Below are 55,479 nucleotides of genomic sequence, written 5' to 3'. Positions count from 1 at the left end.
GTTCACGCTGTCGGAACGATGGTGGTGCATCGGTCCGCGTCCGGAGTCCCGTGTGCGGACTCCGTTGGTACTACTCATCAGCAGGACGTGCCTGCCACATTGTGGGTTCTCCATCATGATGTGGACCTGATGCTAACAGTTACTTCGGTCACACTCAACGCCCCCACGGCTCATACACTTTCCCCATGAGCTCCAGCGAAACGTCGGCCACGCCACTCTTGGTCCTGCGAAAGATCACTGCCATCCTCGATGCCTTTTCCCTCGTCCGGCCCGAGTTGTCGCTGGCTGAGATCCGTTCCAGTACGGGGGTGCCGCACTCCACGGTGCAGCGCCTGGTGGCGAACATGGTGCAGGAAGGGATCCTGGACCGGCACGGGGACCGCTACCGGGTGGGGGTGCGGATGGCCCACTGGGCGGCGCCGGCAACCCAGGGCCTGGATTTCCTGGAACTGCTGACCCCCGTGCTGCGGAGGCTTCGTGACGACCTGGGGGAGACGGCCTGCATCTTCCGCGAATCCCAGGGGAAGCGCGTCTGCATTGCCCTGGCCGAGACCCGCCGCATGCTCCGGCGGGCGGTGAGCGTGGGTGAAATCATGCCGCTGCACGTGGGTGCGGCGGGCCGGGTCCTGCTGGCCTGGAACCCGGAAGTTGCGGATGAGGTGTACCGGTCGGGCCTGGCGTCCCTGACCGACCAGACCATTACCGATGCCGCGAGCCTGGAGGAATCGGTTGCCAAAGTCCGGGCAGATGGTTTCGCCATCACCACCGGTGAACGCGTGTCCGGCGCAAGCGGAATCTCAGCTCCGATTTTCGGGCCGCAGGGTGAACTCTTCGGGGCCCTGACGGTGATGGGTCCCGCACTGAGGATGCCCTTTGACGTCTGTGCGTCCTGGGTGGAACAAGTACTGGCGGCCGCCGAGGAGGGCACCCGGGTGATCGGCGGCACCATCCCCCAGTAGGACCGGTTGTCGGATCCCTCTATCCACATTGTGAATTTGGGTCCACAATATGAATTATCGTGCCGACGATGCCTTGCGATCCACGGCAGGCCGGGCAAGCCGCCCGGCACCGGCTGCCGGCAGAACAGGAGTCCCAAACATGGTGGAAACTTCACAGACCGCGCCCGCTGGCGGCGTGCGCGCCGGGCAGGACGCAGACTCCGCACCTGCCGCCCGGGAGTTGGCCGGCCCCGGCGCTGCCCCTGCCCTTGGTGCCGTGGGAACGGCCGGCGGGCCGCTCGCCGGCGTGCGGGTCCTGGAGCTCGGCTCATTGATCGCGGGCCCGTTTGCAGGACGGCAGCTCGCAGACTTCGGTGCGGAGGTCATCAAGATCGAATCTCCCGACCGTCCCGATCCCATGCGTGAATGGGGGCGGGCCGCGATCGACGGCCACACGCTGTGGTGGTCGGTCCAGTCCAGGGGGAAGAAATGCGTGACGCTGGACCTCAAGTCTCCCCGCGGGCGTGAGCTGTTCCTGGAACTCTGCAGGGAAGCCGACGTCATCCTGGAGAATTTCCGCCCTGGAACTCTCGAGAAACTCGGGCTTGCCCCCGAGGTGCTGTGGCAAAGCAACCCGGGCCTGGTCATCGCCAGGGTCTCCGGCTATGGCCAGACCGGACCGGATGCGAACAAGCCCGGCTACGCTTCCGTGGCCGAGGCCCGCGGCGGCCTGCGCCACCTCAATGGTTATCCGGACCAGGCACCCCCACGGACGGGCATCTCGCTGGGGGACAGCCTGGCGTCGCTCTACGCGCTGCAGGGAATCCTGCTGGCCTTGTACTGGCGGGATGCCAAGGGAGGGACGGGGCAGGTTGTGGACGTGTCCCTCGTGGAGGCTTGCTTCTCCCTTTTGGAAAGTGCCGTGCCCGATTACGCGGCTGCGGGCGTTGTGCCGGGCCCCAGCGGTTCCGGGCTGAAGGGGATAGCGCCGTCGAATATCTTCCGCTCCAGCGACGGAAAATGGGTGGTGATCGCTGCCAACCAGGACTCGGTGTTCGTGCGGCTGGCTGCCGCAATGGGCAGCCCGGAGCTGGCCTCCGACCCCCTCTACAGCAACCACGCTTCCCGGGGTGTCAACCAGGAGGCGTTGGAGCAACTGATTGCCGAATGGGCCGCAGGCTTCGACCACACGGAACTGGTGGCGTGCCTTGACCGGCACGCTGTTCCCAACAGCACTGTGAGTACCATCGAGGACATCTTCGAAGACCCCCAGCTTCGGGCGCGCGGGATGCTGGTGGAAGTTGCCGACGAACAGTTGGGAACTGTGGTCCAGCCGGGCGTCATCCCCAAGCTGTCCCGGACCAGCGGCGGCATTGCATGGAACGGGCCGCTGGCGCCCGGCTCCCACAACAGCGACGTCTATGGGGGTCTGCTCAACATGAATGTCGAAGAACTGCAGCATGCCAAGGATGAAGGTGCCATCTGATGAATGGAATCGCGGGAACCGGTACTCCCGGAGGGGCAGTCTCAATCGTGGACGTCAGTCCCCGGGACGGGCTGCAGAATGAAAAAGTTCCGGTCAGCACCCAGGACAAGCTGCGCCTTATCAACGATCTGATTGCCCTGGGCGCCAGGCGGATTGAGGCGGTGAGCTTCGTAAACCCCAAAAAGGTTCCGCAAATGGCCGATGCCGATGCCGTCATGGCGGGGGTGCCGCGGGACGCCGGTGCCAGCTACATCGGCCTGGTGCTGAACACCCGGGGCGCCTACCGGGCGGTGGATGCGGGGGCGGACGAGATCAACTATGTCCTGCCGGTGACCGATGCCTTTGCAGCGGCCAACCAGAACGCGACGGTCGCCGCCGCCCTTGATGCCCTGGAGGAAGTATCCGGAATCGCTGCCTCTGCCGGCATCCCTGTCACGGTCACGGCCGCCGTCGCCTTTGGCTGCCCGTACCAGGGCGACGTGCCCGGGGAACAAGCTCTTTCGGTCGTCCGCAGCGCACTGCAACGAGGCCAGCTGGCCGAGGTTGCCTTGGCGGACACCATCGGCTGCGCCGTCCCCTGGCAGGTCAACGGGGTCTTTGCCGCCCTGGCGTCTGAAACGGATGTGCCGCTGCGGGCCCACCTGCACGAGACGCGCCACACTGCGTTGGCGAATACCTATGCCGCCATGGCGGCCGGGGTCAAGGTCTTCGACAGTGCCGTGGGAGGCCTGGGCGGTTGCCCCTTTGCCCCCGGCGCGGCCGGCAATGTTTCCACGGAGGACCTGGCATGGATGCTGGAGCGGGCAGGGTTTTCCACCTCGATTGATCCGCTGGCTGCCACCGAGCTGGGCCGCTGGATCTGCGCCAAAGTGGAGACCCCGCCGCGCTCGGGGCTCGCCGGCGCAGGAGTGTTCCCCAAGGCTGCGTAGGCCCAGGGGAACACTCCGCACCGAACTCCCGAACGGCGGCTATCGGCATCTTTTCCTAGCCCCGGCTGCTCCAGGCGGCAGCCTCCATCCCGCCGTCCCTGCCGACCACCGGCAGTGGCGAGGTCTCGTCCTCAAGGTGGGCCCGCCGTCGTCCGTCACCCTTGATCCACAGCCGGTACGCCAGGACCAGCAGCCCCAGCCACACGGCGCCCACGTACAGTGCGATCCGGGTGTCCTCGAAGGCACCCAGTACGGCGATCATCAGAGCCATGAACGCGATGGTGAGGACAGAAGCGGCAGGCCACCATGGGGACGGGAATTCCGACGCCGGCAGACCCTTCCGCGCGATTTCCCGCTTCATGGCCACGTGGGACGCCAGGATCATCACCCACACCCAGACGGTGGCGAAGGTGGCGATGGACGCAATAACGAGGAACACATCCTCCGGGATGACGGCGTTGAGGACCACGCCCACCAGCAGGATCCCGGCCATCATGACCACGGTCATCCAGGGGACGCCGTGCCGCGAGACCTTCCCGAAGGCTGCGGGCGCGTGGCCCTGGTTGGAGAGTCCAAAGAGGATGCGCCCGGCACCGAAGATGTCGCTGTTGATGGCCGACAGCGCCGCGGTGATGACCACCGCGTTGAGGATGTGCGGTGCGGCTGGGATGCCCAGGCTGCTGAAGATCTGGACGAACGGGCTGCCGCTGGTGCCCACCTGGTCCCACGGGAAGAGACTCATCAGGACTCCCAGGGTCAGGACGTAGAACAGCAGCACCCGCACCGGCACCGTGTTAACCGCCTTGGGGATGACCTTCTTGGGATCTGCTGCCTCGCCGGCGGTGATGCCCAGCGTCTCGATCCCGCCGAAGGCGAACATCACCACGGCGAAGGATGCCAGCAGGCCCTCGAAGCCGTTCGGGAACAGGCCGCCATGCTCAACGAGGTTGCCCAGGCCCGGCGCCACGGTGGAGTCCGCGGCCTGGAAGCCGAACACGATGATGGCGGCGCCGCCGGCGATCATGGCAATAATGGCCGCCACCTTGATCAGCGAGAACCAGAACTCCAGTTCGCCGAAGACCTTGACGCTGAGCAGGTTCAAGGCTGCCAGGAAGCAGATGACGGCCAGGATCCAGATCCAGCGGTCTACCTGCGGGAACCAGAACCCCATATAGATGCTGAACGCTGTGACGTCGGCGATGGCGACGATCGCCATCTCGAACACATACGTCCAGCCGGTCACGAAGCCGGACAGGGGGCCAAGATAACGGCTCGCATACTGGCTGAAGGAGCCCGACACCGGGTGCCGCACCGCCATCTCGCCCAGGGCCCGCATCACCATGAACACCGCGGCGCCGCCGATGATGTAGGCCAGCAGGACGGCCGGCCCTGCCTTTTGAATCGCCGAGGCGGAGCCGTAGAAGAGGCCCGTGCCGATGGCCGAGCCCAGGGCCATGAAGCGGATGTGCCGTACATTGAGGCCCCTGTTGAGGACAAGTCCGACGACGGCTGCCGGTTTGTGCGTTTCCACCGGACTTTGGGTCCGGGTTGGGGTGGGTTGCATAGAGTTACCTTCTCGTCTTTGGGAGGGGAGCCGCTAACCAGCAGACCATTTCCGGCCCGTTCGTGATGAGGCTCACGGAGGCTTGGTGTCTTCGGTTCCAGACTGTGGGCAGTGAGATGCGTTCGACGGCGGCACGCGGATTGACGCGCTGAGGCACCATCCGCTGCAGAGGGCCTGGCGGCCGGCAGCCCCCGGCGTGAATGTCAGTGGGTCGATGGATGATGTGGTTATGGGAATCAGCGGTGGTCTTGGGGCGGTGTTGGAGGGTGTCCGCGCCTCTGTTGCTGCCCTTGATGCGCTGGAGAAAGAGGACGATTTCCTGGCTTCCGGGGCTCATGGTGGTGCCGGTGTGGATATTGGTGCGGGTACGGATGTTTTGCAGCGGCGGTATGGGATCCGGCTGGAACGGCTGGAGCTTATGGCTCGGCTGGAGGCGCAACTGGCTGCGGTGAAAGCGGAGACCGCTGCTGAGGCAGTGGAGTTCCAGCAGACGATGACGCCGCCGGACGCCTCGATCCAGGACCGCACTTATGCTGACATGTCGGTGGTGGAGGAGATCGCGGGTGTCCTGACCATCAGCTCCGCGGCCGCGGGCGCTTTGGTGGAGCAGTCACGGCGGATCTGTTCCCTGCCGCCCGTCATGAACGCCTTGGCCGCGGGCGCGATGTCGTGGCAGCACGCCCGCATCGTTGCGGACGAGACCGAAGGCCTCACCCCGGAGGGCGCGCTGAAGCTGGTGGCGCATTTCTTCGACCCTGACGCGCCCAACCCCGCCCGCGGCGCCGCCCCCGGTGAGCTTGTCCCGTCCCGGTTCCGGGCCAAGGTCCGTGGGTGGAGGGAACGCCATCATCCGGACTCCATCGAGAAGCGGCACGCCAAGGGTGCGGCGGACCGGCGGATGGAATATGTCCCCGGGCTCACCGAAGCCATCAAACGCTGGATCAGGATGCGCGACACCAAATGCACCTTCCCCGGCTGCACCAACCGCACCCCCGACAACGAAACCGACCACCTACAAGCGTGGCAACACGGCGGCACCACTGGAACCAGTAACTTGGCACAGCTCTGCCCCAAACACCATCGACTCAAACATCACAGCCAATGGACACCGGACCCCGCCAACAAGAATGAACCACCCGGCTGGACCTCACCAACGGGCAGGCACTACAACCCAGAACACCCCGACCCCGAACCAACCCACTGGCCACAACGGCTCCTGGCGTTGTTCGGCGACGCCTCGGAACGGGAGACTTCAGCCGGGGCACTGGAGTGGCCGGACGGGTACGTGCCCGAACACCTCGGCTTGCTTGAGGAGCTAAGCGTCCCCGACGATCCCGGTCCCTCCGAAACTGAACTGCCGGCTGACCCTTTCCCTGAATGGTCTCTGTTCCTGGACTTTGAGGACCTGGAAGCGCAGGTTCTCTCGGGCTGAGCGTGCCGAGTCCCGGGAGCGTTTGTCTGGTATTTCAGACGTTAAGGTTCAAAATGAGTCGCCCAGGGCTCCCGGAAGGACGCAAGCTTAAGTACGGGATACCGGACAGAGCTAGCCAGAAAGACACTTCCACTTCATGAGCACTGCACTAAGCGCCACAACACTGGGCTCCGCAACACCAAACGCCGAAGCCCGGGCCCCCCGTCCCGCGGTGAAGGCGTCCTCCAAGGTTCCCGCCGCAGAAAACACCCTGCGCATCCTCAAGTTGCTGGCTTCCAGGCGGGGGCCGATGGCGGCCTCGCAGATTGCCTCCAGCCTGGACCTGCCCCGGTCCAGCGTCTACCACCTGCTGGGGGTGATGGAGGCGAATGGCTTCGTCCTTCATCTCCACGAGGAGCAGCGGTACGGCCTTGGCATCAGCGCCTTCGAACTCAGCTCCGCCTACTCCCGGCAGGAACCGCTGTCCAGGCTGGGCCGTCCCCTGCTCGCAAGCCTGGTGGATGCTATCGGCGAGAGCGCCCACCTTGCCGTGCTCCATGGCCGGGACGTGCTGTACATCGTCGAGGAACGGGCCAAGAACCGCCCGTCACTGGTGACCGACGTCGGCGTCCGCCTTCCCAGCCACCTCACGGCCAGCGGCCGCGCCATCCTTGCCGCCCTGCCCAAGTCCCAGGTCCGGGCGCTCTACCCCAACGCCGCCGCCTTCAGTGCGCGGCACGAGGTGGCGGGCGCCATCATGAAGTACTCGGCGCTTTCCTCGCACCTGGACCAGGTCAGGCAACGCGGGTATGCCACCGAGCACGGCGAGGTGACCCCGGGCTTCGGTTCCATCGCCGCCGCCGTCACCGACCACCTGGGCTGGCCCACTGCCGCTGTCGCGGTCACATTCCTGGAAGACAAGCTGGCCCCGGAGGAATGGCCGGCGCTGGCCGCCCGGGTCCAGAAGGTGGCTGATGAGCTCTCTGTCCGGATCCACGGACGCCCCACCAAGTAAAAGCTGTCAACCATAACCCCTTGGCAGCAGGCCTCGGGCGCGTCTGGCATCCCGGACAGCACCCATGCAAAAGCCCTGTGAAGCCCTTCCTGGAGGGGCTTTAGTGGATACAGAACTTCTTTCCTCCGTCAGACACACCACCCAGAAGGAGCCCACCATGGCACCCGCCGATTTCACCACCGGTGCCCGCCCGGTCAAAGCAGCCCGCGGCACCGAGCTCACCGCCAAGTCCTGGCAGACCGAAGCGCCCCTGCGCATGCTGATGAACAACCTGGACCCCGAAGTGGCAGAACGCCCCGACGACCTGGTGGTCTACGGCGGCACCGGCCGCGCCGTCCGCTCCTGGGCCGCCTTCGACGCCATCACCCGCACCCTGCAGACCATGGAAAAGGACGAAACCCTCCTGGTCCAGTCCGGCAAGCCCGTGGGCGTGTTCCGCACCAACGAATGGGCACCCCGCGTGCTGCTGGCCAACTCCAACCTCGTCGGCGACTGGGCCACCTGGCCCGAATTCCGCCGGCTCGAGGCCGAGGGCCTCATGATGTACGGCCAGATGACCGCCGGCTCCTGGATCTACATCGGCACCCAGGGCATCCTGCAGGGCACGTTTGAGACCTTCGCCGCGATCGCCCGCAAGCTCACCGGGGACGAGAACGGCACCCTCGCCGGCACCCTGACGCTGACCGGCGGCTGCGGCGGCATGGGCGGCGCCCAGCCGCTCGCTGTCACCCTGAACGAGGGCGCCTGCCTGATCGTCGACGTCGACGAATCCCGCCTGCGCCGCCGCGCCGGCAAGCGCTACCTGGACGAGGTGGAAACCGACCTCGACGCCGCCATCGCCAAGGTGCTCAAGGCCAAGGAAGAGCGCCGCGGCTGGTCCGTGGGCTACGTGGGCAACGCCGCCGAAGTCTTCCCCGAAATCCTGCGCCGCCACAAGGCAGGCGAGCTCACCGTGGACATCGTCACCGACCAGACCTCGGCACACGATCCGCTGTCCTACCTGCCCGAGGGCATCACCGTGGACGAGTGGCACCGCGAGGCTGCAGCGGATCCGGAAGGCTTCACCAAGAAAGCCCAGGCCTCCATGGCCCGCCACGTGCAGGCCATGGTGGAATTCCAGGATGCCGGCGCCGAGGTCTTCGACTACGGCAACTCCATCCGCGACGAGGCCCGCAAGGGCGGCTACGAGCGAGCCTTCGAGTTCCCCGGCTTCGTTCCCGCCTACATCCGGCCGCTCTTCTGCGAAGGCCTGGGCCCGTTCCGCTGGGTGGCCCTCTCCGGCGACCCCGAGGACATCCGTGTCACGGACGAGGCCATCAAGGAGCTGTTCCCCGAGAACAAGCACCTGCACCGCTGGATCGACGCAGCCCAGGAACGGGTGGAATTCGAAGGCCTGCCGGCCCGCATCTGCTGGCTGGGCTACGGCGAACGCGCCAAGGCCGGCCTGCTGTTCAACCAGCTGGTCAAGGAAGGCAAGGTCAAGGCCCCCATCGTCATCGGCCGCGACCACCTGGACTCCGGTTCCGTCGCCTCCCCGTACCGCGAAACCGAGGCCATGGCTGACGGCTCGGACGCCATCGCCGACTGGCCCATGCTGAACGCCCTCCTGAACACGGCCTCCGGCGCCACCTGGGTCTCCCTGCACCACGGCGGCGGCGTGGGCATCGGCCGCTCCATCCACGCAGGCCAGGTCTCCGTCGCCGACGGCACCGACCTCGCCGCCGAAAAGCTCGAACGCCTCCTCACCAACGACCCCGGCATGGGCGTCATCCGCCACGCCGACGCCGGCTACGAGCGGGCCCTCGGCGTCGCCAAGGAACGCGGTGTCCGCATCCCCATGCAGGAATCCCGCTAACCGAGCCCCAATTCCACATCGATTGCTCCGTAGGTGCCGTTATGACCCCTCAAAAGGGCCCCTACGGAGCAGTCGATGAAACAACACAAGGAACTTAAATTGACCACGATTACCCACGAACCGCTCACTGTCACCCTCGGGTCCGTCGGCGTCACGCCCCAGGATGTTCTCGCCGTCGCGCGCCACGACGCAGAGGTCACCATCGCCCCGGAAGCCCTCGAAACGGTGGCGAAAGTCCGCGCCCACATCGACAGCCTGGCCTCCAGCGACACCCCTGCCTACGGCATCTCCACCGGCTTCGGCGCCCTGGCCAACCGCCACATCCCCAACGAGCTGCGCACCCAGCTGCAGAAATCGCTGATCCGCAGCCACGCGGCAGGCATGGGTCCGGCAGTTGAGCGGGAAGTGGTCCGCGGCATCATGTTCCTGCGCGCCAAGACCCTGGCGTCGGGCCGCACGGGCGTCCGTCCGGTGGTCCTGCAGACCATGGTGGATGTCCTCAACGCGGGCATCACCCCGGTGGTCCGCGAGTTCGGCTCGCTGGGCTGCTCCGGCGACCTCGCGCCGCTGTCGCACTGCGCCCTGGTCCTGATGGGCGAGGGGGAAGCGGAAGGGCCCGACGGCGTCACGTACGGCGGGCGGGGCGAGCGGCCCGTCGCCGAGCTGCTCGCAGAGCACGGCATCGAGCCCGTCACCCTCGCGGAAAAGGAAGGGCTTGCGCTGGTGAACGGCACCGAGGGCATGCTGGGCATGCTCCTCATGGCCATCGCGGACCTGCGCCAGCTGCTGGCGACGGCGGACATCACCGCCGCGCTGAGCGTCGAGGCGCTGCTGGGCACCGACCAGGTGTTCCTGCCCGAGCTGCACGCCGCACTGCGGCCGCACCCGGGCCAGGCGGCCAGCGCGGACAACATGCTGCGCGTGCTCTCGGATTCGCCCATTGTGGCCTCCCACAAGGTGGGCGACTCGCGGGTCCAGGACGCCTACTCGCTGCGCTGCGCCCCGCAGGTGGCCGGCGCCGTCCGCGACACGGTGGACCATGCCGAACTGGTGGCTACCCGGGAACTGGCGGCAGCCATCGACAACCCCGTGGTGCTTCCCGACGGCCGCGTCAGCTCCAACGGCAACTTCCATGGAGCACCCGTGGCGTACGTCCTGGACTACCTGGCCATCGCCGTCGCCGACCTCAGCTCCATCGCCGAACGCCGCACGGACCGCATGCTTGACCCTGCCCGTTCGCACGGCCTCCCGGCCTTCCTCGCTGCCGACCCTGGGGTGGACTCCGGCCTGATGATCGCCCAGTACACCCAGGCCGGCCTGGTCTCGGACAACAAGCGGCTGGCCGTTCCGGCGTCCGTGGACTCCATTCCGAGCTCCGCCATGCAGGAGGACCACGTGTCCATGGGCTGGCACGCGGCGCGGAAGCTGCGCAAAGCCGTGGAGAACCTCCGCCGCGTCCTGGCCATCGAACTGGTGACCTCCGCCCGGGCACTGGACATCCGCACGCAGCTCTCGGGCGGCGTCCTCACTCCCGGACCTGCGGGCACCGCAGTGGTGGCAGCGCTCCGCGGCGTGGTGGAAGGTCCCGGAACGGACCGTTTCCTGTCCCCGGAACTGGAAGCGGCTGACCGGCTGGTCGCCTCAGGTGCCGTGCTCCGGGCAGCCGAATCCGCCGTCGGGCCGCTCGCCTGACACCGAAGGATCTTCAGGGCCTGCTGCGCTTCCGTCCGAAGTGCGGAATATCCGGCGCCACGGCCCTCCCTGGCGCCGGGAGTGTAGTAGAACTGAAGGTGTAGTGAAAGTCACATCAAAGAGGCTGTGGCGGCAGAACGATACAAAGGGGTAGAAGTTCACATGAAAGCACGTGGGGCAGTCCTGTCGCGGCGCAATGCCCATTCCGCCGCGGTGTCCAACTGGAAGTCACTCCAGGCCGGGGACCGCGTCGAGATCATCAAGCATGCACATGTAGTGGCAGCCGGGGAGGTGGAAGAGGTGTCGCAGAGCGGCAACGTCCTCTGGCTGGTGCCGGCGGGCCCGTCAGGTCCGGCGGAGAAGGAGCTTTTCCTGAAGTCCGACGGCGTGCAGGTCCGCCGCGGCTAGCAGCCCACCGGCAGCGCCGGCACTAAAAAGTCCCCGCACGCCTTAACGGTGTGCGGGGACTTTTTTGTGGTTTTGGTCAGGCGGCGATGGATTCGTACGTTTCGCCAAACGGTACCGATTCGTCCAGGGCTACGGTGTAGCTTCCCGGGTGCAGCCTGGTAACCAGGATGCCGCAGGCGGCTTCCTGTGCTGCAACCTCAATCAGTTCGGCCACCGCCTCTTCCAGTCCGGCGTGGACCTCGCTGGCGCTGGAGAACTCCAGGCTGATGGACCGCGGGGCGGGCCCTTCGGGGGTCTGGGCGGCGGGGACGCGCTCCAGGGTGGCTGTAGTCATGTACTGAACTTTCTGTGTTTCGTGCCAGGATGGCTCCATCATTCTACCGACTGCTTCCGTTATATGTCAGATGACTGTCCTTTGGAAGCCCCTGGGATGCGGTCACAAAGCGTTCCGTTCCCGGCCGCTCAGCAAAATCCGGGAGCATGGAAGCGGGTGCCCAGAGGGCCTGAAACCTGTCGGAACAGCTTGAGGAGAATTCGGTATGAAAATCATGCGCCTGGGCGAAAGTGGCAGCGAGCAGCCTGCCGTCGTGGTCCCCTCCACGGACGGTGTTGACCGGTATTTCAGCCTGCTGCCCATCACCGATGACGTGAACGGCGCGTTCCTTGCCGCCGGCGGCCTGGACAAAATCCGGAAAGCGCTGGAGGCGGGGGAGCTGCCGGTCCTGGAAGGTGCCGCCGCGCTCCGCGTTGGTTCCCCCGTGGCCCGGCCTGGCTGCGTGGTGGGCATCGGGATGAACTACGCCGCCCACGCCGCGGAATCGGGGGCGGAGCCGCCCACCATTCCCGTGGTCTTCCTCAAGCCCAGCAACACGGTCACCGGCCCGTTCGACCCCGCCCCGCTTCCACCCCGCTCCACGCAATACGACTGGGAGGTGGAGCTGGGCATCGTGATCGGCAAGGAAGCCAGCTACCTCGGTTCCACCGAGGAGGCCGCCGCCTGCATTGCCGGCTACGTCACCGCCAATGACTTTTCCGAACGGGAGTACCAGCTGCCCGGAGCCGCCGGCCAGTGGACCAAGGGAAAGTCCCTTCCCGGGTCAACGCCCCTGGGTCCGTGGCTGGTCCCTGCAGGGGAGACCGACGGCGGCAACCTGCGGCTGCGCAGCTGGGTGAACGGTGAGCCCCGGCAGGATTCGACGTCAGCAGAGCTGATTTTCGATGCGCCCACCCTGGTCCACCACTGCAGCCAGTACATGCGGCTGGAGCCGGGCGATGTGATCCTCACCGGAACGCCGCAGGGGGTGGCCTTAAGCGGCCGTTTCCCCTACCTCCAGCCCGGGGACGTGGTGGAGGTAGAGGTGGAGGGCCTGGGCCGCCAGCGCCAGGAGCTGTACCGGACGCCGGCGGCCACTGCGGTCTAGCCCGCTTTTACCGCCAGGACCGGGCAGTCCGCTTCAAGCAGGATGCGCTGTGACGTGCTGCCCATGATCAGCTTGCCCACCGGGGTGCGGCGGCGCAGGCCGATCACGATCAGGTCGGCTTTGTGCTCCTCGGCGGCGTCCAGCACCTCGGCGGCGGCGTCATGGCCGCGGACGGGCCGCTTGACCAGGTACTGGATGCCCTGGCTGGCCAGCCGCTGCTCAATGTCGTGGATGTCGCCTTCCTGGGCGAAACGGTTGTCCACGGTTGCCTCGCCCTTGGAGGAGTTGATCAGCACCAGGGTGGTGTTGCTCTTCCGCGCTTCGGCGATGGCCTGGGTGAGGGCAGCTTCGCCCTCGGGGGTCGGGACGTATCCCACAACAACGGTCATGGTTGCTCCTGTTCTGCGGAGTGGATGGGGCGCTGTTCAGTTACTGGTCGGGTCAGATCCTGGCCGGTTCAGTCACTGTAGTCCGCAGCGCCGGAATTGGCGGGAACCAGCGGTTTGCGCTCCGGACGGTTGCGGCGGATCAGCTTGTAGGCAAAGGGCCACGCCAGGATGAGGGCAATGATGACATAGATGCCGACGGCGATCGGCTCACCCAGGAGCCCTGCCGGGTCCCCCGCGCTCAGCTGCAGGGTCTTGCGGAGCTGCCCTTCGATCCGCGGACCCAGGATCACGCCGAGGATCAGCGGCAGTACGGGAAGGCCGAAGCGCCGCATCATGAACCCGAGTGCGCCCAGGATCAGCAGGATCACCAGGTCGAACGCCTGCAGGTTCACCGAGTAGGCGCCCAGGGTGGCGAAGAACAGGATGCCGGCGTACAGGTACGGTCGGGGCAACTGCAGCAGCTTGGCCCACAGCGGTGCCAGCGGCAGGTTGATGATCAGGAGCAGCAGGTTGCCGATGAACAGGCTGGCGATCAGGGCCCACACCAGGGGCCCCTGGCTTTCGAAGAGCTGCGGACCCGGCTGGATCCCGTAGCTGGTGAAAGCGGCGAGCATCACGGCTGCGGTGGCATTCGTGGGCAGGCCCAGCGCCAGCATGGGGGTCAGGGTACCGGCGGCCGCAGCGTTGTTGGCTGCTTCCGGACCGGCCACGCCTTCGATGGCACCCTTGCCGAACTCTTCCGGGTGCTTGCTGAGGCGCTTTTCGGTCACGTAGGACAGGAACGTGGGGATCTCTGCGCCACCGGCCGGCAGGGCACCGAACGGGAAGCCGAAGGCGGTACCGCGCAGCCACGGCTTCCAGGACCGCTTCCAGTCGGACTTGCCCATCCAGGGCTGGCCCACCGGGATGGCGTGCAGGGGAGTGCGGCGCAGGTGTGCCGCCACCCAGAGTGCCTCGCCCACGGCGAAGATGGCAACGGCCACCACCACGATGTCCAGGCCGTCCGCCAGGAGCGGCTGGCCGAACGTCAGGCGGCGCTGGCCGGTGACGGAATCCATTCCCACCAGGCCGATGGCCAGGCCGAGGCCCAGGGAGGCGAAACCGCGCAGCCGGGACGAGCCGAGCACGGCCGTGACGGCCAGCAGTGCCAGCACCATGATGGCGAAGTAGCTGGGTGCGCCCAGGCTGACGGCGAACTTCACCACGATCGGTGCGCAGACGGCCAGCAGTGCCGTGCCAATGGTGCCGGCAACGAACGAGCCGATGGCCGCCGTCGCAAGCGCCTGCGCCGCCCGGCCCGCCTTGGCCATCTTGTTGCCTTCGATGGCGGTGACCACCGAGGACGATTCACCTGGGGTGTTGAGCAGGATCGAGGTGGTGGAGCCGCCGTACATGCCGCCGTAGTAGATGCCGGCGAACATGATGAAGGCGCTGGTGGGTTCCAGCGCGTAGGTGACGGGAAGCAGCAGGGCGACGGTCATGGCCGGGCCCAGGCCGGGGAGGACGCCGACGGCGGTGCCCAGGATGACGCCGATCACGGCGTACAGGAAATTCATGGGGGTGAGGGCGGTGGCGAAACCGTCCATCAGGGAGGACCAGACGTCCATTTAGAGGATTCCTTCCAGGAGGCCGGCCGGCAGTGCGATGCCCAGGCCGAGGTAGAAGCCGTAGAAGGTCAACAGGGACAGGGCCACGGAGATCAACCCGTCCCGGACAAAGTGGCGGCTGCCCAGGGCCAGGACGCTGCCCCAGAACAGGACCGTTCCGGAGATCACCCAGCCCGCCCAGTCGATGAGCAGGATGTTCAGGATGAAGGCACCCGCCAGCGGCAGGACGGTCTTCCAGTCGGCGGGGTGCGCCAGGTCGACGTCCTCGCCGCCCTCGGCCTCACCCTTGCCGCCGCGCAGGACGTTGATGGCCAGCAGGATTGCGCAGACCACCAGCATCCCGGCGACTATGAACGGGACGGTTTTGGGCCCAACCGGATCAGACTTCGAATACGGGGTTACCAGGCCGTTGGCGTCAAGGAAGACCAGGACGCCGGCCGCCCCGAGCAGGAGTGCAACTCCCAGCTCGGAGCGGCCTTTGAGACCTGTGGTCAGGGATGTCACGCCAACCCAAGCTTGGTGAGGACGTCCGCCACCCGCTTGTCCTGCTCGGTGAGGAAGGTCTTGAACTGGTCGCCGGTGATGAAGGCATCGGTCCAGCTGTGGGTCTTCAGTGCTTCCTTCCAGCCCTCAGTGCCGTGCATCTTCTCCAGGGCTGCGATCAGTGCCGCCTTGTCCTTGTCGCTGATTCCCGGAGGGGCCACCACGCCACGCCAGTTGGTGAACACCAGGTCGATGTTGGATTCCTTGAGCGTGGGTGCGTCCACGCCGTCCAGGCGCTTCTCGCCACTGGTGGCCAGGACCCGGACCTCGCCGGATTCGATCTGCTTCAGGTATTCGCCGGCGCCGGAGGCGGCAAAGCCGAGCTTGTTGCCCAGGATCGCGGGAAGAAGGTCGCCGCCGCCGTCGTAGGAGACGAAGTTGACCTTGGTGGCGTCGATGCCCACGGCACCTGCAAGCTGCATGGGCAGCAGGTGGTCCGGACCGCCGGGGGAGGAGCCGCCGCCTACGGCGATGGAGCCGGGATCGGCCTTCCAGGCCTTTACCAGGTCATCGATGGTCTTGTAAGGCGAATCCTTGCTGACCATGATGGCGCCGGGCTCTTCGATGAGGCGGGCCAGCGGGGTGGTGTCCGTCAGCTTGGACTCGGACTTGTTGGTGTAGCTGGCACCCACAACGCCCAGGCCCATGAGCATGGCAAGGTCGCCGTTGCCCTTTTCGTTGACTATCCGGGCCAGGCCCACGGTGCCGCCGGCACCGGCCAGGTTGAAGACCTCGGTGTTGGTGGAGATCTTCTCGTCATCGAGGACCTTGGCAGCGGCGCGGGCGGTGGTGTCGTAGCCGCCGCCGGGCGTGTTCGGGACCATGATCTGCAGGCCGGTGATGGGTCCGGCGGCAGCGCCGGAGCTTTCCGAGCCCGTGGAGCTCTTGCTGGTGGCACCGCACCCGGTGGCCATCAGGGCGATGCCGGCAGCAACGGCGGCAACGCGCAATGCGCGGATCTGGCGCATGTGTTCCTCTTCTCTCAAAAACAAATCTGGCCAGCACCGGCTGCCTGGTGGCTCCGGTGCCTTGTGGTTCCGATGCTAGGGGCGGCAGTGACGGCGATCACTCTTGTGTACGCAGAGAAAGTTGTGTTCATTGCGTTCACGTTTCCGAATCCCCACAACGGCCCTGCTGCGGGCTTTGGGATATAGTTCCCGGTACCACCTCAGGCCCCCGCGCCCGTATTCCTGCGCGCACCACGGCCTCCCACACGCGCCGGACAACTTCTTGCCCTGCCCGCAACCCCAGGAAGACCATTGTGACTCGACGACGAGGAATGTCCCTCGCGGGCCAGTACCTTCTGCTGCAGTTGCTCATTGTCCTGGCCGTCCTGGTGGGCGTCGTCGCCATCTCCCTGGCGCAGTCCGCTGCGGCGTTCGAACGGATCGAGGGCCGGCGCGCCCTCTCGGCAGCGGAAGCCCTGGGCGGCAACCCCGTGGTGCGTGAGCTCCTCCCGGAAACGGAACCGCGCGGCGGGGCAGTATTGCCCGCGGTGGCCGAGTCCGTGCGGATCGTCTCCGGCTCATCCCGGGTGGCGCTGGCGCGCATCGACCGTACGGTGGTGGCGTCCTCGGATCCCAGCCTCCTGGGCCTCCCGCTGGAGCTGGGTGCAAGCAGGGTGATGGAGGGCCGTGCCTGGACGGGCGTGGTGGGCGGAACCCCTGCGCCGCTCCTGTCGGCTCACGTTCCGGTCCTGGATGACACCGGGCGCATGATCGGGATCGCCTCCATCAGCCGGAACTATCCAACGGTGCTCGAACGCCTGGGCGACGCCGTCCCCAACCTCCTCACTTACCTGGGGGTGGCGAGTGTCCTGGGCATCGCCGGGTCGCTGCTGCTCTCGCGCCGCGTCAAGCGGCAGACCCTTGGCATGGAGCCCAGCGAAATCACCAGCCTGGTGGAAAACCGCGAGGCCATGCTGCACGGCCTCAAGGAGGGCGTTGTGGCGCTGGACCTGCATGAGCGGATCACGGTGGCCAACCACAGCGCGCGTGCCCTGCTGGGCCTCCCGCCCGACTGCGTGGGCAAGCGGGTGGCGGCGCTCGCCGTCGAACCCGCTCTCAAGGAAGTCCTGACCCGCGAGCAGCCCGGGCCCGACCAGTTGGTGCTGGTGGGGGACCGGCTGGTGGTGATGAACCGGGTACCGTTCCAGTCCCGCGGCCGGGTGATCGGCTCGGTGACAACCCTGCGCGACCGGACCGAGCTGTCGGAACTGGAACACGAACTCGGCACCACCCGCACGGCCACGGACACCCTTCGCGCCCAGGCGCACGAGTTCGCCAACCAGCTCCACGTCATCTCCGGCCTGATCCAGATCGGCGAGTACGATTCCGTGGTCCAGTTCGTCAACGGCGCCACCGTGGACCGGACCCGGCTCAACGACGAGGTCACCGCCCGCATCAAGGACCCCGCGCTCGCCGCCCTGCTGATCGCCAAATCGAGCCTCGCCACCGAACGGGGCGCGGCACTGCAGCTGGACCCGGAATCCGTGCTGGACACCGTCGATGACGCGCTGTCCCGGGACCTCACCACCGTGGTGGGGAACCTGGTGGACAACGCGTTCGACGCCGTCACCGGGCTTCCGCAGGCGGCCGTCCGGGTGCGGGTTGACGGCAAAGCCGGGGAAGACGTGGTGGTCACCGTTCGGGATAACGGTCCCGGCGTCCCCAGCGGCTCCACCGACCACATCTTCCGCCAGGGCTTCACCACCAAGGAACCCGGCCCGGCCGGCAGCCGCGGTTTCGGCCTGGCGCTGTCCCGGGTGGTGTGCCGCCGGACTGGCGGAAACCTGGCGGTGGCCAACGATAATGGGGCTGTCTTTACCGCTGTGCTGAAACGAGGGAGTACCCAGCCATGATCAAGGTCCTGATCGTCGATGACGACTTCATGGTGGCCAAGGTGCATGCCGGCTTCATCCAGCGCACGCCGGGCTTCGCCGTGGTGGGCGCGGCGCATACCGGCGCCCAGGCGGTTGCCGAGACTGGACGCCTCCAGCCGGACCTGGTGCTGCTGGACATCCACCTGCCGGACATCAACGGCCTGGACCTGATGCAACGCCTGCGCGCTGTTGCTCCCGAACTGGACGTGCTGGTCATCAGTGCAGCACGGGAGGTTGAAACGGTCCGGAAGGCGCTGCGCGGCGGCATTGTCCATTACCTGATCAAGCCCTTTTCCCAGACAGACCTCCAGGAGCGGCTGGAGCACTACCGCAGCGCCTACCAAAGCCTGGATGCGTCCAAGGATGTGGCCGAACAGTCGGACGTCAACCGGGTGTTCGGCCTGGACCGCGCCGAACGGCCCCTGCCCAAAGGCTGCAGCATCGAGACGCTGAAGCTGGTGGAGGCGGCACTGAACGCTTCAGCCGGTGACGTCTCGGCGGCCGAGATGGCCGAGGAGCTGGGCACGTCCAGGGTCAGCGCCCGCCGCTACCTCGAGTACCTGCACGACGAAGGAACGCTGGACGTGCGGCTCAAGTACGGGGTGGGACGGCCCGAGCGGCGGTACGTGCTCAAGGCCTGACGGGACCCGCGCCCGGGGGCGCCGCCCCGCAGGCCCGCCGCCGCGGGCCAGCCCTCAGCGCAGCAGCGTGTCAATCAGCCGGGCCGCTGTCCTGGCGGTCCGGCCGTCAATGTCGAACGCCGGATTCAGTTCCGCCACGTCCAGGTGCAGCAGCTTCCCGCTTCGGGCCACCTGCCGGCACACCGCCGAAATGACCGGAAGCGGCACGCCATAGGCTGCCGGCGCGCTGACGCCGGGGGCCACCGCGGCGGGCAGTACGTCCAGGTCGATGGTCAGGTACAGGACGTCGATCTCCGCCAGGAACCCTGCAACGAAGTCCTGGACCCGGTTGGGTTCGCAGTCCTCATCCAGCAGGTAGCGGACCCCCAGTTTGTCCGCGGTGTCGAACAGGGCCCGGGTGTTGTTCGGCTCCGAGATCCCGGCGACGGCGTACCGGAATTCGCGTCCAGCGTCCGCTTCCGCGCAAGCCATCTGCAGGAACGGCGTGCCGGAGCTGGCCACCGGCTCGTCGCGGAGGTCGAAGTGGGCATCAAGGTTCAAGACGCCCAGGCGCTGCCCGGTTTGAACCGCGGCTGATGCGCTGACGCCAAGGTAGCTGGCGTAGGCGGTTTCGTGCCCGCCGCCCAGCACCACAGTCTGGTGGCCGGCGTCGAGCAGGGCTGCCAGCACCCGGCCAAGCCGTTCCTGGCCGGCCTCCAGGTCTTCCCCGGAGACCACCACGTCACCAGCGTCGGCCACCGGTCGGTCCAGGTGGAAGGCCAGCGGGCCCAGCGCTTTTCGCAGCGCCGCCGGGGCTGCGGCTGCCCCGGTCCGGCCCTGGTTGCGGCGGACCCCCTCGTCGCTGGAAAATCCCAGCACGGCGGCAGGCCTGCGTCCGGGCGCGGCGGCCCGCAATTCATCGGAGGCGGTGACCGCCTGCCACCAGCGGCGGTGGCCGGGACCATCGCCGTCGAACCTGCCGGTCCAGGGCCGGGGCGGGACGTCGACGGCGGGAAGCTTGAGGAACATGCCTCAAGCTCACCGCATGCCGGGCACGAAAACCAGTGCCGGCGCCGTCGTCCTGTCCGGAATCCAAGAACCCGCGCAACGGGCAGGCCGGACATCGGGTGCCTGGTGCAGGGGTTAAGGTGAGAGCAGCCCACCGGTCCAGGGATGACCTGGCCGCTCCGGATCCACGCACCATTCCAGGCTGGAGAGCCGCTCCATGTTCGAAGCCCCAGATATACTCTTTGCCGCGGCCGGACTGGCCGTGTTCGTCACTGCGGTGCTGCCCAAGCTGCTGCGTGACATGCCGCTGTCCATGCCCATGGTCTTCCTGGGTGCAGGGATGGCAGCCTTCGCGTTGATTCCATCGCTGCCCAACCCCAACCCGGTGGAACACGGCGACTTTGTCATGCACCTTGCGGAGGTCTGCGTGATCATTTCCCTGATGGGCGCGGGGCTGGCCCTGGACCGGCCCGTGGGACGCCGGCGCTGGTCCACCACGTGGCGGCTCCTGGGCATCGCCATGCCGCTCTGCATCGTGGGGCTGACCCTGCTGGGCATGTGGTTCCTGGGCCTGGGGCTCGGTGCGGCCCTGCTGGTGGCGGCCAGCCTGGCGCCCACGGACCCCGTCCTGGCCTCGGAAGTGCAGGTGGGCGAGCCTGCCGACCAGGATGAATCCACGGACAAGGAGGACGAGGTCCGTTTCGGCCTGACATCGGAAGCCGGGCTCAACGACGGGCTGGCGTTCCCGTTCGTCTACCTTGCCATTGCCATCAGCGTTGCCGGAGCGGACCCCTCCGCCTGGTTCGGCGAGTGGTTCGGGCTGGACGTGGTGTGGCGGCTGGCCGTCGGGCTCGTGGTGGGGTTCCTCACCGGAAAGCTGCTCGCCAGGCTGTTCTTCTCGGCCCGTGCCGACAGCCTGCGGCTCTCCAACCACTCGGAGGGCTTTGTGGCCCTGGCGGCGACGTTCCTGGCGTACGGGCTGACGCAGATGGTGGAGGGCTACGGGTTCATAGCGGTGTTCGTCTGTGCCGTGACCATCCGGGCCGCCGAACGGACGCACGGCTACCACCGGGTGCTGCACTCCTACGTGGAGCAGTTGGAACGGCTGCTGACCGTGGTGATCCTGGTCCTCCTTGGCGGTGCCATCGCCCGCGGGCTGCTGGCCGGGATCGGGCTTCCGGAACTGCTGGTGGCGCTTGCTTTCCTGCTGGTGGTGCGGCCGCTGGCGGGCTGGCTGGGCCTGCTGGGTGGCAAGACCGGTCCGCGGGAACGCGTGGCACTGTCCTTCTTTGGCATCCGCGGCATCGGTTCCCTGTACTACCTGGCCTTTGCCCTGGGGGAAGGCCACTTTACGGAGCAGGCGCACTGGCTCTGGTCCTTCATCGGGCTGGTGGTGGCGCTGTCCATCGTGATCCACGGCGCCACCACCTCGCCCCTGATGAACCGGCTGGACAGGCTGCGCCAGAAGAAGGCACTGGCAGTCTCCGGCGACGAGGGACTCGCCCCCAACACCCCCGTCTAGGCCCCCGGCCAGGGAAACCCCGGTGTCAACAAAAAGGGCTGGTACGGCAGACGCCGCACCAGCCCTTTCCCTGCGCAGGTGTTACTTCATCCCCAGGGCCGCCTCGATGGGGCCGATGGCGAAGAACAGCGCGAACGCCGCGGCCACAGCCCACATCAGCGGGTGGATGTCCTTGACCCTGCCCTGGACCGTGCGGATCAGGACGTAGGCGATGAAGCCCGCACCCAGGCCGTTGGCGATGGAGTAGGTGAAGGGCATCAGGGTGAAGGTGAGGAACGCGGGGATGGCGATGCCCCAGTCCTGCCAGTCGATCTTGCCCACCTGGGAGACCATCATGAAGCCCACCACCACCAGTGCCGGGGCCACGGCCTCGAACGGCACCAGGTTGATCAGCGGCGTGAAGAACATGGCCACCAGGAACAGCACGCCGGTGACGATGGAGGCCACGCCCGTGCGGGCGCCTTCGCCGATGCCGGCACCGGCTTCGACGTAGATCTGGTTGGAGGAGACGGAGGCGCCGCCGCCGATGATGGCACCGAGTGCGTCCACCTGGAGCACACGGTCGACGTCGGGAATGTTGCCGTGTTCATCCACCGTGCCGGCCTCGTTGGCCAGGCCCACCATGGTGCCCATGGCGTCAAAGAAGATGCTGAGCAGGATGACGAAGGCCAGCAGCGTGGCGGCCACGAAGCCGAGGTGCTCGAAGGCACCGAACGGGTTGGCCTTGCCGATCAGGGAGAGGTCGGGCGCGGCCCAGCCGGAGAACGCCGGGGCCACCAGGGACCAGCCCTGCGGGTTGAAGTTCTTGCCGTCGAAGCTGGGGCCGATGTGCAGGGTCGTCTCAAGGATGACGGACAGCACCGTGGAGGTGATGATGCCGATCAGGATGGCGCCCTTGACCTTGCGCACCACCAGGGCGATGGTCAGGATCAGGCCGAACACGAACACGGCGGTGGGCCAGCCCAGGAGCTTGCCTTCGAAGCCCAGGCCAACGGGCACGGTGGTGCCTGCGACATCCGGGATGCGGCGCACGAACCCGGCGTTGACCAGGCCGATCAGGGCAATGAACAGGCCGATGCCCACCACGATGGCCGTCTTGAGTCCGTCCGGCACCGCCTTGAACACGGCGGTACGGAAACCGGTGAGGACCAGGATCAGCATGGTGACGCCGGAGAGGACCACCAGGCCCATCATGTCCGGCCAGGTGAGCCCGGGATTGGTGGCCACGGTGACAGCCACGAAGGCGTTGACGCCCAGGCCGGTGGCCAGGGCGAAGGGGTGCCGGCCCCACGCGCCCATGAGGATGGTGAGGATGCCTGCCACCAGCGCGGTCACGGCGGCCACGGCGGGGAAGCCCAGCGTGGTGCCGTTGGAGTCGGGCCCGGACAGGATCAGGGGGTTCAGCACCACGATGTAGCTCATGGCGAAGAACGTGGCGAACCCGCCGCGGATCTCGCGGGAAAGGTTGGAACCGCGCTCGGTGACCCTGAAATACCGGTCCAGGGCAGAGCCTTGCTTAAGCATTAGTCCTCCGGGGAAGTGTGTGGGGATACCTGCATCCTAAGGGAGCGGCGGGGAGTGGGCCGGCAAATTCGCCTAGTCTGTAAGGAAGCCAACACGAGGAGCAGCCCACCCATGCGCCAGGTCCGCCGCCAGTTGCTGAGCCTTGTGCTCGGCTTGTTTGTCCTTGCAGCCGCCGCGCTGGGCCTCGCTGGCCCCGCCTCCGCCCATGACGCTGCCGAGTCCACCAGCCCGGCGCAGGGGGCTGCGCTGGCTGTCCCGCCCGCCGAGGTCTCGGTGACCTTCAGCAACAAGCCGCTGGGCATCGGTTCGTCCTTCTCCATCAAGGATGCCGGCGGCACCGAATGGGCTGATGGCTCCGTGCAGATCGTGGACAACGTGGCCACCCAGAAGCTCCGCCCGGGCGGTCCGGCGGGCACGTACACAGTGGCGTGGCGCGTGGTCAGCTCGGACTCACATCCCATCGAGGGGACGTTCACCTTCACCGCGGCCTCCGGTGCCCCGGGTGCCGCCTCGTCCGGGACACCCACGGCGGGAAGTTCGACGGCGGCGGGTGCGGTCCCTGGCATGGGCACCGCCCAGCCCGGGGTCACGGAAGAACCGTCGGAGCCGGCCGGCGCGGGCGAGCCGTTCCAGTGGAGCATTGTGATTTTTGCGGTAGTGGCCGTGGGGCTGCTGGTGGCGCTGGGCGTCCTGGCCCGCCGCCGGCTCACCGGCGACGGGGACACCGAAGATGACGGGGAGGCCGGGGACAGGGCCGCGGAGTAGCACCCGCCGGCAGGGCCGGTTCCGTCCAGCCCTGCAGCGCGGACCGGCGCCGCAGTCAGCAGCCCAGGGCAGCAAAGCTTCCCGTTGCCGGGAAGACGCCGGTGGACGGAAGGGCGCCGTCCGGGTTGACCTTGGCGGAGATTGCCTGGCCCACCGTCTTGGCCTGGCGCAGCACTTCTTTGGGCGAGGGCGTGATCAGTTCGCCCACTCCCACCAGGTAGATGCCAATGGCCCGCATGGCTGCCGCCACGTTCCGGCCCACGGCAATGCCGAAGTCGTTGAGCATGCGCCGCAACTGGCTGTGGGCGCAACGGGTGAGCACGATGTGGTCCGCCACCAGGATGCCCGTGGGGGTGTGCACCTGCCACTGCGGCGCGGCCTGGTCCGGTGCTTCGAGCATGGTCAGCTGCACCGCCCGGGTGGTGTTCCGCACGTCCACGCTGTGGCTTGCGGCGTAATTGCGCAGGTGGCGCAGGATCTCGTTCCGTTCGCGGAGGGTGCCGCTGTCCGCCGCATCGCAGCGCTGCAATGACGTGGTGTTCGCGGGCTGGGCCTGGCCCAGGATGTCGAGGCCGTCCACCACGATGGAGTCCACCCCATGGCGGCGCAGCTCAGCGGCCACGGCCAGTCCGGACAGGCCCGTGCCAATGACGACAGTGGTGGTCTGTTCGGTCCCGGCAATCCCAGGCATGCTTGACACTACAGTTTCCCTCCTATGGAGCTTCGGCAGGTGCCGGCATCCTCGCCGGCTCGCGTCCCGTTACCCCCAAGCACGGCCGCAGCGCATGGCCGGGACCGTCCTGACAGGAAGAATCAGTTGGCGTCCCGGACCAACAATGTCCTGAAGACTACAGAACAAATGCGGCCGTGGATAGCCCGTGAACGAAATCGTTTCCGTGGCGAGAAGGCGCTTCCCGGAACCCGGCAAAAAGCCTGTGGATAACGTGGCCCATCAGCCCCTGAACAGGCTTGCTAAGCCCTGGGGGACAGAGAATAGTGGGAATCGGGAGCGGTCCTTTTCCTGCCGGTGCCACCGCTGGGCCGGGTGCGCGGAGAGCGGTCCGTTTTCTGGCAGAATAGCCGCAACATCAGGCGTATCGCGAGGAGGCGGCCCCCATGGGCTCACGAGAGTTGCATCCGGACCCGGCCCGGGACGGTGGGGGTGGCGCAACCGCCCCCCACGGCATCGTGGTGGGCGTCGACGGTTCGGACCATGGCCAGTGCGCCCTGGTGTGGGCCGCGCGGGAAGCCCAGCGCCGTCGTCGTCCGCTTCATATCGTCACCGCCTACTCCGTACCGATCTTCGCCGCGTCCGGCCTGGACGGGGGCTACGCCACCGTGGATGATTCCGTCATCCGCGAAGGCGCCGAAGCCATTGCCCGGCAGGCCCTGGAAAAGGTGGCCGCCTACGACGTGGACGTCAGCTCCTCCGTGGAGAACGGCGACGCCGCCGGCGTCCTGCTGGACATCTCCGAAACCGCGGAACTCCTGGTGGTCGGCACCCGCGGCCGCGGCGGCTTTGTGGGCCGGCTCCTGGGATCAGTCAGCAGTGCCTTGCCCGCCCACGCGAAATGCCCCACGGTGACGGTCCCGTTGTTCTGCTCGGACCGGCTCGGTGAGTCCACGGAGGACCGCCGCGTCAAGGCCGAGCAGGCCAGGTCCGGGCACCGGCCGGTGGAGAACGTGGTGGTGGTTGGCGTGGATGGCTCCGAGCAGGCCCGCGTTGCCGTCCTTGAAGCAGCCGACCAGGCCGAACGCCTTGGCGCGTCCCTCCGCGTGGTCTGCGCCGTTCCCCAGTACAGCGGCTCGCTGGCCTGGGTTCCGGCGCCCATGGACCGGAAGGCCCTGTTCGATGACATCCGGGTCACCCTGGAGGCCGGCATGGCCTGGCTCCGCAGCCACTACCCCAACCTGCAGGCCGGCTACGAGCTGAAGGACGGCTCGCCGGTGGACGTGCTCGTCGAGGAAAGCCGGCACGTTGAACTGGTGGTGGTGGGCACCCGCGGACGCGGCGGGTTCACCGGAATGCTCCTGGGCTCAACATCAGACGGGGTGCTCCACCACGCTAAGGGCCCGGTCATGGTGGTCCCGGACCGGGAGGACCCCCGCCTGGCCGACCGCGGGCGGTTCGGACCCATCCTGGGCGACGCCGCCTAGACCGCGCTTTTCCGGGCAGCCGGCGGGGGACCGCGGACATGACGCAGCAGATGACAGCCGGTGAGGAGCCCGACGGGCTGGTGCGCGGCCTGGGCAGCCTGCACTCAGGGATGCTGGCGCTGGTGGGCGGCAAGGCAGCCAACCTAGGGGAGTTGTTGTCCGCCGGCCTGCCGGTTCCGGACGGCTTTTGCCTCACCACCGCCGCGTACCGGCAGGCCATCGGCGCCCCGGATGCCCTGCTTCCCGCGTTGGCAGCGGTTTACGCCACCCTGGAGGAGCCGGCCGGGGCCTCCGCTGGGGACCTTCCCGATGTAGCCGGACTGGCCGCAACGGCACGGGCAGCAATCCTTGCAGCTCCGGTACCGGCAGCCGTAGCCCACGCCGTGGAGAAGGCCTATACGGCACTGGGTCCCGGCGTCGCGGTGGCAGTGAGGTCCTCGGCCACCGCTGAAGACCTCCCCTTCGCCAGCTTCGCCGGCCAGCAGGACACCTTCCTGAACGTCGTGGGAGTGCCCGCGGTGCTGGACGCCGTCCGGAGGTGCTGGGCGTCGCTGTGGACGGACCGGGCAACCGCGTACCGGGCAAGCCTCGGAATCGACCCGGCAGCCGTGTCGCTCGCGGTGGTGGTCCAGCGGATGGTGGACGCCCAGACCGCGGGCGTGATGTTCACGGCGAATCCCCTCACCGGCAGCCGCCGGCAGGTAGTCATCGACGCCAGCCCCGGCCTTGGCGAGGCCGTGGTCTCCGGCGCCGTCAATCCGGACCACTTCGTGGTGGACGCCCTGACCGGCAGGGTGCTGGAACGGAAACCCGGCGATAAGGGTGTGGAGATACGGCCGGTTGCCGGCGGCGGGACCGAAATCCGCCACGTGCAGGCCGCCCAGGGCACCGCATGCCTTCCGGACAGCCAGGTGGCTGGCCTGATGCGGTTGGGGCTGCAGGCCCAAGGGCATTTCGGTGCCCCGCAGGACATCGAGTGGGCCGTCGACGGCGCGGATGGGCTGTGGCTCACGCAGTCCAGGCCCATCACCACGCTCTACCCGGTCCCGGAAAGCAACGGTGCTGCCGGCAGGGTTCCGCAGGCAGCGTCCGCCGTTGGGGGGACCAGGGCCTACCTCTGTTTCAGCCTCGCGCAGGGACTGACGCGGCCGCTGACGCCCATGGGCCTGGCTGCAGTGCGCCTCATCGCTTCCTCCGTCGCCACCGCAGCCGGCTTCCCTGTTCCCGATCCACGGGAAGGGCCGTCCCCCTACGCCGAGGCGGGTCAGCGGATTTACGTCGACTTCACCACTCCCATCCGCAGCACCGTTGGCCGGCGGCTCGTTTCCCGGGTCTTCGACATCATGGAGGCACGGACGGCAACCGTCATGCGGCAGTTGTTCGCGGACCCAGCTTTTTCGGTGACCACCAGGTCGCCCCTCGGGCTGCTGCGCCACGTCGGACCCGCGGCAATCCGCACAGAGGTTCCCACCACCTTCCTCCGTGCGCTGGTCCGCCCCGCTGCCGCCCTCCGCCGGCTGGACCGCTTCACCCGGACGTTCGAGGCGTCCCTGGCTCCCGGCGACGCAGCCGGCGCCCTGGCCCGCCTGGACCACGCCGAGTCCCTCGTGGGATCGCGCCTGTTCCCCATTGTTCCGGCCATCCTCCCCCTTCCCGCCCTGGGCTTCGCGATGCTCGGCGTTGCCGGAAAGCTCGTGGGCGGCAATGCGTGGGACGGGCTGCAGCCGGTGATCCGCGGCCTGCCCAACAACGTCACCACGGAAATGGACCTGGAATTGTGGCACCTGGCGCAGGCGATCCAGGAAGACGCCGAATCACGCACCGCACTGATGGCCCGCGATCCCGCCGCCCTCGCAGCCGCTTTCCAGGCCGGCGAGCTGCCGGCGCGCCTGGACGCGGGCCTCGCCAGGTTCCTGGACAGATACGGCCACCGGGCGGTCGGCGAGATCGACGTCGGACTGCCCCGGTGGTCGGAGGAACCGGAACACATCCTGGGCATCCTCGCCAACTACCTCCGGCTGGACGACCCCGCCCTGGCACCGGACGCCCAGTTCAGCAAAGCCGCCGAGGACGCAGAAGCGCAGGTTGACCGGCTCGTGGCCCGGGCCGCCGCCCGCAGCAGGATCCGGGGACGGCTGGTGCGTGCCGCACTCCGGCGGGCGCGCATGTTCGCCGGCCTGCGGGAGCTGCCGAAGTACCAGCTGGTGCTTGGCCTTGGGGAAGTCCGCCGGCAGCTGCTCCTGGTGGGTACCGAACTGGAACAGGCAGGCACGGTGGAACGGCGGGACGACGTGTTCTTCCTCGATTTCGCGGAGGTCCGCCAGGCATTGACCCGAACAACCGCGGGCAACCCGGCGCCTGCCCCTGACCTGAAGGCACTCGTGGCGGCCCGGCGCCAGGACTACGCCCTGGAGCTCAGGCGCCGGCACATCCCCCGGGTGCTGCTTTCGGACGGCACCGAACCCGAGGCGGCGCGGGCCGCCGGAACCGCCGCGAACGGAATCGGGCCCAACGGAAACCTGGCCAACGGGACCCTGGCCGGCAGCCCGGCCTCGGCCGGGAGGGTGACCGCGGCGGCGCGGGTCATCCTGGATCCCATCGGAGCGCGCCTGGAGCCGGGCGAGATCCTGGTTGCACCGTCCACGGACCCTGGCTGGACTCCGCTGTTCCTGACGGCAGGAGGACTGGTGATGGAGATGGGCGGACCCAACTCCCATGGCGCCGTCGTGGCCAGGGAATACGGCATCCCCGCAGTTGTTGGCGTGGCGGACGCCACCGCCCTGATCAGCACGGGCCAAAAGATTACGGTCGACGGCGGCGCGGGAACGGTAGTGCCGGAACGCACCGGTACCCCGCAAAACGGGAAAGTTCCCAAGGGGACGGACCCACCTGCACGGGCGTAGTCTTGATCCATGGGCTCCAACAGGCTGGATTCCAGCGGACCGTTCCAACACGTACAGGTGCAACGAAACAGCACAAGGCGCAGGATGTGGCTGCGGTGGCTGCCCGCCGTCGCGGCCCCGGTGGCCATTGCCTCCGGTGCCCTGATCGGGTCCCTTCCAGCCGGCGCCAGCAACCCACTGCCGGCAAAGACACCTGCCGAGGTCCTGGAACTGGCGGCCAGCCACCAGGTGCGCACGTTCTCCGGGACAGTTGAGCAGTCCGCTGAACTGGGACTGCCGGAACTCCCGGCTGCCGGCAAGCCGTCCGGGTCTGCGTCCGGACCTGCCTCGGCCGGCAGCGTGGCGTCGGTGATCGAGCTGTTGTCAGGCAAGCACACCGCGCGCATCTACGTGGACGGCAAGGACAAGGCCCGTGTGCAGGTGATGGACCAACTGGCCGAACGGGACGTGGTCCGCCACGGCAGCGACGTCTGGCTCTACTCCTCAAAGGACAATTCGGCAGCCCACCTGTCCCTGCCCCAGCGCACCGAGGACGCTGCCCACACAGAGGATCCCGCGCTTCCGAACGACCCGCACGGCGCACCCGGCATGCACACTCCCGCTGAACTGGCCCAACAGTTCCTGGCCAAGGTGGACCCCAGCACCGCCGTTTCCGTGGGCCCGGACGTTTCCGTTGCAGGGCGCGCCGCCTACAACCTGCTGATCGAGCCCCGCACGGACGCAACGTTGGTAGGCAAGGTGGCCATTGCCGTCGACGGTGCCAGCGGGATGCCGTTGTCAGTCCAGGTGACCGCGCGCGGCGCGGATAAGCCTGCCTTCGCGTCCGGGTTCACCAGCTTCTCGCTGGACGCGCCGGACCCGTCAGTCTTCGCCTTCACCCCGCCGCCGGGCAGCACAGTCAAGGAACTCCCGGTACCGGACAAGTCCCATGACCCCGCCAAGTTCCATGATCCCGCCGATGCCCATGGCCCGGGCGCCATGCACGGTGGTGCCAAGGGGAATGTCTCCATAACCGGCACCGGCTGGGAGACGATGGTGGGCACGGCGGCTGGATCCGCTGCGGCGGCCGCACCACTGCTCCAGGACCCGCTGTTGTCCCAGGCCGCCGTCGCCGTACCCGGTGGCCGGCTGCTGTCCACGGCCCTGCTCAACATCCTGATCACCGACGATGGCCGGATCTTCGCGGGAATGGTGCCGCCGGAGAGGCTGCAGGCCGCAGCAGCAGCGGCCCGGTAGGCCTTGGACGGGCGGGGGAGTGGCAACCGGGCCGGCCCTGGCGCGGTGACTGACGGCCTGGCGATTGAGACGCGGGGCCTCACCAAGCACTTTGGCCAGCAGGCCGCCGTCGACAACGTGGACCTGGCCGTCCCACACGGGACGGTCTTCGGGTTCCTGGGCCCCAACGGCTCCGGCAAGACCACCACCATCCGCATGCTGCTGGGGTTGGCAGCGGCGTCCGCAGGAACGGTGAACCTGCTGGGCCAGGAGATGCCGCAAAGGCTCCACGAGGTGTTGCCGCGCGTGGGCGCCTTGGTGGAAGGCCCGGCCTTCTACCCTTTTCTGTCCGGCGCCGCCAACCTCCATCGACTGGACTCCGCCAGCCCGCATTCAGTGCCCGCCACGCGCAAAGCCCGCGTGCAACAGGCCCTGGAGCGCGTAGGCCTGGAGCACGCGGCGGGGAAACGCGTGCACGCATACTCCTTGGGAATGAAGCAGCGGCTGGGCATAGCCAATGCCCTGCTCTCACGCCGGGACCTGCTGGTGCTGGACGAGCCCACCAATGGGCTGGATCCGCAGGGCACCCGCGAAGTGCGCAACCTGGTGCGCTCCCTGGCACACCAGGGCACCACTGTTTTCGTGTCCAGCCACCTGCTGGCCGAGGTGGACCAGATGTGCACCCACGCTGCCGTCATGAGCGCGGGAAAGCTCGTGGCACAGGGTCCCTTGGCCGAGCTGCGGCAGGCCGGAAGCACCCGCCTGCGGTTGGTAACGCCCGACGGCGGCGCGGCGCGGCAGGTCCTGGCAGGGCTGGGGCTGGCACCCGGCCCGGGGGACCAGGAGGCACAGGCTTCCCAGCGCGCACAGCTGGATGGGGAGACCATTGTTGCGGCGATGGGTGCCGCCGCCGGGCAGCCTGCCGTGCTCCCGGAGGATGTTGTGGCGCACCTGGTGCAGGCCGGCGTCCGCGTCCGGGGCTTCGCCGTCGAGCGTGAAAGCCTTGAAGACCGCTTCGTTGCCCTGACCGGGGAAGGATTCGACGTTGCCCAGTAGCGTTCCCGCGGACATACCGGAAACCGCCAAAACCACCCGGACGGCCGCCGCGCCGCGCGGCCCGGGACTGTCCCTTCTGGGGTCTGAGCTTAAGGTGCTGTTCGGGCGCCGGCGGACCTGGGCGCTGCTCCTGGCGCTCGCCGCCATCCCGGTCCTCATTGCCGTGGCCGTGAAGGTTTCCTCTGCGGTCCCACCGGGGCGGGGTCCTGCGTTCCTCGACCGGATCACCCAGAACGGGCTGTTTGTGGCCTTCACCGCCATGCTGGTCTCCGTCCCGTTGTTCATGCCGCTCGCAGTGGGGGTGGTGGCGGGGGACACGATCGCCGGGGAGGCCAACCTGGGGACCCTCCGGTACCTCCTGGTGGCGCCGGCAGGGCGGGTGCGGCTCCTGTTGGTCAAGTATGCGGGGGCGCTGGCCTTCTGCATCGTGGCTCCGCTCACCGTTGGATTGGCGGGCGCGGCGATTGGTGCGGCGCTGTTCCCGGTCGGCCCGGTGACACTGCTCTCCGGCGGGGTGGTCCAGCCCGCCGAGGCTGCCCTGCGGATAGTGCTCATCGCCGCCTACCTGGCGGTGTCGCTGGCCGGGCTGTCGGCGATCGGACTGTTCCTGTCCACCATGACGGTGGTTCCGGTTGGGGCGATGGCCGCAACGGTGGTGGTCTCGGTGGTTTCGCAGGTCGCGGACCAGCTTCCGCAGTTGGACTGGCTGCACCCGTGGCTCTTCAGCCACTACTGGCTTGGTTTCGCCGACATGCTCCGCCAGCCCGTGGTGTGGGATTCATTCCTGGACAATGCCCTGCTCCAGGCCGGCTACGTGGCAGTGTTCGGCGCGCTCGCCTATGGCCGCTTCGTCACCAAGGACATCCTGAGCTGACGATGGCGGCGGGAGCCTTCAGGTTCCGCCGCGCGCCCAGTGCGCTGGTCAGTAGCGGGCGGCGTACGGATACAGGTCCATGCCCACCATTGAGCTGATGCTGGAAACCATGATGCCTTCCTGCGGGTTCAGCGCCTGCACCACCTGGCCGTTCCCCAGATAGATGGCCACATGGTAGAAGTTCGGCGCGGAACCCCAGACCAGCAGGTCGCCGCGGCGGGCCTGGGAGATGGGAACGTGGACCGGGGCGGCGGCATACTGCTGGGATGCGGTGCGGGGAAGGTACGTTCCGGCCGCAGCGAAGGCATTCTGCACCAGGCCCGAGCAGTCAAAGCCGTACACGCCCGTGCCGCCCCACTGATAGAAGTACGGCGCGCCCACCTTCCCCAGGGCAACCGAAATGGCTGCCTCATACGTGCCCGAGCCAGTGGGAGGCGCGGGAGCCGGAGCCGGAGCTGGAGCCGGGGGCGGGGCGGGCGCCGGTGCCGGTGCCGGAGCAGGGGCTGGCGCGGCGGGTGCAGGTGCCGGGGCTGCCGGAGCAGGAGCCGGCGCCACTGGGGCCGGAGCCGGAGCAGCAGGCGCTGGACCGGCCGGTGCCGGGGCCGGCGCTGCAGGGGCCGTGTCCTGGCCGCCGCCGTTCCGTGCGGCGGGCCGGTTTTGGGCGGCGTTGTCCTGAGCTGACTTCTCCTGGGCTGCCTTTTCCTGCTCTGCCTTCTCCCGGGCGGCCTGGTCCGCGGCGGCGGACAAGGCAGCAAGGCGTGCCTCTTCGCGTTGCCGCTCAAGGGCATCCACCCTTGCCGATTCGAGCGCCACAGTCGTGTTGCGGAGCTGGGCCAACTGGTCCACCAGGATGGTCCGCTGTGCCTTGGCATCGGCAACGGCTTTGACCTGCGCGGCGTTGGCCTGTTCCGCCTGGGACTTCCGTTGCTCGGCCGTCTTTGCAGCGTCATCGGCGGCTTTGGTGGCGTCCTCTGCGGCGGCGGTCAGGGAACGGTAGGCCGTGGCAGCAGCGTCCGCAGCCTCAAAGGCCCGGCTGCGGCTGGCAGAAAGCGCCTCAAGCGTGGCGGCCTGCTGCAGGCTTTCGCTGCCGCTGGCCAGCGTTCCCAGGGTGGGGTTCAGGCCGCCATTGCGGTACAGGTCACCGGCGAGCTGTCCCACCTGCTTCCGGGTTTTGTCCTGCTGGTCGCGCGCGGAAGAGGCCTTGGCAGCCGCAACTGACGCCGCTTCGGTCCGCTGCTGCAGCTCCACGAGCGCCTCGCTGTAGGAGTTGTTGGCCTGCATGGCCACCGCGAAGGCTGCCTGTTGGGCTGTGGAGGCATCCGCCAGAATGCGCTCAATCGCGGTGACCTGGTCCGCCGTCGCGGCTTCACTTGCTTTCGCTGCTGCGATATCGTCCGGCGAGGGAATCGCTGGCGACGCCGGAAAGGCCACGGGGGCCGATGGCGCCGGCACCGCCAGCGCGGGTGTTGCCACGGATGCAAAGAGTACGACGGCGGCGCACAGCGCAGCGGTCCTGCGGCCGGATCCGGGTAAAGCCATCTGCAGAGACCTCGCAACGGTAAGACTGGGAGTGAGGTTCTGGATGCGGCACGACCGTGCCCCTCAGCTGCTCGCCAGCAGTCCGAGGCTACGTGACCTTTTGCACATTGGCAACAACAGTCACATCAATAACATAAACCACAAGCGTGTCATTCTCCGGTGAATTCCACGCGTGTGTCGGGGTCAGGCGTGTTGATGTTCCTCGTGCTCTGAGTGGCTCGCAGGCTCCAGCTGGAAGGTGCAGTGGTCGGTATCGAAATGGGAACCCAGGCACGTGATCAGCTTGTCCAGCAACTGGTCGGCGCCCCGTGCGTTGAGCACGCCGTCCTCCACCACCACATGTGCCGAGAAGACGGGGACACCGGACGTGATGGTCCAGATGTGGATGTCGTGGACATCGGTCACGCCGGCAACCGAGAGGATGTGCTCGCGGATCATTTGCACCTCCACTCCCTTCGGACTGGCCTCCAGCAGGACATCCACCACGTCGCGCAGCAGGCTCCAGGCCCGCGGCAGGATCATCAGCGCGATAAGGACGGAAGCGATGGTGTCCGCTGCCTGGAAACCGGTGGCCATGATGACGACGGCGGCAATGATGACGGCCACCGAGCCCAGGAGGTCGCCCAGCACCTCCAGGTAGGCGCCACGGATGTTCAGGCTTTGATCCTGCGCCCCACGCAGGATCAGCAGCGATACGAGGTTCGCCACGGCGCCGAGGATGGCCGCAAACAGCATGATGTCCGTCTGCACTTCCGGCGGTGCCCCGAACCGGCGGATGGCCTCCGTGAAAATCACCACGGAGATCACGATCAGGATCAGTGCATTCGCCAACGCCGCGAGCACCTCTGCCCGCTGGTAGCCGTAGGTCCGCTGGTCGCTCGCCGGGCGGCCGGCGATCCAGGCGGCAAGCAGGGCGATGGTGACGCCGGCCGCGTCGGAGAGCATATGGCCGGCGTCCGCCAGCAGGGACAGCGAACCGGACAGCACCGCTCCCACGATCTGGATGAGGACGACGCCGAGCGTGATCCCCAGGACGGCCACCAGCCGTTTCCGGTGCCGTCCGGTGGCGGTGATTCCGTGGCTGTGGCTGTGGTCGTGTCCCATGCTTACAAGGCTAGCCCCAGCCCAGCTCGTGCAGCCGGTCATCGGAAATGCCGAAGTGGTGCGCGATTTCATGGACCACCGTGACGGCCACTTCGTGGATCACGTCCTCCCGGGAGGCGCAGATCTCCAGGATGGGTTCGCGGAAGATGGTGATCCGGTCGGGAAGGGAACCGGCGTCCCACCATGAATCGCGTTCGGTCAGCGGGACGCCTTCGTACAGCCCCAGCAGGACGGTGTCCGGATCTTCCCCCGGGCCGGGCACGTAGTCGTCGTCGATGAAGACTGCCACGTTGTCCATGGCACGGGCCAGCCGGTCCGGGATGCTGGCCAGGGCATCCTCGACGGCCACCTCGAATTCGTCAGCTGACATGGTGAACCCGGACGGTTCGTGCGGGCCGTCGGGAACGATGGGCAGTCCCGGCGGGAGGCTGGCTGGCATACCCCGACTCTAGCGCCCGGGCCGCTGGCCGGGTGCCCGCGTCCTGCGCCGGGTCAGCCCTACGCCCACCAGGCACACCAGCCCGCCCACCAGTCCCCAGGCGGTGGGGATTTCACCGAGCAGCAGCCAGGAGATGAGCACCGTGGTCCCGGGCACCAGGTAGGTGGTGGCGGCCAGCTTCCCGGCGTCCACCAGGGACAGGGCGTAAGCCCAGGTGGTAAAGGCAATGGCCGTGGGAAAGATGCCCAGGTACACCAGCGCCCAGGTGGCCTCCGGGGGAGCGGCCTGCACTTCGGACGCCAACTGCCCGGCGAACGGCAGGCAGCAGGCCGCGCCCACGATGATGCCGAACCAGGTGGCCTGCGCCGCCGGGAACTTCCGCACCACCGGCTTCTGGATGATGACGCTGACTGCGGCGAGCACCGCCGCAAGGAGGCAAAGCGCCACGCCTGCCAGGTCCGCCGTCGAACTTTCCCCGGGGCCGCGCGGCTGTCCGGAACCCAGGGCGATCAGTGCAACACCCGCGAAGGCCACCGTGCTGCCGATGAGCAGCCAGCGGGGAAAGCCCTCCTTGAGGAAGATGCCGGCCATGATGGCCACCAGGATCGGGTTGACGTTGATCAGCAGGGCGCTGGTGCCGGCATCAAGGATGTGTTCGGCGGCGTTCAGGGCAACGTTGTAGCCGCCGAACCACATCACGCCATAGGCCAGGATGGGCAGCCATTCGCGCCCCCTGGGCAGCACCCGGCTCCTGAGCAGCTGCGGCACCACCAGGAACGCGAGGACGACGGCGGCGACCGCCAGCCTGCCGAGCGTCAGGGATCCGGGGGAGAAGTGCGGCCCGATGGCGCGGATGCCGACGAACGCGGAGGCCCACAGCACCACGGTAACCACCATGGCCGCCACGCCAAGGGCGTTCACGGGCGTGGGTGCTGCAGCGGGGGAAGCCAGGGACTGGCGGGCGGGGCTGGTGGAAGGCATGAATCAAATGTACGGCTGCTGCAGGCACCGAACTGGCGGAAATCGGCCATGTGGGTGCCCGCGGGCTAGGATGCGGACCATGTCCTCTCCTTCGGCTCCCGGCCGTGACACCCCGCGCCTTGTCAGGAAGATCATCTGGATCGCCTTGGCTCTCATCGTCCTGGGCGGCGTTGCCTGGTACGCCATCTTTGCCGCAACGAAGCCCCAGCAGGCGGCGCCACCGTCCGCGGGTGCTGAGCAACTTGTCCGTGCCGACAGCCACCGCCTCACTGCGCCTGCCGAGGAGAAGGCCCGGCTGGTGGAGTTCCTGGACTTCGAGTGCCCGTCCTGCGGTGCAGTCCATCCTTTCGTGGAGGAGCTCAAGGCGGAGTTCGGGGACAGGATTACGTTTGTCAACAGGTACTTCCCGCTCTCTGCGCACCCCAATTCCGGCCAGGCTGCCCTGGCGGCGGAAGCGGCCGCGCAGCAGGGCCAGTACCAGCAGATGGCCGCCAAGCTTTTCGAAAACCAGTCCCAGTGGGCCGGCAGCCAGCAGTCCCAGGCGCCGCTGTTCCGCACCTACGCCGGGCAGCTGGGGCTGGACCTGGCGCAGTTCGATGCCGTCGTGGCCGACCAGAAGACCGAGGACCGCATCCTGGCCGACATCGCGGACGGCAATGCCCTCGGCGTCAACGGCACACCCACGTTCTTCCTCAACGGCGAGAAGCTCACGCTGTCCACCAAGGCGGACTTCCGCCAGAAGCTGGCAGACGCCGTCAAGTAGCGGCGGTCAGCCCCGCTGACGCCGCCCCGAAGCGAGGCCGCCCTACTTTGTGCCGGCCCAGGCGAGCAGCTTGTCCACCGGCCAAGTGGTGATGATCCGGTCTGCCGGAACGTTGTTGCGGGCTGCCCGTTCGGCACCGTACTGCAGGAAATCCAGCTGTCCCGGTGCGTGGGCGTCACTGTCGATCGAGAACAGGCACCCCGCTTCCAGGGCCAGCTGGATCAGGGCATCGGGCGGGTCCTGCCGCTCCGGGCGGGAATTGATCTCCACGGCAACGTTGTGTTCCGCGCACGCTGCGAAGACTTCCTTGGCATCGAATTCCGACGGCGGCCGCGTCCCGCGCGAGCCCTCAACGAGCCGTCCCGTGCAATGGCCAAGGATGTTGGTCTGCGGAGACCGGATGCCCCCGAGCATGCGGGTGGTCATGGTTTTCCGGTCCGCACGGAGCTTCGAGTGGACGCTGGCCACCACGATGTCCAGGCGGTCCAGCAGCTCCGGTTCCTGGTCCAGGCTGCCGGATTCCAGGATGTCCACCTCGATGCCCGTCAGCAGCCGGGTGGCCCCGCCGTTGCTGTTGATGCCTGCCACCACGTCCAGCTGCTCCCGCAGGCGCCCGGCGGACAGCCCGTTGGCGATGGTGAGGTTGGGGGAGTGGTCGGTCAGGGCCAGGTATTCGCGGCCCAGCACCTCAGCGGCCGCCACCATCAGCTCAATGGGGGAGCCGCCGTCGGACCATTCGCTGTGGCTGTGCAGGTCGCCACGCAGCGCCGCCCGGAGCTCCGTTCCGCCCGATGCCAGCGGCTGGGCACCCTTCTCCCTGAGGTCCGCCAGGTAGTCAGGGACCTGTCCGTCCACGGCCTGCCGGATCACCGCGTAGGTCCGGTCGCCGATTCCCTTCATGGATTTGAGCCGGCCGCTCCGGGCGCGTTCGGCTACTTCCGCGGGGCCGAGGGGGCTGATGGCGGCGGCCGCCTTCCGGAAGGCCTGGACCTTGAACGTGGCCGCGCGTCCGCGCTCCAGCCAGAAAGCGATCTCATTGAGCGCGTCGACGGCATCCATCCGTCCATCTTGACCCGTCCCGGGGCCAAACGGCGGGGTTTTTCGCCGATTTTGGAATATTCCCGGTTAGCCCCTATAGTTTTAGAGTCCAGTTCGGAGAAACGCAGAGGACAAAGACGGAAAGCCCCGCTTGACGCCTTTTATTTTGTTCCGAACGGGTTCTGGCCCCCATCGTCTAGCGGCCTAGGACACCGCCCTTTCACGGCGGCGGCACGGGTTCGAATCCCGTTGGGGGTACGCAAGGAACTGGTCAAACAGGCTAAAAAAGTCTGGTAGGCTGGAAGCCTTGAAAAAAGCGGTAGAGATACTGCAAAAGCAAGAAAAGCAAGGCCCTGTAGCGCAGTTGGTTAGCGCGCCGCCCTGTCACGGCGGAGGTCGCGGGTTCAAGTCCCGTCAGGGTCGCTCTGATTGTTGGAAGAAATTCCGGCTGTCATGGTGACTAGTCACCTAGGCTCTGTAGCTCAGTTGGTAGAGCGTTCGACTGAAAATCGAAAGGTCACCGGATCGACGCCGGTCGGAGCCACCACTGGGAAGCATCAGTTCTTCGGAACTGGTGCTTTTCTGCTTTAACACCGGTTCGGGCAACCTTGACCAGGCTTCGCCTCTGCCCCTGACGCGGCCTTCCGCCACGTATGAGTGTCCGCCCTGTGGCTAACGCAACATCGCAGCCACCGTCGAAAGAAATCTTTGGGCACCCAACGAAACATTTGACCCCTGCCGACGGGGTGTGGCACGCGCGCGCAATGGCTTGCGTAAGCGCTTGCACTCTACTGGGCGGTAACCGGTTCCGGCTCCCGAAACAGGGTTTGAAGTGCTCCCTCCACCCCGTCTACGGTTGAGCGCGGCCGGAGGACAGCATGCTTTCCATCGGCCGGACAGGCCCTACCCAGGCCTGAACCCCCACAACACAACGGCGTCCCGGATGACGCCAGAGGTGTTGCCGGGGCCGCGGTTGGTTTCGGGGTTATGGGCACACGCCCGCCTTCCACGAAAAGTTACAACTCCGCGAGAAGAGCAAGACATGCACAAGCACCCCCAACACCGGCTGCTGCGGTGGCGCACCGGCGCCGCAGCGCTGGCGGCAACCCTGGCCGCCTCGGCCTTCCTGGCCGTCCCCGCGGCACAGGCCAACGAGCCTTCCGACCCGCCTGCCGTCCAGCAGATGCCGGCCCCCGCCCCAGGCTTCCCCCTGCCCACGCAGCACACGCAGCAGGCCTTCGACCCGGCGTCGGACTTCACCTCCAAGTGGACCCGCGCAGACGCCCGGCAGATCATGGCACAGAGCGACTCCACCGTCGCCCCGGGCGCGAACTCCATGAGCCCGGACGTCACCATGCCGGAAATCCCGCAGGACTTCCCCGCCATGAACGACGACGTCTGGGTCTGGGACACCTGGTCCCTGACGGACGAAAACGCCAACCAGATCAGCTACAAGGGCTGGGACGTCATCTTCTCCCTGGTCGCTGACCGGCACGCCGGTTACGGCTTCGACCAGCGCCACTGGAACGCCCGGATTGGCTACTTCTTCCGGAAGACCAACGCGGACCCGGCCAAGGACAAGTGGAACTACGGCGGACACCTGTTCCTGGACAACACCTCCATCGGCAACACCGAATGGTCCGGTTCCACGCGCCTGATGCAGGGCAACCACGTGAACGTCTTCTACACGGCCACCACGTTCTACGATGTGGCCGAGCGGAACGCCGGCGGCGGCGGAATCGCCCCGGACGCTGTGATCGCCAAGGCGCTGGGAAACATCCACGCCGACCAGACCGGCGTCACGTTCGACGGGTTCCAGCACACCAAGCTGCTGGAACCGGACGGAAAAATGTACCAGACCAAGGCGCAGAACGCCGGGTTCGCATTCCGAGACCCCTACACGTTCGTGGACCCGGCCCACCCCGGGAAGACGTACATGGTGTTCGAAGGCAACACCGCAGCAAAGCGCGGCGACTACCAGTGCAAGGCCGAGGACCTGGGCTACCGCCCCGGTGACCCCCATGCAGAGAGCGTCACCGACGTCCAGAACAGCGGCGCCTACTTCCAGACAGCGAACGTGGGGCTGGCAGTGGCGGACAACAAGGACCTGACCAAGTGGTCCTTCCTTCCGCCCATCCTTTCCGGCAACTGCGTGAACGACCAGACGGAGCGTCCGCAGATCTTCATCCAGAATGAAAACGGCAAGAACAAGTACTACCTGTTCACCATCAGCCACCAGTTCACCTACGCGGCAGGCATGCGCGGTCCCGACGGCGTGTACGGCTTCGTGGGCGACGGCATCCGCTCGGACTACCAGCCGATGAACAACAGCGGCCTGGCCCTGGGTTCGCCCACGGACCTGAACCTTCCGTCCGAGTCCCCGGAGGCACCCACCCCGAACCAGAACGGCCGGCAGTTCCAGGCATATTCGCACTACGTGCAGCCCGGCGGCCTGGTGCAGTCCTTCATCGACAACGTCAACGGCGTCCGCGGCGGCTCCCTGTCACCGACCGTGAAGATCAACTTCCGCAACGGTGTGTCCCAGGTGGACAGGAACTTTGGCCGGAACGGCCTGGGCCCGTTCGGCTACCTGCCCACCAATGTAAGGGTTGGCGGCGAAGGCCTCTACAAGTAGGTCTTCACGCACCAGCGGCTGGTCGCCGCACGTGATCCAGGCGGGAGGCCCCAGGGGCTTCCCGCCTGGTTCCTTTTAACCGGCGCGGAATTACCCCGGCACGGAACGCCATATGCGATGCGGCCCGCCCGCGGGGTTTTCCAGCCCATGTGCCGCAGCCTGGTTATAGGGTGGAACCAACAGAAGGGGGAGTGCCTGATGGAATACCAGAACCCGCAACCCGTGGTGCCAAGCCGTCCTGCCGCCAGCCCGGCTCCCGGTCCGGGACGGACCGTAATTTCCGAGACCGCCGTGGCAAAAGTGGCGGGGATCGCCGCGCGTTCGGTCCCCGGCGTCTACTCCCTCGGTTCGGGTCCGTCCCGTGCCCTGGGCGCCATCCGTGACGCGGTCGGAAGTTCCGATCATGCCCCAGGCGTCCACGCGGAAGTGGGCGAAACGCAGGTAGCCGTGGATATTACCCTGGTGGCCAGCTACGGAACGCCCCTGCACGCCCTGGCCAATGATGTCCGGGCCGCCGTTTACCGGGCAGTTGAAGAACTCGTGGGGCTGCAGGTCATCGAGGTGAACGTCGAAATCACGGACGTCTACGTGCCGCCGCCCGTCAAGACCACCGCGCCGGTTGCTCCCGAACGGGAGGCGCTGCTGTGAACCTCACCGTGGCAGGCACGGCCATGGGCGCGTTCGTGGCATTCATGTCCCTGCAGTTCGGCCTGTGGGGCTTTCTCGTTTCCCTACTTTTCATGGCCATCGGGGCGCTCCTGGGCCGTGCCGCCGAAGGCAAGCTGGACCTGCGCGGCATATTCGATGCCATCACCGGCCGGCGCTCCTCCTCATGAGCTCGCCCGCGCCCGTTGTGCGTGGGCAGGCGCTCAGCGGCCATAACCGGATCAGCACCCAGGCGTTGACCAGCCTTGCCAAGGCGGCTGCGGCGCAGGCGCTGGGAGTCGACGCCCAGGACGTGCGCGCGGACTGGACGGACGACGACGGCCTGCTGGCCTTGTCCCTCGTCACTCCCATCAGCATCCCGCCTTTGCAGTCCGTGGTGCTGGACGCTGCCAGGGTCGAGATCGCGGGCGGATCCATCTGGGACCGCACGGTGAAGGCCAAGGAAAGCATCCTGGCGAGGGTCTCGGAACTGAGCGGCTCGCAGTTGAGCCGGGTGGACATCCGCGTCAGCGGGGCAAAGATCAGTACAGGAGGGCGGGTACGGTGAGCAGCAGCGTGGAAAGCCGCCGGGCCAACAGCGGATCCCGGAGAAGCAACGGCCCGGACATGCGCAGGGTGGTCTACCGCGAAACCCATTCCTCCAGGGCCGTGGTGTCGGTCGTGGCCGCCGTCCTGGTCCTGGTGCTGGCCGGCTACGGCGTCCTTGAGTCCGGCGTTCATGCCGTGGGGCAGCCCGCCTGGTTGATCGAGCCGCAGGTGGCTGCCCAGCGCATCGTCGACCTGCCCGCCGGAATCCCCCCGCTGCTGCTGGCGGCCATCGGCGGTGTGCTGGCCATGCTGGGCCTGGTCTTCCTGCTCAACGGAATCCTTCCCGGGAAACGTGCCCGCCATCTCCTGGCCGGCGCCCCGGGCGAGGGACTCCCGGCCGTGGTGGTGGATGACGAGGTCGTCGCTTCCTCGATCGCCCGGCGCGCGCGGCTGGCCGCCAACGTCACCCCCGACCAGGTCATGGTGGTCGTCTCCCAGCGCCAGGTGCTGGTGAACGTCCGGCCAACCTCCGGTGTGCCCGTGGACGCGGACCGCGTCCTTGGCGCGGTGCGGGATGAGCTGGACCAGATGCTGCTGGAGCCGGCCCCTGTTCCGCGCGTCAACGTGACCCCGACCGGAGTGATCGGAGCATGAACAGCACCCCGGCACTGCTCAACCGCATCCTCCTCACCGTACTGGGCCTGATCCTGCTGGGCACCGGACTCATCCTGGTGCTGCTGGCAACCGTGCCCCCGGTGGGCTCCTGGTGGCATTCCTGGTCCGGCGGAGCCTGGGAGAGTGTCAGCCGGCTGTTCGACTCCACCCGTTTCCCGGGCCGGCCGGAGAGCTGGCTGTGGATCGTCGTGGCGCTGGCGCTCCTGGCACTGATGGGGCTCATGGTCGCCTGGATCGCCCAGCAAGGCAAGGGCCGGTCAAACCTGCTGGCCGCCGAATACGATCCCGGAGAGATCCCCGGGGACGTCCGGATAGGCGGCGGGGTGGCCGAGCAGGCCCTCCGGCAGGCCCTTGAAGGACGGCCGGACCTGGCAGGCGCCACCGTCACCACCTACGACGTGAAAGGTTCCCCGGCGTTGAAGGTCCGGCTCCTGCCACGCCAAGGGGTGGCCCCGCACCTGCTCGCAGCCGAGGTCTCCGGGCTCCTGGACGCCCTGGAGTCCGTTGTGGGCAAGGAGATTCCTGTCCTCATCCACATCGGGGCCGGGGCGCGAACACGCTTCAGCCGGGCAGAGCGCGTCCGCTGAACTGCTGCACGGGCAGCCCAGGCACCCTGCTGCTACCGGCCGCCCAGAAGGTACACCGTGCTGTCCACGGGAACCTCCCGCATCCCGGCCCATTCATCGGCCGGTTCGGGACCGCTGGAGAGCGCCACGGTGTAGCCCTCCGGCACAGGGGCGGAGGCGAAGCCCATGTTGGACAGGACCACTACATCCCCGTTCCGGAACGCCAGCAGTCCACTGTCCGGCGCGTGTTCATCAGTCCATTCCACGCTGCCGCTGCCCAGTTGCTGTGCTGACCTGAAGGCCAGCGCTGCCCGGTAGAGCTCAAGGGTTGAGCCCTCCTCGCCATCCTGCTGGTCCGCGGCCAAGGGGCCAAAGCTTTCCGGCTGGGGAAGCCATGGCCCGGACGCGTTGGCGGAGAGTGCCCCGGAGAATCCGAACCCGGGCTGGTCCTGGACCCACGGCAGCGGGACACGGCAGCCGTCACGCCCGATTTCAGCCCCACCCGTCCGGAAGAATGTGGGGTCCTGCCTGGCGGAGTCGGGAAGCGCAGTGTGCTCGGGAAGTCCCAGTTCCTCACCCTGGTAGAGGTAGGCGGACCCAGGCAGCGCCAGCTCAACCAGCGTGGCGGCACGGGCGCGCGCAAGGCCCAGCGCCGCGTCCGGCTGTTCGTCGGCGGGGCCGATGCCCTTCGGGAACGTCGTGGGATCCTTGAGGCCAAACCGGGTGGTGTGCCGTACGGTGTCGTGGTTGCTGAGCACCCACGTACACGGGGCCCCCACTGATGCTGCCGCTGCCAGGGATGCGTCGATGGCGTCCGCCATGCGCTCGGCATCCCACCCTGCCAGCAGGAAATCGAAGTTGAAGGCCTGCTGCATTTCGTCTGGCCGGACATAGCGGGCCAGGCGCTCGGCCGGTTCCACCCAGGCCTCGGCCACCATCATGCGGTCCCCGCCATATTCGGCAAGGACGCGGTTCCAGTCCCGGTAGATGGCGTGGACCCCGTCCTGGTCGAAAAAGGGCGACGGCGGATACATGGGAGATACTGCCCTGTGGGGTTCCTCGGCATCGGTGTGGGCGTGCGGCGCATCACCGGGCAGGTGGCTTTCCCGGTGGGGTCCGGAGGTTCCCTCCACCATGGCTGCAACGCCCTCCCAGTCCGGAAGCCCTGCCTCCTTCACCAATCCGTGGGCGACGTCCACCCGGAAGCCGTCGGCGCCGCGGTCCAGCCAGAAGCGCAGCACTGAACGCATCTCCTCCTGGACTTCCGGGTTGTCCCAGTTCAGGTCCGGTTGCCGGGTGTCAAAGAGGTGCAGGTACCACTGGCCCGGTGATCCGTCGGCTTCATTCACGCGGCTCCAGGCCGGCCCGCCGAAGATGGATTTCCAGTTGTTGGGAGCCCGGTTGCCGTCGCCGGATCCCGGCACCTCGTCCTTGCCGTCCCTGAAGATATACCGGTCCCGTGCCGGGCTCCCCGGGGCGGACGCCAGCGCCTCCTGGAACCATGCATGTTCATCCGAGGTGTGGTTGGGAACGAGGTCCACAATGACCTTCAGGCCGAGGCGGTGAGCTTCCTGCAACATGGTGTCGAAGTCGGCCAGCGAGCCGAAGAGGGGGTCCACCTGGCGGTAGTCCGCCACGTCGTAACCGCCGTCTGCCTGCGGCGACTTGTAGAAGGGTGAGAGCCAGACGGCGTCCACCCCGAGGGCGCGAAGGTAGGGAAGCCTGCCGGTGACGCCGCCCAGGTCGCCCATGCCATCGCCGTTGCCATCGGCGAACGAGCGGGGGTAGATCTGGTAGACCACGGCGTCGGCCCACCAGGCAGAGGAGGCTGGACGCGGCGCGGGAACGGACGGATCGGGCATTTGGTTCCCCTCTGATAACTTTTTGATGTAAACGCTTGCATTGCAGACAGCAACCTTACTAGTGTGATGGTCACCACATCAACCTCACCTAGCAAGCGCACTGTCGACTTACTTGTCACTCAGCGAGGAGCTTCAAGCTAATGAAAACCCCGAGATTCCTGCTTCCGGCTGCCACTGCCGGCATTCTGGCCCTTACGTTGTCCGCCTGCGGTGGCGGGGGTGGAGGGGGCACCACGGGTGGTGGGGGCAGCGACGCTGACGCCAACCTCGACGGCCGCGGCCCCATCACGTATGTACAGGGCAAGGACAACAGCAACGTTGTCCGCCCCCTGGTCGATAAGTGGAATGCGGCCCACCCGAACGAAAAGGTCACCTTCAAGGAACAGACCGACCAGGCGGACCAGCAGCACGACGACCTGGTCCAGCACTTCCAGGCCAAGCAGTCCGATTACGACGTCGTGGATGTGGACGTTGTCTGGACCGCGGAGTTCGCAGCGAAGGGCTGGCTGCAGCCGCTGAAGGACAAGATGGCGATCGACACCAGCGCCATGCTCAAGCCCACCGTGGACAGCGCCACGTACAAGGGCACCCTGTACGCGGCTCCCCAGACCTCCGACGGCGGCATCCTGTACTACCGCAAGGACCTGGTCCCCACCCCGCCCAAGACCTGGGACGAGATGATGAGCATGTGCTCCATCGCCAAGCAGAACAACATCGGCTGCTACGCAGGCCAGTTCAGCAAATATGAGGGCCTCACGGTAAATGCTTCCGAGGCCATCAACTCCGCGGGCGGATCCGTCCTTAACAAGGATGGAAAGCCGGACCTGAACACCGCCGAGGCCAAGGCCGGCCTGGGCAACCTGGCGAAGGCATACGCTGACGGCAACATCCCCAAGGAAGCCATCACGTACAAGGAAGAGGACAGCCGGCAGGCCTTCCAGAGTGGCAAGCTCCTGTTCCTCCGCAACTGGCCGTACGCGTTCAACCTGATCACCACTGAAGGCTCATCCACTGTGAAGGACAAGACCGGCCTGGCAGCCCTGCCGGGCAAGAGCGGCCCGGGTGCCTCCTCGCTTGGTGGCCACAACCTCGCCACCAGCGTCTACTCCAAGAACAAGGCCACCGCGCTCGACTTCATGAAGTTCATGACCTCGGCCGAAACCGAGAAGTTCTACGCCACGCAGGGCTCGCTGGCCCCCGTGCTTGGTTCGCTGTATGAGGACCAGGAACTCGTTGCCAAGCTGCCCTACCTGCCGGTCCTGAAGACGTCCATCGAAAACGCCGTACCGCGTCCCGTTACGCCGTTCTACCCGGCTGTCACCAAGGCAATCCAAGAGAACGCCTACTCCGCAATCAAGGGAGAAAAGTCCGTGGAAACCGCACTCTCTGACATGCAGAAGTCCATCGAATCCGCCGGTGCGGGATCGTAGTTCTGCCATGGCAACCGAACTAGGCCCGACGCCGGTCAAGTCACCGGCGTCGGGCGGTACCCCCGTCCATCACGCGCCCAAGGGCGTGGGGGAGGACAACAGGATTGCAAGCCAGGGGCGCTGGGCCTCCTGGCTCCTCGCCCCCACCATCATCGCCCTGGCCGTGGTGATCGTTTACCCGATCATCAGCGCCATCGTCATGTCCTTCCAGAAGGATGCCGGCCTGGATCCGGCCACGGGCCTCTTCACCGCGGGCGGCCCGGCGGGAATTCAGAACTACGTCAACTGGCTGGCGCAGCAGTGTTCGGCGCCGGGCGGCGGAACCGTCGCCTGCCCGCCGGGCACCCTGGGCGGCCAGTTCTGGTCCGCCACGGCCACCACGTTCTTCTTCACGGTGGTAACGGTGGCACTGGAAACCGTCCTCGGTTTCTGGATGGCCATGATCATGGCCCGCACGTTCCGCGGACGCAGCCTGGTCCGCGCCGCCGTGCTGGTGCCCTGGGCCATCCCTACCGCTGTGACGGCCAAGCTCTGGTTCTTTATCTTCGCCTTCGAAGGCATCGCCAACAAGCTGTTCAACACCACTATCCTGTGGACGGGCAGCGAGTGGCCGGCCAAGTGGGCCGTGATCATCGCCGACGTATGGAAGACCACGCCGTTCATGGCGCTGCTGATCCTGGCAGGCTTGCAGATGATCCCGGCAGAAGTCTACGAGGCAGCCAAGGTGGACGGAACCACTGCCTGGCAGCGGTTCCGGCTGATCACGCTTCCGCTGGTCAAGCCAGCCCTCATGGTGGCGATCCTGTTCCGTACGCTGGATGCGCTGCGCATGTTCGACCTGCCGTACATCCTCACCGGCGGTGCCAATAACACCACCACCTTGTCCATCCTGGTGATCAACCAAATCAGGCAAGGCTTCAATGCGGCGGCTGCGCTGTCCACCATCACCTTCATCATCATCTTCCTCGTCGCCTTCATCTTTGTCCGCTTCCTCGGGGCAAACGTGGTTGAGCAGAGTGGCGCCACAGGAAAGGGGAAGAAATGACCACGGCAACAGCAGACGCCTCGGCACTCCGGGCCCGCCAGGACAAGGGCCGCAAGGCTGCGCAGAACCGGGAAAAGTGGGCGCAGGGGCGGACCTACCTGAGCGCCGCCATCATCCTGCTCTGGTGCCTGGCACCGGCCTACTGGATGGTGGTCACCGCGTTCCGCGAGGTGGGCTTCACGTACGACACCTCGATCCTTCCCACGCACGTCACGCTGGACAACTTCACGACAGCCTTTGACACGTCCTTCGGCAACAGGTTCGGCCAGGCTCTGCTGAACAGTGTGTTCATCGGCGGGGTGGTCACGGCCGTCTCGCTGCTGATCGGTGTGTTCGCGGCCTACGCCTTGGCCCGTTTGAACTTCAAGGGCAAGTTCCTGGTGCTCGGCTTCATCCTGGGAGCCTCCATGTTCCCCGGCGTTGCCCTGATCACCCCGCTCTTCCAGCTGTTCACCAACATCGGCTGGATGGGGACGTACCAGGCGCTGATCATCCCGAACATCTCCTTCGTGCTCCCGCTGACGGTCTACACCATGACCTCGTTCTTCCGGGAAATGCCCTGGGAGCTTGAGGAATCGGCCCGCGTGGACGGCTGCACCCAGGGACAGGCGTTCCGCAAGGTCATCATGCCCCTGGCTGCACCGGCAATCTTCACCACCGCAATCCTGGCGTTCATTTCCTCGTGGAATGAGTTCCTGATTGCCAGCCAGCTGTCCAGCGACGCAACCCAGCCGGTGACGGTGGCCATCGCCAACTTCGCCGGTGCACAGCCCAACCAGATCCCGTACACGGCCATCATGGCCGCAGGCACCATTGTCACCATTCCGCTGGTGATCCTGGTGCTCGTCTTCCAGCGCAAGATTGTCGCCGGCCTCACGGCAGGTGCAGTCAAGTGACGGACAACGGTTCCCGCCCCCGCATCCCGGGGGCGGGAAACCGCAGCCGGTTGGTCCGCTCGGGTGAGGACTTCGACATCATCATTGGCTTCCTCGCATTCTGGGCGCTGGTCCTCCTGGTGGTCACCGTGTGGATGGAAGTTACTGCCCAGCCTGCCCTTGGATGGGCGCTGGGACTGCTGGCAACTTTGCTGGCCCTGTATGGCATGGTGCGGCTGCGCCGGAAACTCCCCGCCCGCAGGTAGGAATGGTCGGCGCCGGGCCGCCGCCGTGATGGTGGGTGCCTACGCAGCCAGCGGACCGGTTACCACTGCCTGCCCGCGGAGTGGAAAAATACAGGGCCGGGGTAAACGCAGGGCCGGCCGGCCCTACGCCGCAAAGGAGTTGAAGAGGGGACACGGTGGCACGGACAACGGAAAGGTCCCAGCGGGGCGGCCATAACGGCGTCAGCATCGAGGACGTGGCGGCTGCCGCCGGAGTCTCAACAGCCACAGTCTCGCGGGCCGTCCGCGGATTGCCGCGGGTTTCGCCGGCCACCCGGAAGAAGATCCTGGAAGTCGCAGGGGACCTGGGCTACGTCGCGTCTTCGTCGGCCTCCGGCCTGGCCACCGGACGGACCAAGACCATTGGCGTCCTGGCCCCATTCGTCAGCCGCTGGTTCTTCTCCAAAGCCATCGAGGGCGCCGACCGGGAACTGCACGCCCGCCACTATAATCTCTCGCTGTTCAACCTTGGCGGCCATGGCAGCAACCGCGAACGGCTTTTCAGCAAGACCATGGTGTACAAGCAGATCGATGCCCTGCTGGTCCTGTGTATGGCGCTCAGCCACGAAGAGATCGAGCACCTGCAGAAGATCGATATACCCCTGATTGTGGTGGGAGGGCACGTTGAGGAATGCCCGTATATCGGCATCGACGACTACGCCGCCGCCTCAACCGCGGTCCGGCACCTGATCGACCTCGGCCACCGGGACATCGCCCTGCTGCATGGCGACGACGAGACCGACCTGAACTTCGACGTCCCCCGGGTGCGCATCCTCGCCTTCAAGGACGTCATGGCGGCGGCCGGGCTGCCGACGCGGCCGGAATGGGATGAGTGGGGGGACTTCACCGTCCGCAGCGGCCAGGAAGCCTTGCGCCGGCTGTGGTCCCGGCCGGGGCAGAAGCCCACCGCCATCTTTTGCGCCTCGGACGAAATGGCCATGGGGGTTATTTTTGAGGCCAACCGCATGGGCGTCAGCGTTCCCGGCGAACTGTCCGTGGTAGGCATCGACAACCACGACTTTGCCGACGCCATAGGCCTGACCACCGTGGGGCAACGCCCGGACGAGCAGGCCGAACTGGCCACCAAGATGCTGCTGGACGAACTGGATGGCGAGGCAGGGGCGGTGCGTTCCGCCGTCGCCCCCCACGAACTGATCATCCGGCGCACCACTGCGCCGCCCCAAAACCTGTAACAGCCAGGAACCGGGGACCGTTACGACGCGCGGGCCAGCTGCCGGATGGGGATCCAGCGTGAGGCCAGCCGCCGGTAGGCCGCAGCGGCGCCGGTCATGTCACCCTCGGCCAGGCATTCGATGCCCAGCCTGATGTCCATGGGGGACTCGTCCGGGTACACCTTGTCTGCCACGGCGCCGTAGTCCAGCTCCACCATGGAGTTCACGTGGAACAGTTCAAGCCATTCCGTCAGCTGCGCCAGGTCATCGAGCATGTCCAGGTCCGGGGCGGCGAGGGCCAGATTGGCCACCGCGTAGCGGGCGCGCTCCAGGGCGTCGGTGATGGGCGTCCAGACGCGGACGGTGAGGATGCGCCCGGCGGCTTCCACCACATCCTTGCGGTCGGACTCCATGAACAACGAGAACCAGCTGAACGGGATGCCCCAGGTTGAGGCCCGGGTATGGACGCGGACGGAACCGTCACGGGCCTTCACCAGGTCGATCCGCTCCTGGTGCCGGTCCCGCTGCTCCTCCGGAATCAGCAGCTCGGCCAGCGGACCGTGGATTCCCTCCATCAGGGCGTTCGCGGCCAGCCCGGCGCGCAGGACAAGCTGGCTGGGGCAATACAGGAGGACCGGCTCAGTGCCGGCGTCAGCACCGTCGTCGGCCGTTCCGCCTTCCGGCTCCGGCGCCGTGGTGACGCGCACCAGGTCGGTGCGGCCCGTGGGGAACGGATCGCCGCCCGTGCGGGTGATACGTCCCAGCGACGCCAGCAGTTCCGCGTTTTCGACGGCGGCGCGGGACACGGCCTGAGCGCCCGCGGCCTTGATGGCCGGGCGTTGTTCCTCCGGGAAGGCTTCCAAGGGCTCGTAGACGCGCAGGGTGGAGGAAAATGGCAGGCCGGCCTGGCCCCGGTAGAGGTTTCCCGTCATCACGGTCTCCTTGGAAGGGTCCAGGGTGCAGTCATCAGTCCGCCAGTTCCACCAGCACGGGTGCGTGGTCAGAAGCGCCCTTGCCCTTGCGTTCCTCGCGGTCGATCGAGGCGCCGGTGACGCGGGCCGCCAGCGCGGGGGAGGCCAGGACGAAGTCGATCCGCATGCCCTCCTTCTTGGGGAACCGCAGCTGGGTGTAGTCCCAGTAGGTGTAGACGCCCGGGCCCGGGGTGTAGGGGCGCACCACATCGGTGAAGCCCGCCGATTCGAACGCGTGGAACGCCGCACGCTCGGGCGGGCTGACGTGCGTGGACCGGTTGGCGATGAACAGGTCGATGTCCCAGACGTCGTCGTCGAATGGAGCGATGTTCCAGTCGCCCATCAGCGCCACCTGCGCCTGGGGGTTGTCGGTCACCAGTCCCTGGGCGTGGGTCTTAAGGCTTTCCAGCCACTTGAGCTTGTACGGCATGTGTTCGTCGTCCAGGGAGCGGCCGTTGGGGACGTAGAGGCTCCAGACGCGGATGCCGCCGCAGGTGGCAGCCATGGCCCGGGCTTCCTGGACGGGATCCTTGCCGGCCTTGCCGAACGAGGGCTGGTCCAGGAACGTCCGTTCCACGTCCTCAAGCCCCACCCGGGAAGCGATGGCCACGCCGTTCCACTGGTTCACCCCGAAGTGGGCTACCTCGTAGCCCATCCGTTCAAAGAGTTCCCACGGAAAGTTGTCGTCCTTGCACTTGGTCTCCTGGATGGCCAGGACATCGCAGTCGCTGCGCTGGAGCCAGGCTTCGACGCGGTCGGCGCGGGCACGGAGCGAGTTCACATTCCAGGTAGCTATCTTCACGGTTCCTAACTTACCTTGGCAGCCGCGCGGCAGGTAAAGCCCTCGAAAGGCCCCGCCCGCGGCGCGGGCACGGTTGGTCCCGGGCAGCAGGCGGCGGGTATATTCGCACCAGAATGACCTGGATCACACGTCCGGCCACCATGCGAAGGAGCACCAGCCGATGACGGCAGCTACGGGCAACACCACGGACAGCACGGCAGGAAACGGAACCGCGGAAGTGCTGTTTGACCGCCGCGGCCGGCTCGGCGTGATCACCCTCAACAGGCCACGGGCGGTCAACGCGCTCACCGCCGGAATGGTGGACCTGCTCCTGCGGCAGCTCACCGCATGGGCAGGGGACGACGGCGTGGCGGCCGTCCTGGTGCAGGGCGCCGGGGAGCGGGGCCTGTGCGCGGGCGGAGACATCGTGGCCATCTACCGGGACATGCTGCTCGGCGGAAACCGGACCGCCGGCTTCTGGCAGACCGAGTACCGCGTGAACTCGCTCATTGCCCGGTATCCCAAGCCGTATGTTGCCCTCATGGACGGCCTGGTTCTTGGCGGCGGGGTGGGTGTCTCGGCGCACGGGAATGTCCGCGTGGTCACGGAGCGGACCAGGATGGGGATGCCGGAAACCACCATCGGGTTCGCCCCCGACGTCGGCGGCACCTTCCTGCTGTCCCGCGCGCCGGGCCAGACGGGAACCCATGCGGCCCTGACCGGGGCACACCTGGACGCAGGGGATGCCTTGTTCCTGGGCCTTGCCGACCATTACGTCCCCTCGCACGCGCTGCCCGGGCTGGTGGCGGCGCTTGAGGACGAAAGCCCGGAAGCCGCCGTCGCCCGCTGCGCCGAACAGCCTCCGGCCTCGGCACTGTCCGGGCATCGGGACTGGATCGATGCCTGCTACGCCAGCGACGATGCCGGGGAAATTGTGGCCCGGCTCCGCGCCTGGACCGGGCCCGGCCAGGAAGATGCCACGGACGCGGCGGACACCATCGAAGCCAAGTCACCCACCTCGGTCAAGGTCACCCTGGCGTCCCTGCGCCGGGCCGCAAACCTGACCCTTGATGAGGCCCTGGCCCAGGAATACCGGGTAGGAATCCGCCTCCTGGCCGGCCCTGATTTCCGCGAGGGTATCCGCGCCCAGGTGGTGGACAAGGACAGGAACCCGCAGTGGAAGCCGGCCACGCTGGCCGAGGTGCTGCCCGCGCAGATGGACAGGTTCTTCCAGCCGCTGGACGGCGGGGAACTGGACCTGCAGCCTGGGCCGGACCTGGAAGTGAAGGAGGCGGACCATGCCTGAAAAGGGCAGTGTGGCCTTTTTGGGCCTTGGACACATGGGCGGTCCCATGGCCGTGAACCTGGTCCGTGCCGGTTACCGCGTGACCGGGTTCGACGTGGTGCCGGCAGCCGTGGAGGCTGCCCGGGTACAGGGTGTTCCGGTGGCGACCAGCGCGGTCGATGCGATGGCGGGCGCCGACGTGGTGCTGACCATGTTCCCCAGCGGCCGGCACGTCCTGGACGCCTACCGGGGCGGCGCTGGAAATCCTGGACAACCGGAGGAACCCGGGCTGCTGGCTGCCGCGCGGCCCGGGACCATGTTCCTGGACTGCTCAACCATCAACGTGGAAGAGGCGCGGGAAGCAGCCCGCCTGGCCATCGAAGCGGGCCACCGTTCCGTCGATGCCCCCGTTTCCGGCGGCGTGGTGGGAGCGGAGGCAGGCACCTTGACCTTCATGGCCGGCGGCGAGGCGGAGGACTTCGAGGCAGTGCGGCCGCTCCTGGAGGTGATGGGCAAGCGGGCGGTGCACTGTGGTGCCCATGGAGCGGGCCAGGCCGCCAAAATCTGCAACAACATGATCCTGGGCGTCTCGATGATCGCAGTCAGCGAGGCCTTCGTGCTGGGGGAAAAGCTGGGACTGACGCACCAGGCCCTGTTCGACGTCGCGTCCGCCGCGTCAGGGCAGTGCTGGGCGCTGACCACCAACTGTCCCGTGCCCGGGCCGGTCCCCACCAGCCCCGCCAACAGGGACTACCAGCCGGGATTCGCTTCGACCCTCATGGCCAAGGATCTCCACCTGGCCGTCAACGCGCTCGACAGTACCGGGGTGGCAGGGCAGATGGGAGCGCTCGCGGCCCGGATCTACGATAGGTTTGCCGCGGAGGGCGGCGCGGGCCGCGACTTTTCCGCCATCATCACAGAAATCCGCGGCGCATCGGAGCGGCAGGCCGGCGACGGTCCCGCAGCGGAGCACGGCATGGGGTTGCCGGACCGGCGCAGGGCCACAACAGCACACGACGACGGGAGTCCCGAATGACGGAGTACGCCAACATCCTGGTGGAGCAGCAGGGCAGGGTAGGGCTGGTGACCCTCAACAGGCCCTCGGCACTGAACGCGCTGAACAAGGCCACCATGGAAGAGCTGGTGGCCGCCGTGACCGCCATGGATTCCGATCCCGGGGTCGGCGCCGTCGTGATTACCGGTTCGGGCAAGGCCTTCGCCGCGGGCGCCGACATCAAGGAGATGGCGGACCAGGGCTACATGGACATGTACGTGGCGGACTGGTTCCGGGGCTGGGAAGACTTCACCCGCCTGCGGATCCCCACCATCGCCGCGGTATCCGGCTTTGCCCTGGGCGGCGGCTGCGAACTGGCCATGATGTGCGACCTGATCATCGCGGGGGACAACGCCAAGTTCGGGCAGCCGGAAATCAACCTGGGCGTGCTCCCCGGCATGGGCGGCTCGCAGCGCCTCACGCGGGCCGTGGGCAAGGCCAAGGCCATGGACATGATCCTCACCGGCCGGTTCATCGACGCGGAGGAAGCAGAGCGGTGCGGGCTGGTCTCCCGGGTGGTTCCGGCGGCAGACGTGGTGTCCGAGGCACTCACGGCAGCCGGGGTGATCGCCGGGAAGTCAAAGCCTGCGGCGATGGCAGCGAAGGAAGCCGTGAATGCTGCCTTCGAAACGGGGCTGGCCCAGGGGGTGGTGTTTGAACGGCGGCTCTTCCACTCCCTGTTCGCCACGGAGGACCAGAAGGAAGGCATGGCGGCGTTCAGCGGGAAGCGGCAGCCGGAATTCAAGCACCGCTAGTCCGGGCCCATGCATGCCCTGCCGGGCGGGGCCGGCACGGCATGCGTCCGCCGGTCCCCGTAAGGTAGACAGTACGGGCCAGCACGCGGCCACGTCATGCAGCGGAACGGGGTAGGCGTATGTGGACGATGATCACCGGTGCAGCCAGCCCCACCGAGGGACTTACGGGCATCGTGGGCTTTGCGGCGAGGTCCATCGACACGCTGGGGGAGTGGGGTGTCGGGGCGTTTACCCTGGCGGAGACCGTGGTGCCGCCCATCCCCAGCGAGGTGATCCTGCCGCTTGCGGGCTATCTGGCCAAGCAGGGCTCCCTGAATCTCTTCCTCGTCTTTGCCACCAGTACCCTTGGTGCGTATCTGGGGGCGCTGCTGCTCTACCTGCTGGGGGCAAAGCTGGGGCTTGACCGGTCCATCCGGGGGTTGTCCAAGCTGCCGCTGGTGGACCGGGAAGACTTCGAGCACGCGGCGGGCTGGTTCCGGCGGCACGGCAGGTCGTCCATTTTCTTCGGCCGCCTGCTGCCCGGGGTCCGCAGCCTGATCTCCCTGCCGGCGGGCGCGGCGGCCATGCCGCTGGGAACATTCACTCTTTTCACCCTTGCCGGCAGCGGGCTGTGGAACGGCGCCCTCATCGGGCTGGGCTACCTCCTGGGCACGCAGTACCAGCTCATCGAGGAGTACTCCAGGTTCCTGAATTACGCGGTCTATGGCGCATTGGCCGTTGCGGTGGTGCTGCTCGTCGTCCGGCGGACCAAGCGGGCCAGGGCCCAACGGGAGGATGCCCGCCGCTGAGGCAGCCTCCCGGTGCCCTGGAGGCCCGGTGCCCTAGAGGTACGTCTCCGCGAAGCTGTGCAGGGCGGCCCGGACGAAGCGTGCGCCCTCCGCCCCGCCGTAGGTGGCGGCGAATCGGGGGTCCTCCACGTACATGTCCGCCAGTCCGGTGACGTATCCCCGGATATCCCCGCCGCTCTGGGCCGCAGGCGTTCCGGGGATGGACTTCAGCCACGCCACGTGCCGCCCTGCCAGCTCCCGGGCTTCCGGCCCGTCCGCAGGAACCCCGGCTCCCGCAGCCGCCGTCCAGTCCCGGGCAAGGCCCTCTGCCTTGGACTTCCATTCCCGCTTTTCCGCTGCCCCCATGCCGCGCCACCATGAGTCGGATGCGGCGTAGGCATCCTTGCCCCACCGTTCTTCAACTTCATCCTTGTATTCGGTGTGGTCGAAGCCCTGGAACATGTTCTCTGCCATCAGCTGG

At 67.3% G+C, this 55,479-nt stretch carries 52 protein-coding genes and 3 tRNA genes (1 of these 55 cut by a window edge); 37 read left to right on the top strand and 18 right to left on the bottom strand.

The features are described from left to right. Nucleotides 1-185 precede the first annotated feature (185 nt). The 3 genes from BACI349Y_RS17565 to BACI349Y_RS17555 all read left to right on the top strand — a co-directional run bounded on the left by BACI349Y_RS17565 (nt 186) and on the right by BACI349Y_RS17555 (nt 3,353). Entirely contained in the window at nt 186-959 is a 774-nt protein-coding gene (locus BACI349Y_RS17565) for an IclR family transcriptional regulator (protein WP_159633739.1), read from the top strand. A gap of 139 nt (nt 960-1,098) precedes the next feature. Further along, complete coding sequence (locus BACI349Y_RS17560) at nt 1,099-2,424, top strand: CaiB/BaiF CoA transferase family protein (protein ID WP_159633736.1); 1,326 nt, start codon at nt 1,099-1,101, stop codon at nt 2,422-2,424. Next, nucleotides 2,424-3,353, top strand: coding sequence for a hydroxymethylglutaryl-CoA lyase (locus BACI349Y_RS17555; RefSeq protein ID WP_159633734.1), 930 nt, complete (start codon nt 2,424-2,426; stop codon nt 3,351-3,353). The genes BACI349Y_RS17560 and BACI349Y_RS17555 overlap by 1 nt, the downstream gene beginning before the upstream one ends. A gap of 55 nt (nt 3,354-3,408) precedes the next feature. Here BACI349Y_RS17555 and BACI349Y_RS17550 read toward each other — a convergent pair whose 3' ends face one another. Continuing rightward, nucleotides 3,409-4,917 carry an amino acid permease gene (locus BACI349Y_RS17550; protein ID WP_201302471.1) on the bottom strand — a complete coding sequence of 503 codons (1,509 nt, stop codon included), beginning with the start codon at nt 4,915-4,917 and terminating at the stop codon, nt 3,409-3,411. 229 nt (nt 4,918-5,146) lie between these two features. Between BACI349Y_RS17550 and BACI349Y_RS17545 the strand changes: the two genes are divergently transcribed. The 5 genes from BACI349Y_RS17545 (at nt 5,147) to BACI349Y_RS17525 (ending at nt 11,298) form a co-directional block, all read left to right on the top strand. Beyond that, nucleotides 5,147-6,349: an HNH endonuclease signature motif containing protein gene (locus BACI349Y_RS17545; protein WP_159633731.1), complete on the top strand. Its 1,203-nt coding sequence runs from the start codon at nt 5,147-5,149 to the stop codon at nt 6,347-6,349. Between the two features lie 136 nt (nt 6,350-6,485). Then, entirely contained in the window at nt 6,486-7,343 is an 858-nt protein-coding gene (locus BACI349Y_RS17540; protein WP_236560903.1) for an IclR family transcriptional regulator, read from the top strand. A 157-nt stretch (nt 7,344-7,500) separates the two neighbouring features. Then, nucleotides 7,501-9,198 (top strand): urocanate hydratase, encoded by a 1,698-nt coding sequence (gene hutU, locus BACI349Y_RS17535; protein WP_159633728.1) that lies wholly within the window; start codon nt 7,501-7,503, stop codon nt 9,196-9,198. A 99-nt stretch (nt 9,199-9,297) separates the two neighbouring features. Next, nucleotides 9,298-10,890, top strand: coding sequence for a histidine ammonia-lyase (gene hutH / locus BACI349Y_RS17530; protein WP_159633725.1), 1,593 nt, complete (start codon nt 9,298-9,300; stop codon nt 10,888-10,890). A 162-nt stretch (nt 10,891-11,052) separates the two neighbouring features. After that, nucleotides 11,053-11,298, top strand: a complete 246-nt coding sequence (locus BACI349Y_RS17525) for a hypothetical protein (protein WP_159633722.1) — start codon at nt 11,053-11,055, stop codon at nt 11,296-11,298. Between the two features lie 76 nt (nt 11,299-11,374). On the opposite strand, the gene BACI349Y_RS17520 is transcribed toward BACI349Y_RS17525, so the two are convergent. After that, nucleotides 11,375-11,632, bottom strand: coding sequence for a hypothetical protein (locus tag BACI349Y_RS17520; protein WP_159633719.1), 258 nt, complete (start codon nt 11,630-11,632; stop codon nt 11,375-11,377). Between the two features lie 205 nt (nt 11,633-11,837). Between BACI349Y_RS17520 and BACI349Y_RS17515 the strand changes: the two genes are divergently transcribed. Continuing rightward, on the top strand, nt 11,838-12,719 hold the full coding sequence (locus tag BACI349Y_RS17515; RefSeq protein ID WP_159633716.1) for a fumarylacetoacetate hydrolase family protein: 882 nt from the start codon (nt 11,838-11,840) through the stop codon (nt 12,717-12,719). Here the strand turns inward: BACI349Y_RS17515 and BACI349Y_RS17510 are convergent. The 4 genes from BACI349Y_RS17510 to BACI349Y_RS17495 form a co-directional block, all read right to left on the bottom strand. Further along, on the bottom strand, nt 12,716-13,108 hold the full coding sequence (locus tag BACI349Y_RS17510) for a universal stress protein (protein ID WP_159633713.1): 393 nt from the start codon (nt 13,106-13,108) through the stop codon (nt 12,716-12,718). The two genes, BACI349Y_RS17515 and BACI349Y_RS17510, sit on opposite strands and share 4 nt — an antisense overlap. 68 nt (nt 13,109-13,176) lie before the next feature. After that, nucleotides 13,177-14,715: a tripartite tricarboxylate transporter permease gene (locus BACI349Y_RS17505; protein WP_159633710.1), complete on the bottom strand. Its 1,539-nt coding sequence runs from the start codon at nt 14,713-14,715 to the stop codon at nt 13,177-13,179. Then, entirely contained in the window at nt 14,716-15,219 is a 504-nt protein-coding gene (locus tag BACI349Y_RS17500) for a tripartite tricarboxylate transporter TctB family protein (protein WP_159633707.1), read from the bottom strand. Next, entirely contained in the window at nt 15,216-16,226 is a 1,011-nt protein-coding gene (locus BACI349Y_RS17495) for a Bug family tripartite tricarboxylate transporter substrate binding protein (protein WP_159633704.1), read from the bottom strand. Before BACI349Y_RS17495 ends, BACI349Y_RS17500 begins: the two co-directional genes overlap by 4 nt. Nucleotides 16,227-16,537: 311 nt before the next feature. Between BACI349Y_RS17495 and BACI349Y_RS17490 the strand changes: the two genes are divergently transcribed. Both BACI349Y_RS17490 and BACI349Y_RS17485 read left to right on the top strand, forming a co-directional pair. After that, nucleotides 16,538-18,118: a sensor histidine kinase gene (locus BACI349Y_RS17490; RefSeq protein WP_159635873.1), complete on the top strand. Its 1,581-nt coding sequence runs from the start codon at nt 16,538-16,540 to the stop codon at nt 18,116-18,118. After that, nucleotides 18,115-18,780, top strand: a complete 666-nt coding sequence (locus tag BACI349Y_RS17485) for a response regulator (protein ID WP_159633701.1) — start codon at nt 18,115-18,117, stop codon at nt 18,778-18,780. Before BACI349Y_RS17490 ends, BACI349Y_RS17485 begins: the two co-directional genes overlap by 4 nt. Nucleotides 18,781-18,834: 54 nt before the next feature. Here BACI349Y_RS17485 and hutG read toward each other — a convergent pair whose 3' ends face one another. Continuing rightward, nucleotides 18,835-19,788 (bottom strand): formimidoylglutamase, encoded by a 954-nt coding sequence (gene hutG / locus BACI349Y_RS17480; protein ID WP_159633697.1) that lies wholly within the window; start codon nt 19,786-19,788, stop codon nt 18,835-18,837. Nucleotides 19,789-19,984: 196 nt separating this feature from the next. Between hutG and BACI349Y_RS17475 the strand changes: the two genes are divergently transcribed. Next, nucleotides 19,985-21,289: a cation:proton antiporter gene (locus tag BACI349Y_RS17475; RefSeq protein ID WP_159633694.1), complete on the top strand. Its 1,305-nt coding sequence runs from the start codon at nt 19,985-19,987 to the stop codon at nt 21,287-21,289. Between the two features lie 81 nt (nt 21,290-21,370). Here the strand turns inward: BACI349Y_RS17475 and BACI349Y_RS17470 are convergent, their stop codons facing one another. Further along, nucleotides 21,371-22,813: an NCS2 family permease gene (locus tag BACI349Y_RS17470; protein ID WP_159633691.1), complete on the bottom strand. Its 1,443-nt coding sequence runs from the start codon at nt 22,811-22,813 to the stop codon at nt 21,371-21,373. Nucleotides 22,814-22,924: 111 nt separating this feature from the next. On the opposite strand from BACI349Y_RS17470, the gene BACI349Y_RS17465 reads away from it, so the two are divergent. After that, on the top strand, nt 22,925-23,578 hold the full coding sequence (locus BACI349Y_RS17465; protein ID WP_159633688.1) for a copper resistance CopC family protein: 654 nt from the start codon (nt 22,925-22,927) through the stop codon (nt 23,576-23,578). A gap of 55 nt (nt 23,579-23,633) precedes the next feature. Here the strand turns inward: BACI349Y_RS17465 and BACI349Y_RS17460 are convergent, their stop codons facing one another. Further along, nucleotides 23,634-24,269, bottom strand: coding sequence for an NAD(P)-binding protein (locus BACI349Y_RS17460; protein WP_159635870.1), 636 nt, complete (start codon nt 24,267-24,269; stop codon nt 23,634-23,636). A 425-nt stretch (nt 24,270-24,694) separates the two neighbouring features. On the opposite strand from BACI349Y_RS17460, the gene BACI349Y_RS17455 reads away from it, so the two are divergent. From BACI349Y_RS17455 to BACI349Y_RS17435, 5 genes are all read left to right on the top strand, one after another. Then, nucleotides 24,695-25,735 (top strand): universal stress protein, encoded by a 1,041-nt coding sequence (locus tag BACI349Y_RS17455; RefSeq protein WP_159633685.1) that lies wholly within the window; start codon nt 24,695-24,697, stop codon nt 25,733-25,735. Nucleotides 25,736-25,773: 38 nt separating this feature from the next. After that, entirely contained in the window at nt 25,774-28,638 is a 2,865-nt protein-coding gene (locus tag BACI349Y_RS17450; RefSeq protein ID WP_159633682.1) for a PEP/pyruvate-binding domain-containing protein, read from the top strand. A gap of 84 nt (nt 28,639-28,722) precedes the next feature. Next, nucleotides 28,723-29,874, top strand: coding sequence for a LolA family protein (locus tag BACI349Y_RS17445; protein ID WP_201302470.1), 1,152 nt, complete (start codon nt 28,723-28,725; stop codon nt 29,872-29,874). A gap of 45 nt (nt 29,875-29,919) precedes the next feature. Beyond that, the gene (locus tag BACI349Y_RS17440; protein ID WP_236560900.1) at nt 29,920-30,909 is read left to right on the top strand and encodes an ABC transporter ATP-binding protein; all 990 of its coding nucleotides are present in this window, start codon (nt 29,920-29,922) and stop codon (nt 30,907-30,909) included. Then, nucleotides 30,899-31,783, top strand: coding sequence for an ABC transporter permease (locus tag BACI349Y_RS17435; RefSeq protein WP_201302469.1), 885 nt, complete (start codon nt 30,899-30,901; stop codon nt 31,781-31,783). Before BACI349Y_RS17440 ends, BACI349Y_RS17435 begins: the two co-directional genes overlap by 11 nt. A 48-nt stretch (nt 31,784-31,831) precedes the next feature. Here BACI349Y_RS17435 and BACI349Y_RS17430 read toward each other — a convergent pair whose 3' ends face one another. From BACI349Y_RS17430 to BACI349Y_RS17415, 4 genes are all read right to left on the bottom strand, one after another. Further along, nucleotides 31,832-33,322 (bottom strand): C40 family peptidase, encoded by a 1,491-nt coding sequence (locus BACI349Y_RS17430; RefSeq protein WP_159633679.1) that lies wholly within the window; start codon nt 33,320-33,322, stop codon nt 31,832-31,834. Nucleotides 33,323-33,505: 183 nt separating this feature from the next. Beyond that, nucleotides 33,506-34,426, bottom strand: coding sequence for a cation diffusion facilitator family transporter (locus BACI349Y_RS17425; RefSeq protein ID WP_159633676.1), 921 nt, complete (start codon nt 34,424-34,426; stop codon nt 33,506-33,508). Between the two features lie 10 nt (nt 34,427-34,436). After that, entirely contained in the window at nt 34,437-34,865 is a 429-nt protein-coding gene (locus BACI349Y_RS17420; RefSeq protein ID WP_159633673.1) for a metallopeptidase family protein, read from the bottom strand. Nucleotides 34,866-34,874: 9 nt separating this feature from the next. After that, nucleotides 34,875-35,846 carry a DMT family transporter gene (locus BACI349Y_RS17415; RefSeq protein ID WP_159633670.1) on the bottom strand — a complete coding sequence of 324 codons (972 nt, stop codon included), beginning with the start codon at nt 35,844-35,846 and terminating at the stop codon, nt 34,875-34,877. 79 nt (nt 35,847-35,925) lie between these two features. On the opposite strand from BACI349Y_RS17415, the gene BACI349Y_RS17410 reads away from it, so the two are divergent. After that, nucleotides 35,926-36,609: a DsbA family protein gene (locus BACI349Y_RS17410; RefSeq protein WP_159633667.1), complete on the top strand. Its 684-nt coding sequence runs from the start codon at nt 35,926-35,928 to the stop codon at nt 36,607-36,609. A 42-nt stretch (nt 36,610-36,651) separates the two neighbouring features. On the opposite strand, the gene BACI349Y_RS17405 is transcribed toward BACI349Y_RS17410, so the two are convergent. Then, on the bottom strand, nt 36,652-37,668 hold the full coding sequence (locus BACI349Y_RS17405) for a PHP domain-containing protein (protein ID WP_159633664.1): 1,017 nt from the start codon (nt 37,666-37,668) through the stop codon (nt 36,652-36,654). Between the two features lie 164 nt (nt 37,669-37,832). Between BACI349Y_RS17405 and BACI349Y_RS17400 the strand changes: the two genes are divergently transcribed. The 9 genes from BACI349Y_RS17400 to BACI349Y_RS17360 all read left to right on the top strand — a co-directional run bounded on the left by BACI349Y_RS17400 (nt 37,833) and on the right by BACI349Y_RS17360 (nt 42,738). Beyond that, nucleotides 37,833-37,905: transfer RNA gene (locus tag BACI349Y_RS17400), tRNA-Glu, on the top strand. Between the two features lie 91 nt (nt 37,906-37,996). Continuing rightward, nucleotides 37,997-38,070 (top strand) — tRNA-Asp (locus BACI349Y_RS17395). A 48-nt stretch (nt 38,071-38,118) separates the two neighbouring features. Continuing rightward, a tRNA-Phe gene (locus BACI349Y_RS17390) sits at nt 38,119-38,194 on the top strand. A 495-nt stretch (nt 38,195-38,689) separates the two neighbouring features. Continuing rightward, the gene (locus BACI349Y_RS17385) at nt 38,690-40,282 is read left to right on the top strand and encodes a glycoside hydrolase family 68 protein (RefSeq protein ID WP_159633661.1); all 1,593 of its coding nucleotides are present in this window, start codon (nt 38,690-38,692) and stop codon (nt 40,280-40,282) included. Nucleotides 40,283-40,480: 198 nt separating this feature from the next. After that, nucleotides 40,481-40,930 carry an Asp23/Gls24 family envelope stress response protein gene (locus BACI349Y_RS17380; protein WP_159633658.1) on the top strand — a complete coding sequence of 150 codons (450 nt, stop codon included), beginning with the start codon at nt 40,481-40,483 and terminating at the stop codon, nt 40,928-40,930. Then, nucleotides 40,927-41,118 carry a hypothetical protein gene (locus tag BACI349Y_RS17375; RefSeq protein WP_159633655.1) on the top strand — a complete coding sequence of 64 codons (192 nt, stop codon included), beginning with the start codon at nt 40,927-40,929 and terminating at the stop codon, nt 41,116-41,118. The genes BACI349Y_RS17380 and BACI349Y_RS17375 overlap by 4 nt, the downstream gene beginning before the upstream one ends. After that, nucleotides 41,115-41,495, top strand: coding sequence for a hypothetical protein (locus BACI349Y_RS17370; protein ID WP_159633652.1), 381 nt, complete (start codon nt 41,115-41,117; stop codon nt 41,493-41,495). The genes BACI349Y_RS17375 and BACI349Y_RS17370 overlap by 4 nt, the downstream gene beginning before the upstream one ends. Beyond that, nucleotides 41,492-42,130 carry a hypothetical protein gene (locus tag BACI349Y_RS17365; protein ID WP_159633649.1) on the top strand — a complete coding sequence of 213 codons (639 nt, stop codon included), beginning with the start codon at nt 41,492-41,494 and terminating at the stop codon, nt 42,128-42,130. Before BACI349Y_RS17370 ends, BACI349Y_RS17365 begins: the two co-directional genes overlap by 4 nt. Next, nucleotides 42,127-42,738, top strand: coding sequence for a hypothetical protein (locus BACI349Y_RS17360; RefSeq protein ID WP_159633645.1), 612 nt, complete (start codon nt 42,127-42,129; stop codon nt 42,736-42,738). Before BACI349Y_RS17365 ends, BACI349Y_RS17360 begins: the two co-directional genes overlap by 4 nt. Nucleotides 42,739-42,770: 32 nt before the next feature. Here BACI349Y_RS17360 and BACI349Y_RS17355 read toward each other — a convergent pair whose 3' ends face one another. Beyond that, a complete protein-coding gene (locus BACI349Y_RS17355; protein WP_159633642.1) occupies nt 42,771-44,579 on the bottom strand; it encodes a glycoside hydrolase family 13 protein in 1,809 nt (602 codons plus the stop codon). Between the two features lie 140 nt (nt 44,580-44,719). Here BACI349Y_RS17355 and BACI349Y_RS17350 point away from each other — a divergent pair, with 140 nt between their 5' ends. The 5 genes from BACI349Y_RS17350 to BACI349Y_RS17330 all read left to right on the top strand — a co-directional run bounded on the left by BACI349Y_RS17350 (nt 44,720) and on the right by BACI349Y_RS17330 (nt 49,406). After that, nucleotides 44,720-46,009 (top strand): ABC transporter substrate-binding protein, encoded by a 1,290-nt coding sequence (locus BACI349Y_RS17350; RefSeq protein WP_159633639.1) that lies wholly within the window; start codon nt 44,720-44,722, stop codon nt 46,007-46,009. 7 nt (nt 46,010-46,016) lie between these two features. After that, entirely contained in the window at nt 46,017-47,054 is a 1,038-nt protein-coding gene (locus BACI349Y_RS17345; RefSeq protein ID WP_159633636.1) for a carbohydrate ABC transporter permease, read from the top strand. Further along, on the top strand, nt 47,051-47,950 hold the full coding sequence (locus BACI349Y_RS17340) for a carbohydrate ABC transporter permease (protein ID WP_159633633.1): 900 nt from the start codon (nt 47,051-47,053) through the stop codon (nt 47,948-47,950). Before BACI349Y_RS17345 ends, BACI349Y_RS17340 begins: the two co-directional genes overlap by 4 nt. Further along, complete coding sequence (locus tag BACI349Y_RS17335; RefSeq protein ID WP_159633630.1) at nt 47,947-48,195, top strand: hypothetical protein; 249 nt, start codon at nt 47,947-47,949, stop codon at nt 48,193-48,195. Before BACI349Y_RS17340 ends, BACI349Y_RS17335 begins: the two co-directional genes overlap by 4 nt. Before the next feature lie 155 nt (nt 48,196-48,350). Next, nucleotides 48,351-49,406 (top strand): LacI family DNA-binding transcriptional regulator, encoded by a 1,056-nt coding sequence (locus BACI349Y_RS17330; RefSeq protein WP_159633627.1) that lies wholly within the window; start codon nt 48,351-48,353, stop codon nt 49,404-49,406. A 20-nt stretch (nt 49,407-49,426) separates the two neighbouring features. Here the strand turns inward: BACI349Y_RS17330 and BACI349Y_RS17325 are convergent, their stop codons facing one another. Both BACI349Y_RS17325 and BACI349Y_RS17320 read right to left on the bottom strand, forming a co-directional pair. Continuing rightward, on the bottom strand, nt 49,427-50,317 hold the full coding sequence (locus BACI349Y_RS17325) for a hypothetical protein (protein ID WP_159633624.1): 891 nt from the start codon (nt 50,315-50,317) through the stop codon (nt 49,427-49,429). Nucleotides 50,318-50,351: 34 nt separating this feature from the next. Next, on the bottom strand, nt 50,352-51,158 hold the full coding sequence (locus BACI349Y_RS17320) for an exodeoxyribonuclease III (protein WP_159633621.1): 807 nt from the start codon (nt 51,156-51,158) through the stop codon (nt 50,352-50,354). 160 nt (nt 51,159-51,318) lie between these two features. On the opposite strand from BACI349Y_RS17320, the gene BACI349Y_RS17315 reads away from it, so the two are divergent. From BACI349Y_RS17315 to BACI349Y_RS17300, 4 genes are all read left to right on the top strand, one after another. Then, on the top strand, nt 51,319-52,443 hold the full coding sequence (locus BACI349Y_RS17315) for an enoyl-CoA hydratase/isomerase family protein (protein ID WP_159633618.1): 1,125 nt from the start codon (nt 51,319-51,321) through the stop codon (nt 52,441-52,443). After that, nucleotides 52,436-53,458, top strand: coding sequence for a 3-hydroxyisobutyrate dehydrogenase (mmsB, locus tag BACI349Y_RS17310; RefSeq protein WP_159633615.1), 1,023 nt, complete (start codon nt 52,436-52,438; stop codon nt 53,456-53,458). Before BACI349Y_RS17315 ends, mmsB begins: the two co-directional genes overlap by 8 nt. Continuing rightward, nucleotides 53,455-54,231 carry an enoyl-CoA hydratase gene (locus BACI349Y_RS17305; RefSeq protein ID WP_159633612.1) on the top strand — a complete coding sequence of 259 codons (777 nt, stop codon included), beginning with the start codon at nt 53,455-53,457 and terminating at the stop codon, nt 54,229-54,231. Before mmsB ends, BACI349Y_RS17305 begins: the two co-directional genes overlap by 4 nt. A 119-nt stretch (nt 54,232-54,350) precedes the next feature. Further along, on the top strand, nt 54,351-55,019 hold the full coding sequence (locus tag BACI349Y_RS17300; RefSeq protein ID WP_159633609.1) for a DedA family protein: 669 nt from the start codon (nt 54,351-54,353) through the stop codon (nt 55,017-55,019). A gap of 33 nt (nt 55,020-55,052) precedes the next feature. On the opposite strand, the gene BACI349Y_RS17295 is transcribed toward BACI349Y_RS17300, so the two are convergent. Then, on the bottom strand, nt 55,053-55,479 hold the 3' portion of the coding sequence (locus BACI349Y_RS17295; protein WP_159633606.1) for a MerR family transcriptional regulator. The gene runs 359 nt beyond the window's last position; 427 of the gene's 786 nt are visible here — the last part of the coding sequence; the start codon falls outside the window, past its right edge — the gene reads right to left on this strand; the stop codon is at nt 55,053-55,055.

The organism is Arthrobacter sp. 8AJ, assembly GCF_902506025.1.
Taxonomy (GTDB): Bacteria; Actinomycetota; Actinomycetes; order Actinomycetales; family Micrococcaceae; genus Arthrobacter.
Note: the sequence above shows the minus strand (reverse complement) of the source record. Positions and strands in the feature narration are given on the sequence as shown.

Coding starts and splice junctions, on each gene's coding strand:
- BACI349Y_RS17565 (WP_159633739.1), top strand. CDS start 186: ATGAGCTCCAGCGAAACGTCGGCCACGCCACTCTTGGTCCTGCGAAAG.
- BACI349Y_RS17560 (WP_159633736.1), top strand. CDS start 1,099: ATGGTGGAAACTTCACAGACCGCGCCCGCTGGCGGCGTGCGCGCCGGG.
- BACI349Y_RS17555 (WP_159633734.1), top strand. CDS start 2,424: ATGAATGGAATCGCGGGAACCGGTACTCCCGGAGGGGCAGTCTCAATC.
- BACI349Y_RS17550 (WP_201302471.1), bottom strand. CDS start 4,917: ATGCAACCCACCCCAACCCGGACCCAAAGTCCGGTGGAAACGCACAAA.
- BACI349Y_RS17545 (WP_159633731.1), top strand. CDS start 5,147: ATGGGAATCAGCGGTGGTCTTGGGGCGGTGTTGGAGGGTGTCCGCGCC.
- BACI349Y_RS17540 (WP_236560903.1), top strand. CDS start 6,486: ATGAGCACTGCACTAAGCGCCACAACACTGGGCTCCGCAACACCAAAC.
- hutU (WP_159633728.1), top strand. CDS start 7,501: ATGGCACCCGCCGATTTCACCACCGGTGCCCGCCCGGTCAAAGCAGCC.
- BACI349Y_RS17525 (WP_159633722.1), top strand. CDS start 11,053: ATGAAAGCACGTGGGGCAGTCCTGTCGCGGCGCAATGCCCATTCCGCC.
- BACI349Y_RS17520 (WP_159633719.1), bottom strand. CDS start 11,632: ATGACTACAGCCACCCTGGAGCGCGTCCCCGCCGCCCAGACCCCCGAA.
- BACI349Y_RS17515 (WP_159633716.1), top strand. CDS start 11,838: ATGAAAATCATGCGCCTGGGCGAAAGTGGCAGCGAGCAGCCTGCCGTC.
- BACI349Y_RS17510 (WP_159633713.1), bottom strand. CDS start 13,108: ATGACCGTTGTTGTGGGATACGTCCCGACCCCCGAGGGCGAAGCTGCC.
- BACI349Y_RS17505 (WP_159633710.1), bottom strand. CDS start 14,715: ATGGACGTCTGGTCCTCCCTGATGGACGGTTTCGCCACCGCCCTCACC.
- BACI349Y_RS17495 (WP_159633704.1), bottom strand. CDS start 16,226: ATGCGCCAGATCCGCGCATTGCGCGTTGCCGCCGTTGCTGCCGGCATC.
- BACI349Y_RS17490 (WP_159635873.1), top strand. CDS start 16,538: ATGTCCCTCGCGGGCCAGTACCTTCTGCTGCAGTTGCTCATTGTCCTG.
- BACI349Y_RS17485 (WP_159633701.1), top strand. CDS start 18,115: ATGATCAAGGTCCTGATCGTCGATGACGACTTCATGGTGGCCAAGGTG.
- hutG (WP_159633697.1), bottom strand. CDS start 19,788: ATGTTCCTCAAGCTTCCCGCCGTCGACGTCCCGCCCCGGCCCTGGACC.
- BACI349Y_RS17475 (WP_159633694.1), top strand. CDS start 19,985: ATGTTCGAAGCCCCAGATATACTCTTTGCCGCGGCCGGACTGGCCGTG.
- BACI349Y_RS17470 (WP_159633691.1), bottom strand. CDS start 22,813: ATGCTTAAGCAAGGCTCTGCCCTGGACCGGTATTTCAGGGTCACCGAG.
- BACI349Y_RS17465 (WP_159633688.1), top strand. CDS start 22,925: ATGCGCCAGGTCCGCCGCCAGTTGCTGAGCCTTGTGCTCGGCTTGTTT.
- BACI349Y_RS17460 (WP_159635870.1), bottom strand. CDS start 24,269: ATGCCTGGGATTGCCGGGACCGAACAGACCACCACTGTCGTCATTGGC.
- BACI349Y_RS17455 (WP_159633685.1), top strand. CDS start 24,695: ATGGGCTCACGAGAGTTGCATCCGGACCCGGCCCGGGACGGTGGGGGT.
- BACI349Y_RS17450 (WP_159633682.1), top strand. CDS start 25,774: ATGACGCAGCAGATGACAGCCGGTGAGGAGCCCGACGGGCTGGTGCGC.
- BACI349Y_RS17445 (WP_201302470.1), top strand. CDS start 28,723: ATGTGGCTGCGGTGGCTGCCCGCCGTCGCGGCCCCGGTGGCCATTGCC.
- BACI349Y_RS17430 (WP_159633679.1), bottom strand. CDS start 33,322: ATGGCTTTACCCGGATCCGGCCGCAGGACCGCTGCGCTGTGCGCCGCC.
- BACI349Y_RS17425 (WP_159633676.1), bottom strand. CDS start 34,426: ATGGGACACGACCACAGCCACAGCCACGGAATCACCGCCACCGGACGG.
- BACI349Y_RS17420 (WP_159633673.1), bottom strand. CDS start 34,865: ATGCCAGCCAGCCTCCCGCCGGGACTGCCCATCGTTCCCGACGGCCCG.
- BACI349Y_RS17415 (WP_159633670.1), bottom strand. CDS start 35,846: ATGCCTTCCACCAGCCCCGCCCGCCAGTCCCTGGCTTCCCCCGCTGCA.
- BACI349Y_RS17410 (WP_159633667.1), top strand. CDS start 35,926: ATGTCCTCTCCTTCGGCTCCCGGCCGTGACACCCCGCGCCTTGTCAGG.
- BACI349Y_RS17405 (WP_159633664.1), bottom strand. CDS start 37,668: ATGGATGCCGTCGACGCGCTCAATGAGATCGCTTTCTGGCTGGAGCGC.
- BACI349Y_RS17385 (WP_159633661.1), top strand. CDS start 38,690: ATGCACAAGCACCCCCAACACCGGCTGCTGCGGTGGCGCACCGGCGCC.
- BACI349Y_RS17380 (WP_159633658.1), top strand. CDS start 40,481: ATGGAATACCAGAACCCGCAACCCGTGGTGCCAAGCCGTCCTGCCGCC.
- BACI349Y_RS17370 (WP_159633652.1), top strand. CDS start 41,115: ATGAGCTCGCCCGCGCCCGTTGTGCGTGGGCAGGCGCTCAGCGGCCAT.
- BACI349Y_RS17360 (WP_159633645.1), top strand. CDS start 42,127: ATGAACAGCACCCCGGCACTGCTCAACCGCATCCTCCTCACCGTACTG.
- BACI349Y_RS17355 (WP_159633642.1), bottom strand. CDS start 44,579: ATGCCCGATCCGTCCGTTCCCGCGCCGCGTCCAGCCTCCTCTGCCTGG.
- BACI349Y_RS17350 (WP_159633639.1), top strand. CDS start 44,720: ATGAAAACCCCGAGATTCCTGCTTCCGGCTGCCACTGCCGGCATTCTG.
- BACI349Y_RS17345 (WP_159633636.1), top strand. CDS start 46,017: ATGGCAACCGAACTAGGCCCGACGCCGGTCAAGTCACCGGCGTCGGGC.
- BACI349Y_RS17340 (WP_159633633.1), top strand. CDS start 47,051: ATGACCACGGCAACAGCAGACGCCTCGGCACTCCGGGCCCGCCAGGAC.
- BACI349Y_RS17325 (WP_159633624.1), bottom strand. CDS start 50,317: ATGACGGGAAACCTCTACCGGGGCCAGGCCGGCCTGCCATTTTCCTCC.
- BACI349Y_RS17315 (WP_159633618.1), top strand. CDS start 51,319: ATGACGGCAGCTACGGGCAACACCACGGACAGCACGGCAGGAAACGGA.
- mmsB (WP_159633615.1), top strand. CDS start 52,436: ATGCCTGAAAAGGGCAGTGTGGCCTTTTTGGGCCTTGGACACATGGGC.
- BACI349Y_RS17305 (WP_159633612.1), top strand. CDS start 53,455: ATGACGGAGTACGCCAACATCCTGGTGGAGCAGCAGGGCAGGGTAGGG.
- BACI349Y_RS17300 (WP_159633609.1), top strand. CDS start 54,351: ATGTGGACGATGATCACCGGTGCAGCCAGCCCCACCGAGGGACTTACG.